Origin of the sequence: Chitinophaga horti (assembly GCF_022867795.2) — a bacterium.
Classification (GTDB): Bacteria; Bacteroidota; Bacteroidia; order Chitinophagales; family Chitinophagaceae; genus Chitinophaga; species Chitinophaga horti.
On record NZ_CP107006.1, the window covers coordinates 6,054,700 to 6,112,370 of the forward strand.

Genomic DNA, 57,671 nt, shown 5'->3' on the forward strand with positions numbered 1-57,671 from the left:
TGTACGCCCTCAATACCTTTGGTCTCCCATGGTTTGCTTTGCTCCACCGGGCCGAGGAACATCTCGTACATTCGGAAGGTATCGGCGCCGTAACGCTCCACCAGCTGGTTCGGGTTAACGGTATTGTACTTGCTCTTGCTCATCTTTTCAGACAGCGTACCGCAAATATATTTACCATCTTCCAGGATGAACTCCGCGTTGGCATAGTCTGCCCGCCATTTTTTGAATGCTTCGGTATCGAGTTCCAGGCCGTCTACGATGTTCACATCTACATGCAGTTCATCCGTTTCATGCTGATCTTTTAAACCGGCCGATACGAATTGCTGTGTGCCGCGAATGCGGTATACGATACGGCTGCTGCCGGTAATCATACCCTGGTTCACGAGTTTTTTATAAGGTTCGTCGAAGCTGATATAACCGAGGTCGTAAAACACTTTCGTCCACAGGCGGGAGTACAGCAGGTGACCTACCGCGTGTTCGGTACCACCGATGTACAGGTCTACCTGGTTCCAGTAATCCGTTACGCTGCGGTCTGCAAAAGTTTGGGTATTGTGCGGGTCCATGAAGCGCAGGAAGTACCAGCTGCTGCCGGCGTAACCGGGCATGGTGTTGGTCTCGCGCAGACTTCCATCCGCTAACTCTACCCAATTACGTACGTTGGCCAGTGGGCCTTCACCTTCTGCACCGGGTTTGTAGTTCTCAACGAAAGGCAGCTCAACGGGTAATTCGTTCTCCGCTACCGCGTAAGGAATCCCATTTTTGTAGACGATCGGGAACGGTTCGCCCCAGTAACGCTGACGGCTAAACCCTGCGTCACGCATTTTATAATTGATCTGGCGTTTACCTTTACCGGATTTTTCCAGTTCGCTTATCACCAGTTCCATGGCGGGTTTCATGTCCATGCCGGTCAGGAAGTCGCTGTTCACGAGTTTTCCTTCTTTGGTAGGATTCGCTTCCTCGCCGGTATAAGCATCGCCAACGATGTTGGTGATGTGAATGTCGAAGTGTTTGGCAAAGTTAAAGTCGCGCTGGTCGCCACACGGAACGGCCATAATGGCGCCGGTGCCGTAGCCTGCCAGCACGTACTCCGATATCCAGATAGGGATCTGCCGGCCATTGAAAGGGTTCAGTGCATAAGCACCAGTAAAGGCACCGGTAACCTGCTTCACTTCCGCCATCCTTTCGCGCTCGGAGCGGCTTTGTACGTAGTTTTTATACTCGTCGATCGCTTCGCGCTGTTCGGCCGTGGTGATGATCTGCACGAGGTCATGCTCCGGCGCCAGCACCAAAAAGTCTACTCCAAAAATGGTGTCGGGACGGGTAGTGTAGCATACGAGCTTTTCACCCTGGAGGCCTTCGATCTCAAAGTTGATTTCCGCGCCCTGGCTCTTACCGATCCAGTTGCGCTGCATATCTTTCATCGCCTCGCTGTACGCAACCTGCTCCAGCCCTTCGAGTAAACGATCTGCATATTCAGTGATGCGCAAAAACCATTGGCGCATTTTTTTCTTCACTACGGGATAGCCACCACGTTCACTAACGCCGTTGATTACTTCGTCGTTGGCAAGTACGGTACCCAGTTCGGCACACCAGTTTACTTCGGCGTGCGCAAGAAAGGCGAGGCGGTATTGCATCAGTATTTCACGCTGGTCGGCTTCAGAAAAACCTTTCCAGGCATCGGCCGTAAAGCGGATGTTGCGGTCGCCGGGGCATTCGTGCTGCGCGTTACCCTCGGTTTCGAAGATCGTTACCAGGTCGCTGATGCGTTGGGCTTTCGACAGCTTACGGTTAAACCAGCTTTCGAACAACTGGAGGAACAACCATTGTGTCCATTTATAGTAAGCCGGATCACTGGTACGAATTTCGCGGTCCCAATCGTAGCAAAAGCCGATGTTATCGAGCTGGTCGCGAAAGGTCTTGATGTTATTTTCGGTGGTTACGGCCGGGTGCTGACCGGTTTCCAGGGCGTATTGTTCTGCGGGCAGGCCAAAAGCGTCGTACCCCATGGGGTGCAACACGTTAAAGCCTTTCAGGCGTTTGTAACGGGCGTAGATGTCGGAAGCGATGTAGCCGAGCGGGTGGCCAACGTGTAGTCCGGCGCCGGAAGGGTACGGGAACATGTCCAGTACATAACACTTCGGTTTGGAACTATTATTGGGTACCAGGTATGCCTGGGTGTCTTTCCATCGCTGCTGCCATTTCTGTTCGATCGCTCTGAAATTGTATTCCATATAATTGAGGTATGCTGAAAGTTACACGCAGCCCATGCACTGGAACAGCGTCAAATCCATATATTAAAAAATAAAAATGTTAAAATGCCGTTTAAGATGGCAAAAGTAAACATAACTGCTAATTTTTATTATTTTCGCCAATAAACTAAAGATTAATGGCTCAACCCGGAAAATCGTCAGCAAAGAAATCGAAGCCTTCCTACATTTATTCAATTATCGGCGTTGCGCTGGTATTGCTCATGTTGGGCGTTCTTGGCCTTATCATGATCAACGCGACCAAACTGAGCGTGTACTTTAAGGAAAGCATCGTGCTGAACGTAATTCTGCGGGATGATGTGCCGGAAAAACAGGCCCTCGCCCTGCGCGATACCCTGGCCTCCAAACCTTTCGTTAAAAATATCAAGTTTATTTCCAAAGAGCAGGCGGCAGAAGAGTTTAAGAAGGAGTTCGAGGACTTTACCGCGCTGCTGGGCTACAACCCGCTGTATGCGAGCATCGAGATCAGCCCGAACGCTGCCTATGTGAATAACGACAGTCTTAAAGTGATCGAGCAGTCGCTCATCTCGCAGAACAATGTGCGGGAAATTCACTACCAGCGCGCCCTGGTGCAGCAATTAAATGAAAACGTACGTAAAATAGGCCTGGTGTTACTGGTCATCAGCATTGTGCTGGCGGTAGTAGTACTGGTACTTATCGATAATACTATCCGCCTGGCGATGTTCAGCAATCGCTTCCTCATCAAAACCATGCAGATGGTGGGTGCTACCCGCGGCTTTATTGCCAAACCTTTCGATATCCGCAGCATTATCAATGGCGCTGTAAGTGCCCTGCTGGCCATTGCCGGACTGGTAGCGATCATTTATTTTATCGAAAGCCAGGTGCCCGAACTGAAGGCAATGCGCGATTACTTCATGTTCGCTGTGTTGTTCGTGGGACTCATCATCCTGGGTATCGGCATTTCATTCCTCAGTACGCACCGTTCGGTGATGAAGTACCTGAAACTGCGCCTCGACGATCTTTATTAATTTTGATAACTTATTCTGAAATACTTATTTATGGCTAAAGAAGCTGCAAAAACAACCACTACCACATCCGCCACACCTGTACAGGAGTCCAGGGGACTGTTCGGTAAAGAAAACTATACTTACATGCTGGCAGGCGTTGTGCTGATCATTATCGGCTTTTTGCTGATGATGGGCGGTGGCAGCAAAGACGGTTCTTTCGACGCGAGCGAAGTATACAGCTTCCGTCGTATTACCCTGGCACCGATCGTTATCCTGCTCGGACTGGCGGTAGAAGTATACGCCATCATGCGTAAGCCCAAAGCATAATCGTAAAAGACATTTTAGATATACCTGGGAAGCGATGAACACATCATCGCTTTTCCTTTTAACCAGATTGTTAGATGAGTATTTTAGAAGCGGTTATTATCGCCATTGTAGAGGGGCTCACCGAGTTTATCCCCGTTTCCTCCACCGGCCACATGATCATTGCCAGCGCCATCATGGGCATTAATAAAGATGAATTTACCAAACTGTTCGAAGTGTGCATCCAACTGGGTGCCATCCTGGCCGTAGTGGTGTTGTACTGGAAAAAGTTCTTCGACTTTACCCGCCTGCAGTTTTATATCAGACTTATATTCGCCGTACTACCCGCCCTCATCCTGGGCTATTTACTGGGCGACTACATCGATGCCGCCCTCGAAAATCCTATGGTGGTAGCCATTATGCTCGTACTGGGAGGTATCGTCCTCTTATTTGTAGATAAATGGTTCAATAAGCCAGAAATCGATTCTGAGGAAAAGATCAGCTACTTCCAGGCCATCCGCATCGGCCTGTTCCAGTGCCTGGCCTTATTACCGGGCGTTAGCCGCAGCGCCGCCACCATTATTGGCGGTATGCAACAAAAGATGACCCGCAGCGCTGCTGCCGAGTTTTCGTTCTTCCTGGCCGTGCCGACCATGGCCGCTGCCACCGGGTACAAAATCTTAAAACACCACGAACTGCTCACCTCCAATCCCGATAACTGGAAATTGCTGGCCATCGGTAACGTGGTCGCCTTCATCGTAGCCATGCTGGCGATCAAGTTCTTCATCGGTGCCCTCAAAAAGTACGGCTTCAAAATGTGGGGTTACTACCGCATTGTAGTCGGCCTGATTATCATCGGGGTACTCGCAGCGGGGTATACGCTCGAAGTGTAGTACAAAGTTTTACAGGAAGCCGGGGCTCATGGTCCCGGCTTTTTTATGGTGTGCCATCCTTCCGGCAACGGTTAGTTTATGTAACTATCTTTTTCTTCTCTCCCCATCCGCCGTTGTCGCACACTTCAGCGACCGTAACCTCCTTCAAGAATGGTTAAAATACTACTATACCCGGGTGCCTTCCCTTGCCTGGTCTCCATAGTTCATGAGAGCGTCCTTCAGGGTGGGAGGCTGCATCCTCCCTACATCCTGTATACATCCTGTATCCGTCATTCGTTCATCCTTCGTATATCCTTCGTATATAGTTCGTATATGGTTCGTATAGCTACGAAGGATGTACCTAGTATGTACGAAGGATATACGAACTATTAACGAAGTATCCTGCAAGGTTGGTCGGAGGATGTTCGATAGCATATTACCGGATGTGCCGGAGTCTGGTCATTCCTAAGGGTCATTGCTGCCCCGATCAGGGGCAAAAGCGATCTCTACCGCAATGGGCAGGGGCATAAAAAAAGCCGGAACAGGACGTTCCGGCTTCCAGTCAGCAGAAATATGATTACCCCTTCACTGCCAGCAGCAGTTCCAGGTCGGTGTACTTCAATTTGAATTTTTCGCTCAGGTGGTAGTTGGTAAGTGCGCCTTTGTACAGGTAAATACCGTTACGCACACCGCGTTTGATCCATACAAGATTCTCGAAGCCGCCATCGTCGGCAGCGTCCAGCAGCAGGGGCATCAGTACGTTGCTGATGGCCTGTGAGGCTGTGCCGGCAAAACCGGAGGGGATGTTCGGCACGCAATAGTGCAGAACGTCGTACTTCTTAAACACCGGGTTCTCGTGGCTGGTTACCTCCGAGGTTTCGAAGCAGCCGCCACGGTCTATGCTTACGTCAACGATCACCGAGCCGGCTTTCATGTTGCTTACCATGGCTTCGGTTACCACGATGGGGGTGCGGCCGCTCTGGGAGGAGAGGGCGCCTACGGCCACGTCGGCAGTCTTCAGTTGTTCCGCCAGCGTTTTGGGTTGTATCACCGAAGTAAATACCCGCACACCGATGTTATTTTGCAGCCTTTTCAGCTTGTAAATGTTATTGTCAAATACTTTTACGGACGAGCCAAGCGCCATGGCGGTACGGGCGGCAAATTCACCCACAATGCCTGCCCCGATGATTACCACCTTGGTAGGAGGGATGCCGGTTACACCACCCAGCAGGATGCCCTTGCCCCGGTTGCTCGTACTGAGGTACTGCCCGGCAATGAGCATCACGGCTCCTCCGGCTATCTCACTCATCGCCCGCACGATCGGGTAAGTGCCCGCATCGTCTTTTAGGTTTTCGTAAGAAAGCAGGGTAATACGTTTCTCCATCATCTTTTCTACCTGGGCTGCCTTCAGCAACGCGAGGTGAATAGGGGAGATCACGATCTGATGGGGACGTAGCAGTTCAATTTCCTCGTCGTTTAGGGGAGCTGATTTAACGATGATCTCGGCTTTAAACACCTCTTTTTTATCGTAAACGATCTCGGCGCCGGCCTCTGAGTAATCCGTGTCGTAATAATGGGAACCGTCGCCGGCTTTGTGTTCCACCACAATGTGGTGGCCGTTATTACAAAGGATGCTCACCGCGTCTGGCGTCAATGCGATCCTGTTCTCCTGGAAGGAGGTCTCTTTCGGGATCCCGATGTAAAGCCGCGGATTTTTCTGCCGCACGTCAAGTGTTTCTTCCAGAGGGGAATATGTAAAGCCAGCACTCACAACAGGTTTTTGCCTTTGCTCCATAAACTGTGAATAATGTCGGTAATGTTAGGTCCTGCCAAAGATAAGCTATTTGTTACACGCTTGCGCGCGCTGTCAGCCGCCTTTTTTGGTCGGGCAGCACTTCCAGTTGCAGGTGTATGGTGCCTTCCGGCAAAAGCTCTTCCACGATCTCCGGCCACTCTACAAAGCAGGTTGCGTCTTCCTGGTACAACGTATCTTCCACGCCAGCCTCTACGGCCTCCTGGCCGCTCTTCAGGCGGTACAGGTCCAGGTGGTAGATCGACCTGGCTTTGCCATCGGCATCATGGTACTGGTATTCGTTGATGATGGAGAAGGTGGGGCTGGCCGTCGCATCTTCCACGCCTTTGGCCGCACACAGGGCTTTTACGAAGGTGGTTTTGCCGGCGCCCATCTGGCCGTGGAGTACGAACACCCGTTGCTGTGGGAATTGGGCCCAAAAGCGGCTGGCCGCTGCGGGCAGTTCGTCGAACGTAAAGGTCATTTCCATGGCGCTAATTTAGCAATCTGCCTGCATTAAACACACGCTATGGTTCCGAAAGTGTTGTAATATTGCGTGCTGTATAAACACAGCTACTACTACTATGATGACCTATTGGATCGATATCACCGGCACTTTTATGTTCGCAATGTCCGGCGCACTGGCCGCCTGGGACAAAAAAATGTACCACGACCTGTTCGGGGTTTTCTTCACCGGCTTTATCACTGCCATTGGCGGGGGAACCCTGCGCGATGTTACACTCGGCGTGCATCCCATCGCATGGGTAAAAGATGCCTACTACATCCTGGCTATTTCCGCTGCGGTGCTGCTCACCATCCTGTTCCGTAAACAACTGCAACAGTTCCGCCGCTCACTGTTCCTGTTCGATACGATCGGTATCGGTTTTTATACGATACTTGGGGTAGAAAAGTCGCTGCGGTTCGGCGTAAACCCGCTGGCTGCCGTTATCCTGGGTATGATGTCGGCCATCTTCGGCGGTGTGATTCGTGATATGATGGTGAACGAGATCCCGCTCATCTTTTCCCGGCAGATCTACGCTACCGCCTGCCTGGCAGGCGGCATCCTGTTCGTGGTGCTTCGTCATTTGGGTATCGCGGAGAATGTAAACGAGATTGTAAGTATCATTGCCGTGATCTCCATTCGTCTCGCCTCGCTTAAAAACGGATGGTCGCTGCCGTTACTGCGCAGAAATAACTGATATTCCGGATTGCGTAAATTGTTTTCCTGAATACATAAAAGGTTTTTGGCGGGATGTGGTTTCTTTGTACCGGATAACACGCACATTGTTTATTACTCCCCGAAAACCCTTGTCCTGACTTATACCTAACGTATAGCTTGCATAGAAATAAGACCGCTCCAACAGGGGCGGTTTTTTTTATGCCTCGAAAGTTTCTGTATTTTTAAGCCGCTTTGGGTACACCGGTTTCCATATTACAAAAGTATTGGGGGTACGATCAGTTTCGTCCCCTGCAGGAAGATATCGTTAACTCCGTATTGGAGGGCAACGATACGCTCGCCTTGCTGCCCACCGGCGGCGGTAAGTCCATCTGTTTCCAGGTGCCGGCCATGATGCTGGAAGGGGTTTGCCTGGTGGTAACGCCGCTCATCGCGCTCATGAAAGACCAGGTGCAGCAGCTCGAGAAGCGCGGCATCCCGGCCATGGCGATCTACGCCGGTATGTACTTCAAGGATGTGGAAAAGGTGATGGACCTGGCCCGTAACGGCAAGATCAAGTTCCTCTACATATCACCCGAACGCCTGCAAAGTCCGCGCTTCCAGGCGCACTGCGAAACGCTGGACGTGGGGCTGATCGCGGTGGACGAGGCGCACTGTATTTCCCAATGGGGCTACGACTTCAGGCCGGCATATCTTAAAATAGCGGAGATACGCAACTTCTTCCCCCGAACGCCGATATTGGCCCTCACGGCTACGGCTACCCTAAAGGTGCGGGAGGATATTTGTGAGAAACTCGAGTTCACCAATCAAAAGATATTCACCAAAAGCTTCGTCCGCAGTAACCTTTCTTACAGTGTATTCGAGGAAGAAGCCAAGGTAAATCGCATCCGCCACATCCTGGACAGGGTGCCCGGCAGCGCTGTCGTGTACTGCCGCAATCGCCGCCATACCAAGGAAATCGCCGGCTTGTTGCAATCACACGGCATCAACGCCGACTACTATCACGCAGGTTTGCCTGCCGCCGACCGTGCCACTAAACAAGACGATTGGATTACCGGCCGCACCCGTGTAGTCGTATGCACCAACGCTTTCGGCATGGGCATCGACAAACCGGATGTTCGCTCTGTGATCCACTACGACGTGCCCGACAGCCTGGAGGCTTACTACCAGGAAGCTGGCCGCGCCGGCCGCGATGAGCAAAAGGCATATGGCGTTTTACTATACACCCAACAGGAACTCACCGAAATGAAATCCCGCATCCCGCTCCAGTTCCCGCAGCTGGAAGAGATCCGCGAGGTGTACCAGGGCGTGGTGAACTACCTGCAGGTGCCCATCGGCAGCGCCGAAAACGTCTACTTCGACTTCGATATCAATGACTTCGCCCGCAAGTTTGCCCTCAATATCACGATGGCTTACAGCGCCATGCGTATTCTCGAACACGAAGGCGTAGTGCAGCTCAGTGAAAGTGTGTACCTGCCGTCGCGGGTGGAGTTCATCACCAATAAAGAGACCCTCTGGGAATACGAGCGTCATGGCTCCTCGCTGGAACCGCTGATCAAAGCATTGCTACGTACCTACCAGGGCATCTTCGATCACCCGGTGCCTGTCTTCGAAAAACAACTGATGCGCATCCTGCGCACCGATGAAGATACCATCACCGACTGGCTGCAACGCCTGCATCGGCAGGGCATCATCCGTTACCAGCAACGTAAGGACGAGCCGCAGCTCTGCTTCCTGCAGGAACGTGTGCCCGTACAATACCTGCGTGTAGATATGCTGCGCATCGCCGAACGCCGCCGCATCTACGAAGCCAAGATCGACTCCGTTACCCGCTACGCCACTAACACAGATATCTGCCGCACACAATCCCTGGTCACCTATTTCGGCGAAGCCGGCGGGGAGCCCTGCGGCGTTTGTGATGTATGCCTGCGTAAAAAGACAGGCGGCCTCACCGCACCGAAGTTCGATCAGCTGGCACCACTGGTACTGGCGCAACTGGAACAACCGCTTACGTTTAATCTATTGGCAGATGCGCTGCCCGGGGTTAAAGAGGATTTGTTACTGGACGTGCTGGAGTTTATGCTGGCGGAGGAGATGATCGTGCGGGATAAGGATGGGATGATCCGGAGGAAGTAAGGCACAAACGCGAAGACTGGAGCGGAGGGTTGCTTCATTTCATTTGCAATGACGGAGAACATGTGTTCGCAAACGCGAAGACTGGAGCGGAAGTTTGCTTCATTTCATTCGCAATGACGAAGAACATGTGTTGGTAAAAAACAAACGTTCCCCCGCCGTCATTGCAAATGAAATGAAGCAACCCTCGTGTGTAGTCTCCGCGTTAATCAATAAAGCCGCTTATAATTTCACCACCACACCTTCAGCACTGCTCTTAAACCCGGCTTCTATCACACGGATTACATCGAGCCCCTGTTCCGGCGTTACCGGGTTAGGTTTGCCTTCTGCGAGTGCGGCGTACACGCCATTGTAAAAGTCCATATAGTTACCGTTGGTGGACGGCAGGTATTTCTTCACCACTTCACCATCTATTTCACTGTGCAGCAAGCCCCACTCATGCGGCGCTTCGGCACCCCAGTCTGCGCCCTCGGGCAGCAAACCTTTCAGCAGTAAGGCTTCCTGTATGTCGGATTTCGATTTGATGAAGGAACCCCGACGGCCATGCAGGATATACGCTGGTAAGGCTTCCCGTACCAGGTAGCTGCTCTTCAGGCGTACGCGCAGGTTGTCGTAATAAAGGATCAATTCGAAATAATCATCTACCACCGAGTCTTTACGGATGATGCGCACATCGCCGAATACAGCTTTAGGAACGCCGAACAGCTGCAGGGCCTGGTCGATCAGGTGCGAGCCCAGGTCGTAAAGTACGCCGGTGCCGGATTGCGCTACTTCTTTATGTTTCTTGTAACTCAGTTCTTCCTTAAAGCGGTCGTAGTGAAACTCAGCTTCCAGTACATCGCCTACCAGTCCTTCTTCCACCACGCGGCGGATGATCTTGAAGTCACTGTCGTAACGGCGGTTCTGGTATACAATGATCATAAGGTTTTTTTCCTTTGCCAGTTTGATCAGCTCTTCACCTTCGGCGGTATTTACCGTGAAAGGTTTTTCCACGATCACGTGTTTGCCGGCCATCAGGGCGGCTTTGCTATATTCATAGTGCGTGCTGTTCGGGGTGTTTACCACGATCAGTTGCAGGCTTTTATCTTCGATCATTTCGGCCACGCTGCTATACACTTTCACATCCGGAAAGCGTTGCTGCGCCAGGCGTTTGCTGCGCTCTACGATGGCAGTAAACTCAAAGCCCGGGTGCAGGTGAATAAATGGTGCGTGGAATACATAACCGCTGTGACCATAGGAACACAAGCCGGTCTTAATGGGTACGTGCATGTTTCAGTTCTTTTTTAGCAAGATAAAAATTATTAAAACCAGCTGCTCTTCTTTTTGCTGCTGCGGCCGCCAAGTCCCAACGCACCCAGCAAACTGCGGGTGATGATGTTGGCGGCTGTACGGCCTGCCTGCCTGGCCGCGCTGCTCGTCAGCACCGTTTCCAGCAGTCCTTTTTCCTCTTTGGCCTTAGCGCCCTTAGCAGGGGCTTCTTCTTGGGCTTTAGCAGTCTTTTCGGCTGCTTCTTCCAGTTTGGCGGTGAGTATCTCGTAGGCACTGTGGCTGTCTAATTCCTCATTGTATTTCCTTACCAGGCGACTGCTACTTACCAGGGCGTTCAGTTCCTGGTCGCTGAGTACATCCATGCGCGAGCGGGGTGTGGTGAGCATGGTGGCTGCCAGTGGCGTAGGAGTACCTTTTTCACTTAAACAGGTGACCAGGGCTTCGCCGATGCCTATCTGGGTAAGTAATTCGTCTGTTTTATAATAGTCGGACAGCGGATAGTTCTCTGCCGTTTGTTTGATCGCTTTGCGGTCCTGGGCAGTAAATGCGCGCAGGGCGTGTTGCACTTTTAAGCCCAGCTGGCCCAGTACCGATGGTGGCACGTCCATCGGGTTTTGTGTGCAAAAGAAGATCCCTACACCTTTGGAGCGGATCAGTTTAATGATCGTTTCTATCTGCTGCAGCAACGCCTCGCTCGCCTCCTGGAAAATCAGGTGCGCCTCGTCGATGAACATGACCAGCTTCGGTTTATCAAGATCGCCTTCTTCGGGCAGGGTGGCGTACAATTCCGCCAGAAGGCTTAACATGAAGGTGGAGAACAGCTTCGGCCTGTCCTGTATGTCGGTTACACGTACGATGGAGATAATACCGCGACCGTCGTCGCTGATGCGCATGAGGTCATCTACCTCAAACGAGCGTTCGCCAAAGAACATCCCGGCTCCTTCCTGCTCCAGCGCGATCACTTTACGCAGGATGGTGCCGGTGGAGGTGGTGCTGATCTTTCCATATTCTTTCTCTATCTCCGCTTTGCCATCCCCCCCGAAGTATTGTAATACTTTCTTAAAGTCTTTCAGGTCGAGCAACGGCATCTTATTATCGTCACAATACTTAAAGATCATGGCGACGAGGCCGGATTGGGTATCGTTCAGCTCTAATATCTTCGACAATAAAACCGGCCCAAATTCACTGACAGTCGCCCGTAAACGCGCGCCTTTATCCTCGCTGAGCGACAGCAGTTCCACCGGGTAAGCCGATGGCGTGTACGTGCCGCCGATCTTCTGGTACCGCTCTTCGATCTTAGGGTTAATGGTGCCTGCAGCAGCAATACCACTCAGGTCACCCTTAATGTCCATCATCAGCACCGGAATGCTCGCATCGCTCAGTCCCTCCGCGATCACCTGCAGCGTTTTGGTTTTACCGGTACCTGTAGCACCCGCGATCAAACCGTGACGGTTCAGGGTTTTGAGCGGCAGCAATACGTCGGCACCGGTTACTACTTCACCATCAAGTATGGCGCAGCCCAGTTTAAAGTGCTCGCCTTTAAACGTGTAGCCGTTTTTGATGTATTCGAGAAAGGCTTCTTTGTTAGCCATAGGGGAATGTTTAGGGAGGTATACAAAAAGCGACGGCAGCCGCGTGGACTGCCGTGCAACTCATTATTTCTTTGACCCGTTCAACACGATGAGTGCATCGTCGATCGCGGTGTTGATCTTGTATTCAACTGCTTTTACCTTAGTGTGCTCGCTCAGCAGGTAAGCCTTTTTCTGTGCTTCGTCTTTGCCTTCCATATCCATATCGTAGGCGTGCATCCAGTCGTTCATCGCGGTGTTGGCGGAGTCGAGGCCGGCTTGTGCGGTAACGAATGCAGCTGTTTCTTTGCCGGCTTTCTTGTTGGCGGTAATCGCGCTGTCCAGTTCTTTCTTCAGGCTGCGAATCCTGATAGTGCCGGCCATGCCCTCGTTGTGAATGTTCATCACTTCATCTTCCAGCAGTTTTACGGAGTCAACCGGCGCGGTGGCCGTTGTAACCGTCGTATCTTTATCCGCCGTTTTGCCACCCTGCTGGCAGGAGGTGAATACAGCCAGCATCAGGGCTGCGCTACCGATCAATGTCTTGTTCATCATAAATGTTTCGTTTATAGTTCTTCGTCCCGCTCCAGCAGTAAGATGGAGCTTTGTGGTACGATGTAATATTTTTCACCCTGGTATTCCACTTCGGTAGATCCGCCGACCAGGAAGATGGCCAGGTCGCCTTCGCGGGCCTGCAGGGGAATGTATTTTACCTTTTCCTCTTCCGGTTTCCAGCTTTCATCTGCTTCGGAAGGTACGGGAATGGCGTAACCAGGCCCCGTTTTGATCACATATCCCTGTTGTGTTTTTTCTCTTTCTGCAACACCGGGCGGCAGATATAAGCCGCTGGCGGTACGCTCATTAGGCGTAGTCGGTTTTACCAGTACGCGGTCTCCCACTACGATCAGTTTCCTCAGTTTGTTATCAGGCGTAATATGCATATCCTATCTCTGTTTATAGCGCGCTCAGGGGAAATGTTTCTCCTAAGCGTATTCCTTTGTCCGTTTGTTGCAGCACGCCACATTCGTTGATGGGGTCGTGCTCAAAGTAAAGAATGTATTTTTTGTCCAGCGCTTCCTGCAAAAAGCTTTTCTTTTCGTCCAGCGTCAGCAGCGGGCGAGTGTCGTAGGCCATCACGTATGGAATGGGAATGTGTGCCGCGGAAGGCAGCAGGTCCGCCACGTAAACGATGGTCTGGTCCTTATACCGGATCTGCGGCAGCATCATGGCATCGGTATGCCCGTCCACGAAACGGATGTTGATATCATCGGTAAAGGCAATGCCTTCTTTCGACGTAACAAATTCCAGCTGGCCGCTTTGTTGTATCGGTAAAATGTTATCTCTTAAGAAAGATGCTTTTTCGCGATCGTTCGGTTGTGTAGCCCATTGCCAGTGGCGGGCATTGCTCCAGTAACGAGCGTTTTTAAAAGCCGGCACCAGCAGGTCGCCTTCGCGTTTAATACTGCCGCCGCAATGGTCAAAATGCAGGTGGGTGAGAAACACGTCGGTAATATCTTCCCGGCTAAAGCCATGTGCCGCCAGCGATTTGTCGAGTGTATCGGTGCCGTGCAGGTAGTAGTGACCAAAGAACTTTTCGTCCTGTTTATCGCCAATACCATTGTCTACCAGTATCAGGCGTTTGCCGTCTTCGATGAGCAGGCAGCGCATGGCCCAGGTACACATGTTATTGTTGTCCGGCGGATTCAGTTTTTGCCAGATGCTTTTGGGTACTACGCCAAACATGGCGCCGCCGTCCAGTTTAAACATGCCGGTGTTGATGGTGTATAATTTCATGCTCCTACGGTTGTTTGACTCGCTGCTGCTAATTTACGTTGTTTGTGTAATGCGGAGAACAACCAGAGTAAACCGATGCTGAAAAAGACGATCAGCACTAACACAGAATTACGCATCGACGAAGTCATTTGTTCGATAAACCCAAATGAGAACGTACCGATAACGATGGCCAGTTTTTCTGTTACATCGTAGTAGCTGAAGAAGGAGGCGGTATCTTTTGTTTCCGGGATCAGTTTTGCGTAGGTAGAGCGGCTCAGCGACTGTATGCCACCCATCACCAGGCCTACCAGTCCCGCCAGGATAAAGAATTGTGTTTGTGTATGCGTAAAGTAAGCGCCGGTGCAAACACACACCCACAGGGCTACGGTGAAGATCAGCACTTTGAAGTTGCCATACTTTTCAGAAGCTCTCGCCATGGCCCAGGCCCCGAGTATCGCTACGATCTGGATCACCACAACAGTAAAGATCAGCATCTTGTCTTCCATCTGCAGTTCTTTTTTACCGAAGATAGTGGCGGCGAGCATCACCGTTTGTACACCCATACTATAAAAGAAGAAGGCACGCAGGTACGTTTTAAGCACAGGCATGGTACCTACCTGGCGATATACTTTCTTCAATTCCGTAAACCCATCGCGGAAGATGTTGCCTTTCGCCTTGTCCTTCGCCACATGACTGGGCAGCACGCGGAACGTAACCTGTGCAAAACTAAACCACCAGATACCCACTAGCAGGAAAGTGATGGTAATAGCCATACCTGTACTGATGCCAAACGGCTGCAGGGCCACTAAGGCAAAACCCACCAACTGCAGGATTACGCTGCCTACATACCCGAACGCATATCCTCTGGCACTTACCCTGTCACGATCCTTTACAGGCGCTATTTCGGGCAGATAGGAGTTGTAGAATACCAGGCCGCCGGAATAACCCAACGTGGCCAGGATGAAGCAGATCACGCCATATTCCAGGTACCACGGACCGATAGTGTCTTTGCTAAAGAAGAACATCGCCGAACAGCCGATCGCCCCCAGGGTACAAAAGAAACGCAGGAAGCCTTTTTTGTTACCGCGGGTATCGGCAATAGAGGATAATATCGGCAGGCAGAAAACGATCAACAGGTTGGCGAATGACAGCGCATAGGTGTACAAAGCCGAGTTGAGTACGTTGAAGCCAAAGAAGTTCACATAATCGTTGGTAGCCGGGTTCTTTGTAATGCCTACAAAGTAAGCCGGGAAAAAGGTGGTGGTGATCACCAGGTTGTACACGGAATTGGCCCAGTCGTACATGGCCCAGCCGTTAATGACTTTTTTGTTGCTTGTGCTCATAGGTTAAAAGCGTGGAGGGTTTTGCATTCCCGGGCGGAAAAATACACATTCTCAGTGGGAAAGCACGTTTTCGGTGCGCACATTTAACAAATAGGGGAGATGGGTTATTTGTAGTCGGTAATCTTCAGCAGGTGCTGGCAAAAGCTGTACTCCTGGGGGTCGTTGGAGCTTACGATCACGGTACGGTCCATGCCGTACTGGCCGATCAGGCGCTGGTACAGGGCAATGCCTTCTGCATCGAGGTTGGTGCAGGGCTCATCCAGCAGCAGTAAGGGCACGTCCGAAAAGATGGCCAGGGCAAGTTTAGCGCGTTGTTTCATGCCGGATGAAAAGTAGCGTACCTGTTTGTTCACGGCTTTTTCCAGCCCCACTACTTCCATGATCTCACGGGGTTTGTAGCCGGGTAATAGACTTTTAAAGGTCTGGTGAAAATCGAAGCATTCCAGCAGGGTGAACTCTTCGACGAGCTCCAGGTATGGAGCGGCAATGGCGCTGTGCCGGTACAGGTTTTCCTGGTCCAGTGCAGCGCCATTGAGTGTATAAGTGATGTTGCCTTCGTTATGATGATGGTGGCCGCTTACCACCTGCAACAAGGTCGATTTGCCGGAGCCGTTATGCCCCAGTATTGCGTACTGTTGCTTCGCTTCGAACATATGAGATACGCCGCGGAATATCCAGTCGTAATTGAACCGTTTTCCTACGTTATTAAGCGAGATCGTCATTGGCCTTAGTGCTGTAACCTCTCATAATACCACGACCCGATTCACGAATGAAGGAGAGTATTTCATCTCTTTCGTCTGTAGCCGGAAAATCGGCTTCGATGATGCGGATGGCTTTGGAGATGTTATTCGCTTTTACGAAGATGATGCGGTAGATATCCAGTATGTGGTTGATCTTTTCCAGGGAAAAGCCGCGGCGTTTAAGGCCTACGGAGTTAACACCCACATAGCTCAGTGGTTCACGTGCAGCTTTCACATAAGGCGGTACATCTTTACGTACCAGCGAACCGCCGGTTACAAAAGCGTGATCGCCTATTTTGCAGAACTGCTGTACAGCCACCATGCCCGCCAGTACTACGTTGTTGCCAACGGTAATATGACCTGCCAGGGTGGTGTTATTGGAAAATACGCAATAGTCGCCTACTTCGCAATCGTGCGCAATATGGCTGTAAGCCATGATGAGGCAGTTGTTACCGATGCAGGTTTTCCATTTGTCTTTGGTACCGCGGTTAATGGTTACATACTCACGAATGGTGGTATTGTTACCTATTTCAACGGTTGTTTCTTCATTGGCAAATTTGAGGTCCTGTGGGATGGCAGAGATCACCGCGCCGGGGAATATACGGCAGTTGCTGCCGATACGGGCGCCTTCCATAATCGTCACATTGGAACCTATCCAGGTTCCTTCCCCTATCTCTACGTTTTTGTGGATAACGGTAAAAGGATCGATTTTAACATTAGGCGCTACCTTGGCGTCCGGATGTATGTACGTAAGCGGATGGATCATTAAGCTGTATTTTACCTTATCTTGATTTGATGATTTGAGCAATCAGATCAGCTTCAGTAGCGACCTTATTGCCAATGAAAATCGTTCCGCGCATTTCCACAATGCCACGGCGGATTGGGCTCAGCAACTCCATTTTCATTACGAGGGTATCGCCGGGCAACACTTTCTGTTTAAACTTACAGTTGTCTATCTTCAGGAAGTAAGTGTCGTAATTTTCCGGATCAGGCACAGTGTTCAGTGCCAGCATACCACCTACCTGCGACAGCGCTTCGATCTGCAACACACCCGGCATTACAGGGTTGTTCGGGAAGTGCCCCTGGAAGAAGTACTCGTTGAACGTAACATTCTTAATACCCACTACCATGTTGTCGGTCAGATCGATGATCTTGTCCACCATCAGGAATGGATAACGGTGCGGCAGGGTGCGCGCAATGCGGTTGATGTCAAACACCGCCGGCTGGTTTGGATCGTAAATGGGAACGTCCTTGGCGTGTTTGTTCTTTTTGATGTACGCTTTGATCTTCTTCGCAAACTCCACGTTGGAAGCGTGGCCCGGCCTGTTGGCAATGATGTGCGCCTTAATCGGATAACCGATCAGGGCGAGATCACCTACTATGTCCAGCAGCTTGTGGCGTGCCGGCTCGTTCGGGAAGCGGAGGGAAATATTGTTCAGGATACCTTCGCGCTGTACACCGATCTTGTCGCGGTTAAATACTTTCGCCAGGCGGTCCAGCTCATCCTCGGTCATGGGCTTGTCCACCACAACGATCGCGTTGTTGATGTCGCCGCCTTTGATCAGGTTGTTGGCTACCAGGTATTCCAGTTCATGTAAAAAGCAGAAGGTACGGCATGGTGCGATCTCTTTCTTGAAATCGTCCATATGCTTCAGGTTCGCGTGCTGCGTACCCAGTACCTGCGAGTTGAAGTCGATCAGCGCAGTGATGCGGTAATCAACGGAAGGCAGGGCTACCATTTCCACTTTCTTCTCATCATCATAGTAGCTGATGTTGGTGTCGATGGAATAGTAGATCTTTTTAGCGTCCTGTGGTTGTACGCCTATTTCTTCGATAATGTCGATAAAGGGTTGTGAACTACCGTCCATGATCGGAATTTCCGGGCCGTTCAGTTCTACAAGCACGTTATCTACACCACTACCTACCAGGGCCGCCAGCAGGTGTTCTACGGTGCTAACCCGGGCACCGTTGTGCTCGAGGGTGGTACCGCGTGCGGTGTCTACAACATAGTCCACATCGGCTTTCACTACCGGTTGGTCCGGCAGGTCAATACGTTGGAACTTGATACCGAAACCGGCAATGGCCGGCTTAAGGGTCATATTCACATGAGCGCCGGTGTGTAATCCTACACCGGAGATTGTAACCTGGCTCTTAAGGGTTTGCTGGTTGGGCAACTGCGTATTTTCCATCATCATAATAAATAGCTATAATACTTTCCTGACTAACTTAAACACCTTCTTTTTCGGATAATAGTTGCTTTACCATATCCTCGAGTTCTTTCACTCTCTTTTCCAAATCGGGCAAATTTCTAAAAATTGCCTGACTTTTCAGTGAACTTTTATAGTCGAACGCCGGTGAGCCGGTGAGTGACTTATTCGGATCTGTAATTGATTTGGACAGGCCGCTCTGCGCATTGATCTTGGTGCCATCCGCAATCTGGATGTGCCCAACGATACCTACCTGGCCGCCGATAATACAGTTACGACCAATCTTGGTACTGCCGGATACGCCGGTTTGTGCAGCGATCACGGTATTCTCCCCGATCTCCACATTGTGCGCGATCTGGATCAGGTTGTCCAGCTTAACGCCGTTGCGGATCACGGTAGAGCCCATGGTAGCCCTGTCGATCGTTGTATTGGCGCCGATCTCCACGTAGTCATGTACGACTACGTTACCGATCTGCGGCACCTTTTTATAACTGCCGTCCTGCTGGGGCGCAAAGCCGAAGCCGTCTCCACCCAACACACAGCCGGCATGTAAAATCACATGTTTACCTACGGTACAAAAGTCATATACCTTTACACCGGGGAATACCACGGAGTTGTCGCCAATCTTCACATTGTCGCCCAGGTATACGCCGGGATAGATCTTTACGTTATTACCCAGCACCACGTTCTCGCCCAGGTAAGCAAAAGCGCCTACAAAAACGTTCTCACCCATCTTCACCGAAGCGGGTATGTGAGAGGGTTGTTGAATACCTTTTTTATCACCGGCCATCTGGTTGTACTTTTCCAGCAGCAAGGCAAAGCTGCTGTAAGCGTCTTTCACGCGTATAAGCGTAGGCGTTATCTCACGCTCCACGACCAGACTTTCGTTTACGATTAATATAGATGCCTTGGTGGTGTATATAAATTCTTCGTATTTGGGGTTCGCAATGAAACTCAACAGGCCTTCGCCCGCCTCCTCAATTTTAGCGATGTTGTGTACCTTAACGTCCGGATTTCCTTCCAGCTTACCATTTAAGATGGTAGCCAATTGTAATGCGCTAAACTGCATAATTATAATTTGAATTGTTACCTACCAGGCCATCACCGGATAATATAAACGTAATATATAACATGTTAATTCTTTTATAAAACGCTGTTAGCCTAGATTTTCGGATGACAAATGTAGAATTTTTTTATCGGTATAGCCAATGTCTGGCTGATTAATGCATTATCTATGGACGAAATGTCTTTAAACGTGCCGTCCTTGAAAAGGATGTTTATTTTCTCGTCGGTCATGTTATAGGCCCGCAGCGTCGCGTCATCGCTAAAAACGAAGTAATCCAGTTCTTCCTCTGTAAAGCCCCAGGCTTGCGTCACTTTCTGCTTCAGAACGGTCTCGATTTCCTTATCAAAAGGTTCGTTACTCAGTACAACTTTAAACAACTCCCTGTTTATCAGCATTTTGCTCAGCGTACTCAGTACCCTGTCCGGGTGACCTGCCCAGGCCTTGATCGCGCCCATAACATCGTAATCGTCCAGCAGGCAGAATTGCGTGAGACATTCGGGATCCTGCTCAAACTTGCGCTTATTCACCACGTTGTAGAGGAAATAATGCAGGGCGGGGAGCAAAACACCTCCTGGCCGGCCTGTGCCAGGTGTTTGGCGCGGGAAAGTACCTTTACGAGCATGTTTTCCGCGCTTAATACCGTTTTGTGCAGATATACCTGCCAGTACATCAGGCGGCGCGAAACAATGAACTTCTCGATGGAATAAATCCCTTTCTCCTCAACCATCAACTCACCATGGTGCACGGTCAGCATTTTTATAATGCGGTCGTACCCGATTACGCCTTCCGATACGCCGGTAAAAAAGCTGTCGCGGTTCAGGTAATCCAGCCTGTCCACATCTAACTGGCTGGAAACCAGTTGATGCAGGAATTTTTTATGGTAAATGCCATTAAATATCTCGATCGTGAGCGTAAGCGCCCCGTCCATTTCTTTGTTCAACGCTTCCATGAGCATCCGGCTGATCTCTTCGTGCGACACGCCTTCTACAATAGAATGCTCCAGCGCGTGAGAGTAAGGACCGTGGCCCACGTCGTGCAGCAGAATAGCCATTTTGGCCGCTAATTCCTCTTCCGGGGTGATGTGAATGCCTTTACCCTTTAACTCCGATAACGCGCAGCTCATCAGGTGATAAGCGCCCAGGCTGTGATGGAACCGGGTATGCATGGCACCCGGGTAAACGGTTTGTGCCAGGGCCATTTGGTGTATACGGCGTAAACGCTGGTAGTATGGATGCGATATTAATTTGAAAATCAATGGATGATCGATGGTGATAAAACCATATACCGGATCATTGACAATTTTACGTTTGCGCTCAGTCATTCATTAACTTATTTCGGAAGCGGTACAAAGCTAACGTACTAAACGTTCATACCCCACTTTTTTAATGATATGACGCTTGAATTAGAAAATACCCTCATCGGTTTTTACGTTCTTTAACTTTTTATTAGATGAGTGCGCTGGGAATGGGGAATGGTTTTTGACAAAATTGGACGTAAATTTAAAATCTCATATATAAAATACAGCATGAGCAAAATCAATATACTCTGGGTAGATGATGAAATCGATTCGTTACGGTCGCAGATCATGTTCCTCGAAAACAAAGGTTACCACGTTTCTGCGCTCACCAACGGATACGATGCACTCGACTTCCTGAAGGAGAATATTGTAGATGTTGTACTGCTCGACGAGTCCATGCCCGGCATTACCGGCCTGGAAACGTTGGGTAAGATCAAAGAGATCGACCAGCAGATACCGGTGGTGATGATCACGAAAAACGAGGCGGAAAACGTGATGGATGAAGCCATCGGCTCGCAGATCACGGACTACCTTATCAAGCCGGTAAACCCAAACCAGGTATTGCTCTCGCTCAAAAAGATCATCGATAATAAGCGGCTCGTATCTGAAAAGACGACTACCGCCTACCAGCAACAGTTCCGCGAACTGTTCATGGCCCTCAACGATAATCCCGATCACCGCGGCTGGGCCGATATTTATAAAAAACTGGTGTATTGGGAAATGGAGATGCAAAAGGCAGACTCAGAATCGATGACGGAGGTGCTCAGCTCCCAGAAGGCCGAGGCCAATACGGAGTTTGCCAAGTACATTTCCCGGCATTATGCAGATTGGCTGAAACCCAATGCCAAAGACGCGCCGGTACTGTCCCATACGCTGTTCCGCGATAAGGTGTTTCCGCACCTGGACCCGAACGTACCCAACTTCTTTATCCTTATCGATAACCTGCGTTACGACCAGTGGAAAACCATCCTCCCGATATTTTCCGAGTCGTTCCGCCTGGTGGAAGAAGATACGTTTTACAGCATTCTGCCTACGTCCACGCAATATGCCCGTAACGCGATTTTTGCAGGCCTGCTGCCTGTAGACATCGAAGCCCGCTTCCCCGAGGAATGGAAAAACGATGATGAAGACGGCGGTAAAAATCTCTTCGAGGAAAAGTTTTTTGCCGGACAACTGCAAAGTCTGCGGAAGGATATGCGCTTCTCCTACACCAAGGTGGTGAACCATAATGACGGGCAACATCTCGTGAACAACATTCACAACATGATGAACTTCCCGCTCAACATCATCGTATACAACTTTGTCGATATGCTCAGCCACGCCCGTACGGAAATGGAGGTGCTGAAGGAGCTGGCGAGCGACGAAATATCTTACCGCTCCATTACGGCCAGCTGGTTCGAGCATTCGCCGCTGCACCAGGCGCTGAAGAAGGTGGCCGACAAGAAGATCAATGTCATTGTAGCGACCGACCATGGCAGCGTGCGGGTAAAAACGCCGGTAAAGGTGATCGGCGATAAACAAACGACTACCAACCTGCGGTATAAACATGGCCGTAATCTCAACTACGATCCCAAGGAGGTGTTAGCTTTCCGCGATCCGAAAGATGCAGGTTTGCCAAGGCCAAACGTAAACTCATCTTACATTTTTGCGCGGGAAGATGGATACCTCTGTTACCCGAATAACTATAACTATTTCGTGAACTATTACCGCAATACCTTCCAGCACGGCGGCATTTCCCTGGAGGAGATGATCGTGCCCGTTGCGCGGATGGTGAGCAAATAAGCCTTTTTGTTACATTTGCACCATGAATCTGAAAATCACACCCAATAACCTGGCGAAACTGGAAAAGATTTTCGAGGAGTCGAAGTACCAGATCCGGTACGAGAAAGGCACTTTTATGTCGGGCTACTGTGTACTCGAACATAAAAAGGTGGTGGTGGTGAACAAGTTTCTCACCCTCGAGGGACGAATCAACACCCTGCTCGATATTTTACCGGCCATCCAGGTGGACCGCGATTTTATGAGCGCAGAGTCGCAGAAGTTGTACCAGCAGGTGCTGGATAGTAAAGCGATCGCGGATGCCGAAGAGGAAGCGGCGGCCGCTAACGAAGACGAAAACCCTGCTACACCGGAATAATTGTGAGCATTATCAACGTAACATTTTTAGGAACAGGAACATCGCAGGGCGTGCCGGTCATCGCCTGCCCGTGCGAGGTGTGCGCCTCCCTTAATCCAAAGGATAACCGGCTGCGCAGCAGTATTCTCGTACAATCCGAAGCGGGAAATATCGTGGTGGATACTACGCCCGACTTCCGTTACCAGATGTTACGCGCCCACATGAAACACCTCGAATGTGTGCTGGTGACCCACAGCCATAAAGACCATATCGCCGGCATGGACGACATCCGCGCGTTCAACTACTTTCAGAACCGCCCTATTGATATTTACGCCAGCGACTTTACACAGAATGTGATCATCCGCGAGTTCTCTTATGCTTTTGCGGACTTTAAATACCCGGGCATACCCGAAATTAACCTGCGTACCATACCGGACGAGCCGTTTGAGATCAATGGCCTGCACATCACCCCGATTAATGTGATGCACCACAAAATGCCGGTTACCGGTTTCCGCTTTGGCGACTTTACTTACATTACCGATGCGAACTATATCGCGCCGGAAGAAAAAGAAAAGATCCGCGGTTCAAAGGTGCTCGTGTTAAATGCATTACGTCACGAAAAACATATCTCCCACTTTACCTTGAACGAGGCCATCGAGATCGGCCGCGAGCTGGAAGTGCCGCAGTTATACCTCACTCACATCAGCCACCAGCTTGGTATGCACGACGAAGTAAGTAAGGAATTGCCCGAAGGTGTGGCGCTTGCGTTCGACGGTTTACAAATCGAAATTTAGCAGTACATTCATAGAAATATTGTTAACCCATGCTCAAAAAGTTCATCAGGGATTACCTTGACTTTTCCGCGCGCGAGCGTGCCGGCGTATTGCTGCTTTCTTTTGTTATACTGATACTGTATGCCGTTCCTTATATCACACCGCATTTTCGCGAAGTGCCTGCTATTGATAAAGCTGGTTTTGAGCAGGAGATGGCCGCGCTGATGGCCGCACCGCCCGTACGTGAAGCGGTATTTACACCGGTGGCAGCAACACGTTTATCACCCACCTTGTTCGATCCGAACACCTTATTACTGGAAGGCTGGCAGCGTATGGGCGTGAAGGAACGTACCGCGAAGTCGATCTTAAAGTTCGTGTCGAAAGGAGGCCGGTTCCGGCAGGCGGAGGACTTGCAAAAGATATACACGCTCGATAAAGCTACCTATGAGCAGCTGCTGCCTTACGTGCGTATCGCCGAAAAGAGGGATACGGTGTTTCGTCAACCCTTCGTCGCGCGCATTGGTCCGCAACCGATCGATGTAAACGTGGCCGACTCCGCAGCCTGGGAGCAGTTGCCAGGCGTCGGCCCGGGGTTTGCACGGAGGATCGTGCGCTTCCGGGAGCGGCTGGGCGGCTTCTATTTTATGGAGCAGGTAAGGGAAACCTATGGTCTGCCCGATTCGGTTTTTAATAAAATTCAACCTTTTCTCCGCATAGGTAGCATTTCTCTAAGAAAAATAGATATCAATCATATAGATGAGAAATCTTTAGCACAACATCCATACATCGACACGAAACTGGCGGCCCAGCTTATACGTTACCGTAGTGTTCACGGGCCTTTCGGGGCGGTGGAAGACCTGAAGAAGCTGCCATTGGTGGATGATATTATTTATCGTAAAATTGAAAATTACATCACGATCAATTAAACCTCTTTCCAGTTATGAATTTTGAGCCTACGGAAATGCAACAACAGATCGCGCAGATGATTAGGGACTTTGGAAAAACACACATGTTGCCTCACATTATGGACTGGGACGAAAACCAGACTTTCCCCACCGACCTCTTTAAACGACTTGGCGAGCTTGGCCTGATGGGTGTATTGGTGCCCGAAAAGTACAATGGTGCCGGTCTTGGCTACCTCGAATACGTTACCGTTGTCAGCGAAATAGCCAAGATCTGCGGCGCCATCGGCCTCAGCGTAGCCGCTCATAACTCACTCTGCACAGGCCACATCCTGCAGTTCGGTAACGAAGAACAAAAGCAGCGTTATCTGCCTAAACTCGCCACTGCCGAATGGATCGGCGCCTGGGGACTTACAGAACCCAACACCGGCTCCGATGCGATGAATATGAAATGCGTGGCCAAACAAGATGGCGACGACTGGATACTCAACGGTACCAAATCCTGGATTACCCACGGTAAAAGCGGCGACGTAGCCGTAGTGATCGCCCGCACCGGCGAAGTGCGCGACAGTCACGGTATGACGGCCTTCGTCGTAGAACGCGGCACGCCCGGTTTCAGCGGCGGTAAAAAAGAGAATAAACTCGGTATGCGCGCCTCCGAAACGGCCGAAATGATATTCGATAACTGCCGCGTACCTGCCGCCAACGTGCTGGGCGAAGTAGGCGACGGCTTCATACAATCCATGAAAGTGCTGGACGGCGGCCGTATTTCCATCGCAGCCCTTTCGCTCGGCATTGCCAAAGGTGCGTTTGAAGCAGCCGCGAAGTATGCACAGGAGCGCCACCAGTTCGATAAGCCCATCGCCTCCTTCCAGGGTATTTCATTTAAACTGGCGGATATGGCGACCGAAATTGAAGCGGCGGAGCTGCTTACCATGCAGGCAGCCGATATGAAGAACCGGAAAGTGCCGATGACCAAAGAGGCGGCCATGGCGAAGTACTATGCTTCCGAAGTGGCGGTTAAAACAGCCAATGAGGCGGTACAGGTATTTGGCGGATATGGTTATACAAAAGACTTCCCGGTAGAGAAGTTTTACCGCGATGCGAAGCTTTGTACCATCGGCGAAGGCACATCCGAAATACAAAAAATCGTAATTGCAAGAGAGGCGCTGAAGAAATAGGGAAAACGTTTGCACAGTTTTAATACCGGAGCCGGTGGATTATTCCATCGGCTTTTTCTATCTTACCTGTCTTAATCAGCAACTTATGGAATTTGAAGACCAGTTAAGCCATATCTTCCCCGAAGCAAATGCTATCCCGGAAGCCTTTCGCTTACCCGCCGAAATGCACCAGCGCGAATACCTGGCCGGCGGCGAAATGAAACCCTGGAACGGCGATGTACACACGGTATTATCTCCCATCTGCATACAAACGCCGGAAGGCCTGCAAAGAAAGGTAATCGGCTCTTACCCGCTCTGTGGTCAGGACGAGGCCATGTCGGCCCTGGATGACGCCGAAAAGGCCTATAATAACGGTCGGGGCGAGTGGCCAACCATGTCGGTTGCCGAAAGGATAGGCCGCGTAGAGAAGTTCACCGGCAAAATGATCGAAAAGAAAGACGAGGTGGTAAAACTCATTATGTGGGAAATCGGTAAATCGTATGCCGACTCCGTAAAAGAGTTCGACCGCACCGTGGAATATATTCATGCTACCATCGATGCGCTCAAGGAGCTGGACCGCAAATCTTCCGGCTTCGAACAGGAGCAGGGCATTATTGGCCAGATCCGCCGTAGCCCTTTAGGCGTGGTGTTGTGTATGGGACCTTTCAACTACCCGCTCAACGAAACGTTTACCACGCTCATCCCCGCGCTGATCATGGGGAATACATTACTCTTCAAACCTCCTAAGCACGGTACGTTATTGCACTATCCGCTGCTGGAGGCGTTCCGCACCTGCTTCCCGAAAGGAGTGGTGAATACGATTTATGGTCGCGGTAACGTAATTATTCAGCCGCTGATGGAGTCCGGCCGCATCAACGTGTTGACATTGATCGGTTCCAGCAAAGTAGCGAATCAGCTTAAAAAGATGCACCCGAAGGTAAACCGCCTGCGCGCCATCCTGGGGCTGGATGCGAAGAATGCAGCGATCATTACTGAAAAGGCCGACATCGACCTGGCCGTGCAGGAATGTGTACTCGGCTCCCTGTCTTTCAACGGACAACGTTGCACCGCGATCAAAATCATTTTTGTGCATCGTAAGGTGGCCGACCAGTTCCTGACAAAGCTGTCTGCCGCGATCGAGAAGCTGCCCTTCGGCATGCCGTGGGAAAAAGGTGTAGCGCTTACTCCGCTGCCCGAACCGCAGAAGCCAGCCTACCTGCAACAGGTGATCGAAGATGCTGTGCAGCATGGCGCCAAAATCGTTAATAAACATGGCGGGGCGACCAATGAATCGTTCGTATATCCGGCGGTGTTGTACCCGGTGAACTCCCAAATGAAGTTGTATAGTGAGGAGCAATTTGGCCCGGTGATCCCGGTATTGCCTTTCGACGATATCGAAACGCCGATCGAATACCTGATCGAATCGAGTCATGGGCAGCAGGTGAGCTTGTTCTCGAACAATGCTGCCGAACTGGCCTCCCTCATCGATCCGCTGGTAAACCAGGTGAGCCGCGTGAACATCAATTGTCAGTGTCAACGCGGTCCGGATATCTTCCCTTTCACCGGTAGAAAGGACTCTGCAGAAGCCACTTTGTCAGTTTTTGACGCTTTAAGGGCATTTTCCATCCGTTCCGTAGTGGCTACGAAACAGACGGAACAGAACAAAGCGTTGATCAATAAAATCGTGTCGGATCAGACATCGAATTTCCTATCAACAAAGTATATATTCTAATAAAGTACATGTTAAGGAATGTCACGCTATTTGGCGTGACACTTTCTTTACAAGACAAAAATAATTACATGTTAGTGTGATGGTTTTATGTAAAGAGAACGTTAAATTTGGGTTAATTACTTTCCTTACCAATTTATCAACCTAACAAAACCACGAAACATCGAGAAAAAATCTACTCCAAAAAGAACAGGCTGTAAATTTTTTACAGCCTGTTTTATTTTCAGCGATGTCTTACCGAAGTAATCTCCCCGGGCAAAATCCATACATCTTTTTAAATGCAGCCGAGAAGTGATTAGGCGTACTGTATCCTAACAGTTCCGCAGTTTCGTTTACATTCATATGCTGGCTCATGAGCATATCGCGCGACAATTGCATTTTCAGCTGGTGCGCATAACCGAATACCGTTTGTCCGAAAAGCATCTTAAATCCTTTTTTCAGTTTGAACTCGTTTAACGCGAACTTCTGGCAGAGCAATTTCAGGCTCAAGTCCTCGTCGAGGAAGTGTTGCTGAACATATGCTTTCACGCTGTGCATGGCGGCAATGTCGGCCTGCTTCAGCTGGTAATGAGGGCGGGGGCGCCTGGCCGGTAAGGCCATTTCAGTAAAAAACTTGTAATGAGCGGTGCCGGCATGTAAGTAAGCGTAAGGAGCGGCTGTTTCCGTTTTGATGTTGTTGGCCGTTTCAGGCAATGTTGTTTGGGGCGTCATTGTAAATCCGTTTTACGTATTTGTTAATCCGTTGTACGTACGCGTTGGTGAAGTACGTTGGGGTAATTTTGCGTGTAAAAGTAGCGCGAAATCATGATGAGGAGAATCATAAAATGGACGGGCATTTTGCTGGCAGCCACGCTGCTGCTGATGTTAGTCGCCCGTTTACTGAATTTGTACGCCGGATGGCGTGGCTGGATGAAGCCATAGTCCGCCCTTCTCGGTGTTTCTACTTAATCCGCCAACTATAGCTCATCTACGTAACATCTTTTTGGCAGGAAGAGATAGCGGTTTAAAGTGATAAGCGGTAATAATAACGGATGGTCGGATAAGAGCTGGCCATATCTGAGAAACCCGGTCCAGTGTGCTGCATGCCTGGTAAAACGAATGATTACAGGTGTCAGTGTGTGAGGTGGCGGTCCCGAAAGGGGCCGCCTTTTCTTTAAACATGGCTTATCACTTAAGACGTTAAAATCTGCACTTCGATCCGTTCATCGTACATATTACTCCCCATCACGTACCGGCTACTTCACCGAGGCAGGCTAATTTTGAGCCGATAAAATTAAAACCCCATGATAAGGAAGATTCTCAAATGGACAGGTATTACTGTCGGCTCCATCCTCTTAGTCATCGTAGTGGCCTGGTTAGTCGCTTACATCAGCGTTACCAACCGCCGTAACAAAGTGTATGACGTTAAACTCCGGGAAATACCCATTCCCTCCGACTCCATCAGCATTGCAGCAGGTAAACGTGTATTTGAAATGAAAGGCTGCGGCGGCTGTCACGGCTTTAACCTCGAAGGTCATACGGAGCTCGATGATCCCATGATCGGCCGCTTCTCTGGCCCCAACCTGACCCGCGGTAAAGGTGGTATTGGAAATGACCGTACCGACCGTGACTGGCTCATGGCGCTGCGGCATGGACTTAACAAAGAAGGAAAGACGCTTTTTATAATGCCATCGTATGAATACTATAAACTGTCGGACGAGGACATGGCTAACGTCATTGCGTATATTAAAGCGCAACCGCCGGTAGACAGTGACCTGCCGAAAGATAAACTGGGTCCGCTCGGCATCGTGTTAGCCGCGTTAGACAAAATACCTTTCGCCCCGGCGGAGCAGATTGATCACAAATATGTGGCAAAGGCGGAGGTGAAGAAAGAAGTGTCGGCCGCTTACGGTGAATATCTTGCCATGTCGTGCAGCGGATGTCATAAACCGACGTTTAAAGGTGGCGAAAATCCCGTACCAGGCGGTAAGCTGATCGCTGATATATCTGCCACGGGCAACGTCGGTAAATGGACGCATACGCAGTTTATTAACGCATTGCGCACGGGCAAAACGCCGGAAGGCAAGGAGCTGAAGAACAACGAAATGCCCTGGAAAATGACCGCCACGTATACAGATGAAGAACTTACGGCGCTACATCTATACCTTCAAACGATGAAGTAGTAAGGTTTGCCAAGCTATCAAGGGATTGGAAGGGTAAGCTGGTGCGCTTTTCTAAGAAGAAATAACCTTGCTGACAGCATGCTGCCCCGGGCGCTTGCTGAAGTTGATCAGGTGCCTAAACGCAAAAGGGGCTGACCATAAGTAATGGTCAGCCCCTTTTGCATTAAGTTCTTAGGCCAGGAAGTCGTCGTCCTTATCCTGCTTAGGCGTGTTCGCCAGGCCGCTGAACCAGGTGTCTACGTTGCCTGCCAGCATTGGCGGCAGTTTGCTTTTTACGAAGTCTTTCACAGCTTCGATCGCCTGTGCCGCTTGTTCAGCCGATACACCGGCTCTTTCCTGTACTTGTTGAATCAGTTCCTGCATAGCCATTCGTTTTTGGGTGTTTGTAAAAAACAAATGCCGGTATAGCCGGCATTTGTGTGGTATTGATAACGTTGAATCGTGTTTATGCTACTTTCAGTTTCACCAGGGTGCTTTGCTCCAGTTTTTCCTGTGCATAAGCGCGGGTGAGCGTAAAAGAGGTTTCGTTGCTGGATGGCAGTTCGAACATTGCATCGCTCAGTACTACCTCGCAGATAGAACGTAAACCACGGGCACCGAGTTTAAACTCCATGGCCTTGTCTACGATATAATCCACCGCATCATCGTCCACTTCCAAAGCAATACCTTCGACCTTGAAGAGTTTGCGGTATTGTTTTACCAGCGCGTTCTTAGGAATGGTAAGGATCTGTTTCAGCGCGTCTTTATCGAGGGAGTTGAGGTAAGTAACTACCGGCAACCTGCCTAACAGTTCGGGGATAAGGCCGAAGTTTTTCAGGTCCTGGGAGTTGACATAACGAAGGATGTGTTTCTTCGCATCCTCCTCTCTTTCCTTGTTCACGTTGAAGCCGATAGAATGTGTTTGGATACGGCGGCTGATGATACGGTCGATGCCGTCGAAGGCACCACCGCAAATAAACAGGATGTTCTGTGTATTTACTTTGATCAGCTTTTGCTCCGGGTGCTTACGGCCGCCTTGTGGTGGCACCAGCACTTCTGTGCCCTCCAGCAGCTTCAGCAGGCCTTGCTGTACACCTTCGCCGCTAACGTCCCGGGTAATGGACGGATTGTCGCTTTTGCGGGCAATTTTGTCCAGCTCGTCGATGTAAACGATGCCGCGTTCTGCCGCTTCTACGTCGTAATTACACACCTGTAACAGGCGGGTAAGAATACTTTCCACGTCTTCACCTACGTAACCGGCTTCGGTAAATACGGTAGCGTCTACGATGGTGAAGGGAACGTTCAACAGTTTGGCGATAGATTTCGCCAGCAGGGTTTTACCTGTACCGGTTTCACCTACCATGATCAGGTTGGATTTTTCGATCTCCACCTCATCGTCACCTACCTGCTGGTTCAGCCTTTTATAGTGATTGTACACGGCCACAGCCATGATCTTTTTCGCATCGTCCTGCCCGATAACATAGTCATCGAGGAACTTTTTGATCTCTACAGGTTTAGCTACTTTCGGCACGAAGTGGGAAGCGGCGGCTTTTTTACTGCCTTCCTGGTGAAACAGTTCCTGTTCTATGATCTCCTGGGCGTTTGCCACGCAGTTCTCACAAATATGCCCGTCTGCGCCCGCAATCAGTATTTGCACCTCATCTTTGGAGCGGTTACAGAACGAACATCTGATCTTGGAATCTTTCATCTAATAGTTTTTAAAATGGACCCCGGTGGGGTAGCTTACAAAATTAAGCTTTTTTAAGTTAGGTACCTGTTAAAATGGCAAGTGTTATGCCAGCTGCAGGTACTGGTACAGGGTGGGGGAGCCCTTAATAAAAAAGTCCCGGCTCAACACCGGGACTTTTCAATATTACTGCGGGTTTTCAGCCGCTTTTTTTCTTGGATTTTTGTCGAGTACGTCATCGATGATGCCGTATTCTTTTGCTTCGTCAGCCGTCATCCAGTAGTCGCGGTCACCATCTTTCTCCACTTTTTTAACGGGCTGGCCGCTGTGGGAAGCGATGATCTCGTTCAGCTCTTTCTTCAGTTTGATGAACTCACGTGCAGTGATCTCGATGTCTGAAGTCTGGCCTTCTGCGCCACCGTGAGGTTGGTGAATCATCACACGTGCATGTTTCAGCGCGGTGCGTTTGCCTTTGGTGCCTGCTACGAGCAGTACAGCGCCGAAAGAGGCGGCCATGCCGGTACAGATAGTGGCAATGTCAGGCGTCACCAGCTGCATGGTATCGTAGATGCCTAAACCGGCATAAACGGAACCACCAGGGCTGTTAATGTACATCTGAATATCACGCGTACGGTCTGTTGATTCGAGGAACAGCAACTGGGCGGTAATTACGTTAGCGACATAATCGGTAACAGGGTCACCCAGGAAAATGATGCGGTCCATCATCAGCCTTGAAAATACGTCCAGCTGTGCGATCTGCATCGGGCGCTCTTCGATGATATAAGGAGTCAGCGAGTTGATCTGGTGTTTGGCGTAGCTGTCAACCACCAGGCTGCTGATGCCACGGTGCTGGATGGCGTATTTTCTAAATTCGTTATTAATGTTCATGATGGTGATGTTTATGAGGCAATTTTACAAATTCTTCTGCAGTGATATCCTCGTTTTTCACTTTCACCTTAGTCTCCGCCCAATCAAACAGCTTGGTGGTAATCATTTCGCGGTAAGTCTGGTCAACTTGTTTTTCGTCCTGTAACAGACGCTCCATGTAGCTGTCTAACCATTCCGGGGCTTCGCCGGTGGCGCCGCCAACCTGGCCAAAGTAGCCCATGATCTTGGCTTTCATGTTATCTTTCAGTTCGTCGAAAGATACTTCCAGTTTATTATCGCGGATCAGTTTGTCGCTGATGAGTGTCCAGCGCAGCTGATGGTCGAAGTTAGGGTATTCAGCGGCTGCTTCTTCAGCAGTCTTCGGTTTTTCGCCGCCGGTTTGTAACCAACGCACCAGGAACGCTTTAGGCAGTTCGATCGGTGTTTCGTGCACCAGGGTCTCGAACAGGTCGTTGTGCATGTGGTTCTTTGCTTCCTGCGCCCAGTATTTCGCCATCTCTTCTTTCAGTTTCGCACGGAAAGCTTCTTCGGTGGTGATATTCTGGCCGGGGTAAACTTCGTTAAAGAAAGCTTCGTTCAGTTCTTTTTTAGTGATCAGGCCAACTTTAGTGATGGCGAGGGTAAAGTACTTTTTCGCTGCGTCTTTATCGGCGGCATCCAGGCCCAGGTCCTTCAAAATCCATTCCAGTCTTTCGTTATCGAAAGCTTTAGACAGTTGGATGGTGATGGTGTCATTTGCCTTTTTGCCCTGCAGTTTCTCCTGGATAGCTGCGGTGAAATTCTTAACGAGAAGGGTGTTCTCCTTTTTGATACCACCTTCTGTCAGGGTTCCTTTTGAGTCTGACTCATCAAATGTAACGGTTATTACGTTATCTTCTGATGTAATGCTTTCTGGTTCGCTCATCTCGCCACCTTTGAGGCGCATACGGTCGATCTCCTCGTCCAGCATTGTATCCGTAACCGTTACGTTATACTTGGTGAGCGAAGTTTTTGCCAGCAGCGGATCTACCTCGAAAGAAGGTTTCAGGCCCACCTCGAAATCGAAGTTGTATTCAGCAGGAGCGTTGTGATCAAAGTTTAAGGAATTGGTTTCCAGAGGAAGCGGTTGACCGAAAATCTCAAGTTTCTCTGTTTGCAGGTAGCCAGTCAGCTCTTTCTCTACAGTCTTGATAACCTCGTCGGCGAAAATAGCCTGACCGTGCATCTTTTTAACCATGCCGGCAGGTACCATGCCCTTACGGAAACCAGGAATGTTGGCTGTTTTAGTAAAATGCTTTACAGCCTTGTCAAAGTTCGGAAGATAGTCTTCCTGGCTCACTTTCACAGTGATCTTATCATTCAATAAACCAATGTTTTCTCTGGTTACAGTTGCCATTTTGTTATATGATATTAATAATTAAAACACGTGTTTTATTTCAGGCCGGTGATACACCTTGCACGAAGATTGTGCCATGAGCCTGCAGAGAGGAATGCCCTGCCGTTTTAGCAGGCTAAAGCGCCCTGCCCCGCTTTTTTGGGGCGAATTTGGCATGAAAACTGAAAAAGTGCGGGTGATAGGACTCGAACCTACATGCCGTGAAGCACCAGATCCTAAGTCTGGCGTGTCTACCAATTTCACCACACCCGCATGAAAAGAACATACCCCCATTTAAAGGGTTTGCAAAGGTATTCTTTTTTGGGAATTATAAAAATAATTACAACGCGCCCGAAATCATTGATTAATAACGGCGTTTTTCGTAATATGTAGATGCATTTATCTTCACCGGGATTACTGTAGAAGTGTACAAATGGAACCTTTACAGAACTTTCGTAATTTTGATACGTATGGATACAGCGGTTGTTAAAAAATATAATCTCGACGAAGAACAGGAAAAAAAAGAGATCGTTCGCCACTACCGGGCCCTCATGCGCGCCCTTAAACCCCGTTTCAATAAAGGAGGCGACCGCGAAGCAGTACGTACCGCCTTCGAAATGGCCGCCGACGCCCACCGGCACATGCGCCGCAAGTCCGGCGAACCTTACATCTTCCACCCACTGGCCGTAGCCCAGATATGTGTGGAAGAAATAGGCCTCGGCGTACGCTCGGCCATTTGCGCCCTGCTGCACGATACGGTAGAAGATACGGAGTTAACGCTGGAAGACGTAGACCGCGAGTTCGGACAGGAAATCGCCCACATCGTGGATGGACTCACCAAGATTTCCACCGTAATAGACTCCAACAACAACTCCAGCACCACTACGGCCCAGGCCGAAAACTTTAAAAAGATACTGCTCACCCTGGCGGACGATCCGCGGGTGATACTCATAAAGCTGGCCGACCGTATGCACAATATGCGTACGCTCGACAGCATGGCGCGCGAAAAACAGCTGAAGATCGCATCTGAAACGGTGTTTATATACGCCCCACTGGCGCACCGTCTTGGCTTGTATAACATCAAAAGCGAGATGGAAGACCTGGCCATGAAGTACACGGAGCAGGAAACGTACCGCGAGATCGCCAAAAAGCTGAAGGAGACGAAACGTGAACGTACGCGCTATATCAACGAATTTATTAAACCTATTAAGGAAGTATTGCAGGAGGAGGGGTTCAACTTCGAGATCTATGGCCGGCCCAAGTCGATTCACTCTATCTCCCACAAGATAAAAACCAAGGGCGTGAAGTTTGAAGAGGTGTACGACCTCTTCGCCATCCGCATCATCATGGATAGCGCCATTGAAAAGGAGAAGTCCGACTGCTGGAAGGTATATTCGATTATCACCGACTTTTACCACCCCAGCCCGGAACGTACGCGCGACTGGCTCAGCAACCCGAAAAGTAACGGCTACGAGGCGCTGCACGTAACGGTAATGGGCCCCAGCGGTAAGTGGGTGGAGGTACAGATACGTTCCAAACGTATGAACGAATACGCCGAAAAAGGCGTGGCCGCACACTGGCGATATAAAGAAGGCAGCAATACCGTACAGGAGTCGAAGTTCGACCAGTGGTTCACACAGATCCGCGAGATACTGAACAACCCGGATTCCAATACACTGGACTTCCTGGCCGACTTTAAAAGTAACCTTTTCACCGAGGAGATCTATGTATACACCCCGAAAGGCGACCTGCGTATACTGCCGGTAGGCTCTACCACGTTGGATTTCGCCTATTCGATCCACTCCGCGGTAGGTAACAAATGTATTGGTGCCAAGGTGAACTATAAACTGGTGCCGCTCAGCCATAAACTGCGAAGCGGCGACCAGGTAGAGATCATTACCACCAACAAACAGAAGCCGTCCGACGACTGGTTGAACTTCGTGATTACAGCGAAAGCCAAAACCAAGATCAAGGACGCCCTGAAGGAAGAGAAGCGCGTGGTGGCCATGGATGGTAAAGACCAGCTGGAGCGTAAGTTCAGCCACCTGAAGGTGCCCATGAGCCAGTATAACATTAACGAAGTAACGCAGTACTATAAGCAGCAATCCCCGCTGGACCTGTACTACCAGATCGCCGTGAAAAACATCGATTTGTCGGACCTGAAGAACTTCAGCGTACTGGGCGACCGCCTGGACCCGCCGAAGCCCGTTAAGGTCGTAGAACAGCCGCAGGTAGAGGATTCCAACAGCAAACACCTTAAAAAGGATGCAGAGCTGATCATCTTCGGCGAAAGCTCCGACAAGATCGCCTATAAGCTGGCCAACTGCTGCCGCCCCATCCCGGGCGACGATGTATTTGGCTTCGTAACCGCGAGCGAGGGCCTTAAGATCCACCGCACGAACTGCCCGAATGCCGCGCAGTTATTGGCGAATTACGGCCACCGCGTAGTGAAAACCAAGTGGGTAAAGAACCGCGAGATTTCCTTCCTCACCGGCCTTCGCATCATTGGTATGGACGATGTGGGCGTGATTCACAAGATCACGAACATCATTTCCGGCGAACTGAAGGTGAACATTGCCGCCCTCACCATCGAAAGCCGCGAAGGCCTCTTCGAGGGCAGGATCAAGGTGTTCGTGCATGACAAGGAAGAGCTGGAAGAGCTGCTGCAGCGCCTTAAAACCCTGGATGGTATACAGGCCGTCACCCGCTGGGAAGAATAACAATTTGCCATAATGGAAGGGCGGGACCGAAAGGTCCCGCTTTTTTTAGCCATCTTCAGGAGCCTTTCCCGGCCGCCGTTGTGTCACTCACTGCATCTGCCGGTCCTTTCCCGGGCTATCTCATGCATCCTTTCGGGGACGCCTGCTGCCAACGCCCCGTATCGGTAGTGAGGGCGGCAAGTTGATGGTAACCGGCAGTAGAATTGTCGGAGAATCGCCTAATTAGTAGAGGGGAACTCCAATGTAAGTCCAATGTAAGTCCAATGTAAGTCCAATGTAAGTCCAATGTAAGTCCAATGCGAGCGTTATGTAACTGTCCCGTCCTAAAATAGGTTTACACCCGTGTGAGGTAATCCGGATTAAGGTTTACACCTGTATTTGTTAATCCGTATAGAGGTTTACAGTTTGTCGCGTCCCGAGATAGGTTTACACCCTGGCGAGATAAACCCGGACTTAGGTTTACACCCTGGTGAGGGGAGTGACCACCGTTGAAGGGTGTGACACAACGGCGGTTGAGGGGAGGGCCGCTGCTGGTGCCCAAAAAATACTTCTCCTTTTGCAGCTTTCGCTTATTTTTGCCTTTCTTTTTAAAACCGCAAGAAATATTAAATCTTAAATTATCATGGTAGATGTATTGTTAGGTCTGCAATGGGGCGACGAGGGCAAAGGCAAGATCGTTGATTACTTTGCAGGCAAATATGACGTGATCGCCCGTTTCCAGGGTGGCCCGAACGCAGGGCATACGTTGTATGTTGAAGGCCGGAAAATCGTATTGCATACCATTCCATCCGGTGTTTTCCACTCCAATACCATCAACCTGATAGGCAACGGTGTGGTACTCGATCCCGTAACTTTCAAGAAAGAGTGCGAGAAAATTGCTGCCGAAGGAGTCGATCTGAAGAAAAACCTCTTCATTTCTGAGAAAACGCACATCATTGTTCCCACGCACCGCGCGCTGGATAAAGCTTCCGAAATCGCTAAAGGCCATGAAAAGATCGGTTCTACGCTGAAAGGCATTGGTCCCGCTTACATGGACAAAACCGGCCGTAACGGTATTCGTGTAGGCGACGTAATGGCACCTAACTTCGAAGAGGCTTACAACAAACTGAAAGCGAAACACCAGCAACTGCTGTCTAATTACAGCTTTGATGAGGATATTACCGAATGGGAAAAGGAATTTTTCGAGGCGGTAGAGTTCCTGCGTACCATGAACGTGGTAAATGGCGAATACTTCCTGAACAAACTGCTGAAAGAAAATAAAAAAGTACTGGCAGAAGGCGCCCAGGGTTCTATGCTGGACGTTGACTTTGGTACTTATCCTTTCGTAACTTCCTCTAACACGATCTCTGCGGGCGTTTGTACCGGTTTGGGTATTGCTCCCCAGTGGATCAAAGGTGTGATCGGCGTAACGAAGGCATATTGCACCCGTGTAGGTAGCGGCCCGTTCCCAACAGAACTGGAAGATGCGACAGGCGAAACACTGCGCCAGGTAGGCGGGGAGTTTGGCGCTACAACCGGCCGTCCACGCCGTTGCGGTTGGATCGACCTGGTGGCCCTGAACTATACCTGCATGCTGAGCGGCGTTACGGAACTGGTAATGACCAAAAGCGATGTATTGGACGCGTTCGACGAAATTGAAGCATGTGTGGCTTACGGGATCGACGGAAAAGAAACGAAAGAACTGCCTTTCCAGCTTAACGGACTGGATATCAAGCCGGTGTTGAAGAAATTCAGCGGCTGGAGCGAAAAGACGGCAGATAGTAAAAGCTACAGTGATTTGCCAAAAGAAATGAAAGAATTCCTGATATTCGTAGAGGAATACCTGGGCATACCTGTGAAGTTCGTGTCAAACGGCCCTGGCAGAGACCAGATATTGGAAAAGTAAGTCAAAAAAGTACGAAAAAAATAGGGCAAAAAAAATTTGGCTAAACAAAAATTCTGTTAAAACTTTACGTCAGAAACATATAAGTTACACTCATTATGAAATCAAAATCTGATAAAGAAAAAGAGACCAAGAAACCTACTTCGCCTAAGCCTGCGCCGGCTAAGAAAGCGGCTGAAAAGCCAAAGAAGGAAGTAGACGAGGATGAGGACGACGAGGACGATGAGGAGGAAACTCCAAAAAAGTCTGCTGCTTCCAAAAAATCAGATAAGTCCGCCTCTAAATCACGTAAAAAAGACGACGGTGACGACGAAGATGAGGAAGATGATGACAACGATGAATTAGGTGATGACGAGGATGATTCATGGGGTAAGACGGATGACGACGACTATGATCCCGACTTCGAAGAGTTTGACATGCCGAAGGCTAAGGCTAAACGCGGACGTCCCAGCACCAAAAAGGGTGACGATGACGATGACCTGGGTATTGACGACGAGTTTAAAGACATGTTCAACGATCGGTACGACGACGACGACGACGATGATTTTTAATCATTAAAAGATAGGCTATCAGGACGTTCCATAAATTTCCCGTAGACAACCTGACCGTATTTAAACAACAAATGTTGAGCTGGGGCAACCGGTTCAACATTTGTTGCTTTTTGGACAGTAATAAGTACGAATTCCCGTACAGCGAGTATGAAGCCATACTGGCCGCCGGCGCTGTCGCTAACATCAGTTGCGATGCCGGCAATGCCTTTGAGACCCTACGCGATTTCCATAATGAGCACCAGGACTGGCTTTTCGGCCACTTGTCCTACGACCTCAAAAACGAAACCGAAGCCCTCACTTCAGAGCTCCCCGATTTTAAGAGTTTCCCTGACCTGCATTTCTTTGTGCCGGATATTCTCCTTTTCGCGCGTAACGGCGAAGTGGAAATAGGCGGGCATAATGTGAACCGTAAGTTCGCCAACTCTATCTATGAAGACCTTTTAGCGCTGAACCCTGAAAAGGAAGGCAAAAAGGAAAAACTGCCACCGTTGCAGTTGCGCGTTACTGAAAATTATTACCTGGACGCGGTGAAGGCCATCCAGGAACATATTGCCAAAGGTGATTGCTATGAACTTAACTTTTGCATTGAAAGTTATGTGCAGGGCATTACCCTGAAGCCGCTGCCGCTGTTTAACCAGCTGAACGAAGTATCGCCGGCGCCCTTCGCCTCTTACTACAAGAACGAAGACCAGTTCCTGCTATGTTCGAGCCCCGAGCGGTTCCTGAAAAAGAAAGGCGACCAGCTGATATCGCAGCCGATCAAAGGCACGATCAAACGGCTGGACGATCCTGAGGCAGATGCCGCCGCCGTAAAGGCGCTGGAAAACAGTCCTAAGGAACGTTCGGAGAACGTAATGATCGTAGACCTGGTGCGCAACGATCTTGCACACACGGCGCTACAGGGTACGGTGAAGGTGGAGGAGTTATGCGGCGTGTATTCGTTCCCGCAGGTACACCACCTTATATCGACCGTTACCGCTACGCTCGATAAACAGTTTCATTTTACCGACGCCATTCGCCACGCTTTTCCCATGGGATCGATGACGGGCGCGCCGAAAGTAAGGGTGATGGAACTGATAGAACAGTATGAAAAAACGAAGCGGGGCCTGTATTCCGGCTCTGTAGGTTATATTACCCCCGAGGGCGATTTTGACTTCAATGTGGTGATCCGCAGCATCTTGTATAATGCGGATAGCCTTTACCTCAGCTTCCAGACGGGTTCTGCGATTACTACTTACAGTGATGCGAAGCAGGAGTGGGAGGAGTGTTTGCTGAAGGCTGCAGCCATGCGTAAGGTGTTAGGCTACGAGGAGTAATGTAGTTTCTTATGATAATGACGGCGTATACATTCACTTGTATGCGCCGTTTTTATTTCGACACACTTAACAGCTGCTCCATCGCCTTGTCGATTTCCGGGTAGGAGAACTGGAAACCCGTTTGCTGGATCTTTTCGCTGGATGCTTTTACGCTCTTTAATACCTCGACGCTCATCTCGCCCAAAGCGATCTTTAACGCGAAAGACGGCACAGGTACAGGGATGAAGCTTTTGCCTTTGGCAGCGTGGGCCATAGCCATTACCAGGGTTTTATGCTTCACAGGCACAGGAGCCACTGCGTTATAAGCGCCGGCGTCCAGGTCGTTATTAACGATGGCATTGAAGTATAACCGAACCATGTCCTGGATATGTATCCAGCTGATATATTGTTCGCCACTACCCAGGATAGTAGCGAAGCCGAAGCGGAGTGGTTTGTAAAACTCTTTGAGGGCGCCGCCGTCGCGGCTTAATACGATGCCCGTACGCAATATCACCACCTTCTTACCCAGGCTTTGTATCTGCATCACACTCTTCTCCCAGGCCTGGCAAACCTTGCCCAGGAAGTCGTTGGCGGGTGCATCTGTTTCGCGGAAAGGGCGGTCGGCATTGGTGGTTTCGCCGTAGTAGCCGGTGGCCGACGAGCTGATCACCGACTTCACCTTATTGGGTTGCTGCTTTAACTGCTCGTACAGGAAGTTGCTGCCTTGCACGCGGCTGTCGAGGATCTGTTGTTTATAGGCGGCCGTCCACCGGTGGTCGGATACGCCGGCCCCGGCAAGGTGTACGATATAGTCGGCCTGTTGCAATACGCCTGCTTCGAGGGTGCCTGCGGCCGGGTCCCACTGGGCGTAAGACAATTGAGGATGATCGGAATAGCCGGGTTTACGTGTGAGAATAATCACCCGGTAGCCACGCTCGAGCAGGAAAGATGTGAGCGCCCTGCCTACCAGTCCTGTTCCTCCGGTAACCAATATTGTATCCATGCCAGTGCTGTCTTTTTAAAATTTTAACTAAAAGTACACAATAAAATCCCAGCTTTGGAATTATACAATATGTGTCCACGTATAATACATTTAAAGGAATAGCCTTTGCAGAACGTAAATTTTCGTGTAGGTTTGGTTGTGGAAGAACCTGTGAAATGTAAGGACCTATTTCCCCGTATCATAAAACAAACTCGCAATGCGCAGCTTATTTCGTTTACAGTTGGTCGCCCTGCTGCTTTTTGCCGGCACGGTGTCGGCACAAAAGGTCACCTATTCCGAACCGGAGAGAGACGATTACAAGACGACCGAATTTGAAATCCTTGGCAAAATAGGGGGCAATATCCTGGTATATAAGGCTGACAGGGGAGATTATAACATTTCGGTGTACGATAACGCCATGCAGCTGAAAGACCGTGTGAAATACGATTTTCTTCCCAAGAAGCTGATTACGGTTGACTTTGTGGGTTATGCCAACAAGGCGCTCATGATTTATCAGTTCCAGCGCCGGGATGTCGTATACAGTTTCTGTGCACGCATTAATCCGGACGGGCAGTTTGACAAGGCGCCCATCATGGTCGACAGCACCCACATCGGCAACTATACCAAAGACAATAAAGTGTACTCTGTAGAGGTGTCGGAAGATAAAAGCCGCATCATGGTGTACAAGATCAACCAGGACAAGGAAGATAATCACGTGTTTTATACCTTCCTGTACGATAGCGCTTTTGCCCTGGTGAACAACAGCCGGTTATCGCTGCCGATGGAAAGCAAGAAGAGCTTTCTCAGCAACTTTAACCTTACGAACGAGGGCGACCTGGTATTTACCAAACTTGAGCGCACCACCAACCGGGATTATATCCTGAATGGCAACCTCGTCCTCAAGCGCCCTACCATCGATTCATTCGAGGTAGTGCCGTTTGAACTGAAGAACGTGATGCTCGATGAGGTGAAAATGAAGCTGGACAATCCTGACAAACAGGTGCTGATCACCGCTTTCTACTACAAACAGAAGCGCGGCAACGTAGAGGGACTGTACATCAACCGCATGGATTACGCCAACCGCAAGCTGATGATGGAAAAGATCTCCCCCTTCAGTAATGAGCTGAAGGGCAGCGCCAGGGGCGAGTCTTCTACTGCAGCCGCGTTCAACGATTACTTTATCCGCAAGATCGTGAACACGAGTGATAATGGCTTCCTGCTCACCGCTGAGTCTTACTACACCTCCAGTCGTTACCAACCCTGGAACCGCTGGAACTACCTGTATGGCGGCGGTTATCCTTACGGCGGTGGCTGGGGCGGTTACTCTCCTTACTATTCACCTTACTCTGGTTATTACAACCCGATGTATTGGAACGACCAGCAGGGTACGCGTTACCACTATGATAACGTAGCGGTGCTGTCGTACAATGCCGACGGCGAGTTAAGCTGGAGCAACTTCGTAAACAAAGAGCAATTCGACGACGGGGCCGACCTTTACCTGAGCTACATGCTGGTAAACGTGGGCAGCGAACTTCGTTTCCTGTTTAATACCCTCGACCGCAGAAATTATGTGCTGACGGAAAACGCGATTGGTCCGGATGGTAAGATCAACCGTATGCCTACCCTGCGCAACCTCGACAAAGGCTTTATCTGGATGCCCAGGTATGGCAAGCAGATAGGTGCGCGTACGGTAGTGATACCAACGATTTACAGGAATTATATTTGCTTTGCAAAAATTGAGTTTTAATCACACCTTTGCATTGTGATAAGATTTTTCCGCTCGGGTAATCCCCTGACAGTCTTACTGTTACTGGTATATACCATCGTTATCAAGTTTTACTATATCCTCAAGCCGCAAACTTACCTGGCAGATGGGAGTGAGGGCTTGTTATACCGGCTGTTTACGCAGTGGCTGGATGGCCTTGTGGATAAGAGTCCCGGCTTTTATACCATGCTGGCGCTGGTACTGCTGTTTTTGCAGGCCTTACTGGTAAACCGTATCGTAAACCACCACCGGTTGTTTTCGAAGCCGAACCACCTGCCGGCGATGTGTTACCTGTTGTTCACCTCGCTGTATGCCGGCTGGAACATCTTTAGCCCGGCTTTGCTCGTAAACACGATCATGCTCTGGATCATTTCCAGTATTACCGAACTGTATAACCGCTCATCCGCCCGCGACGTATCCTTCAATATTGGATTTGCGCTGGGTATTGCGGGGTTGATATATCCTCCTGCCGTGCTGTGCTGCGCGCTATTGTACGCCGGTTTACTCACCATGCGGGCCTTTCGCCTGGCGGAGTGGATCATCGCCTTATTAGGTCTTATTTGCCCTGCTTACCTCCTGGGTACCTGGCTGTTCCTGACAGATCGTAACGTGCTGGACGTGTTGCCGCACCTGGGGCTGGAAATGCCGGTGATCAACGATTATAAAGTGTGGGGTGCGCTCATCGCCAGCTTGCTATTCTTCGCGCTCGGCTGGCTGTTGTTGCAGCGTACCTTTAAGAAAATGCTGATCCAGGGCCGTAAAATCTGGTCTGTACTGGCTATTTACGTGATCATTGCTATGCTGGTGCCCTTTTTCAGCCTGCATTTTTCGCCCGTAAACTGGGTGCTGGCGCTTTTGCCGCTGTGCCTTTTTGCGGGAAATGTATTTTGGTCGATCAATCATAACGGGTTGGCAAATACCGGCCATTTTATCGTGCTGGCGTATGTGATCGTGATGCAGTATTTCAGCAGCTGATTTGGGCTATGTTGGGATAAATGGCGGCGTTGGCTACGCTTTGGCTATGCTGCAAAATGTTAAAACGGGATGAATGGTGAAGGAAAATTCCCGGGATAGAAGTAAATTTGTAATCTTTTCCGAAAGGAAGCAACAATAAAACAACGAAATTAAATCAAATATGAAGTTTGGCGTAGTTACATTTCCAGGTTCCAACTGTGATCAGGACATGATTGATGCATTAAGGTATGACCTGAACCAGGAAGTGATCAACCTGTGGCACAAGGAGAAAGACCTGAGCATGTTCAGCACCCAGGACTGCATCCTGATACCTGGTGGTTTCTCTTACGGCGATCACCTGCGTTGCGGCGCTATCGCCAAATTCAGCCCGATCATGCAGAGCGTGGTGGAGTTTGCTAACAAAGGCGGTCGTGTGATCGGCGTTTGTAACGGCTTCCAGATCCTTTGTGAAGCGGGTTTACTGCCAGGCGTATTGCTGCGTAACCAGAATCAGCAATTCATCTGCAAAAACGTATTCCTGAAGAGTGAAAATACAACTACCTCTCTTACGAAAGACGTAACCGGCCGTCCGCTGATGATTCCTATCGCGCATGGTGAAGGTCGTTATTATGCCGACGATGCTACGGTAGAAGAGCTTTTCAAAAATAACCAGGTGATATTCCGCTATTGTGATGAGTTTGGCAATATTATTGAACAGGCTAACCCGAATGGCGCTCTGCGTAACATCGCAGGCATCAGCAACAAGGGTAAAAACGTGTTCGGTATGATGCCGCATCCGGAAAGAGCAGCCAGCTCCATCCTCGGAAACACTGATGGCCAGCTGATTTTCCAGAGCCTCATCAACAACAACTGATAAAAAGTAAAAACCAAACCAATCAAATCAACCAACCAGAAAAAAAAGTAGCTATGAAAAAATTGTTAGCAGCCCTGTGCCTCTTCGTTATGCCACTGTTGGCATCTGCACAGGAAGACAATCCGGTTAAATGGACATTCTCGGCTAAAAAGCTGGACGCTCAGACTTACGAGCTGTCTGCCAAAGCCACCATCGATAAAGGCTGGCACCTTTACTCCCAGTTCACTGGTGAAGGCCCAGTGCCTACCAGCTTTACTTTCGCTAAAAACCCACTCCTGACTATGGACGGTAAAGTGAAAGAAGTAGGTAAACTGAAATCTGAGTTTGATCCTAACTTCAAATCAGACATGAAGTTTTTCGAAAACACAGTGACCTTCGTACAGAAGATCAAGGTGAAAGGTAAGGCAACAGCACAGGCGAAAGGCACCGTAGAATTTATGGTGTGCGACGACCATCAGTGTTTGCCTCCTACAGAAGTACCGTTTGCGGTTAGCCTGAAATAGTACTACATCTATTAAAAGAAATATAACCGGGAACGAGTTCTGTAAAGGAACTCGTTTCTTCGTTTTACCTCTGTAACAACCTGTTAAGTCTATATTCTATATGAAGTATATTATACTGTTGCTGGCTAGTGTAGGGCTGTTGTTTGGCCAGGGAGCACATGCACAGGAGTCAACAAAACAAATCATTACCTGGAGTTATTCTGCTGAAAAGAAAGGCGACCAGTCATACACTCTTCACCTGAAAGGAACGATTGCTCCCGGATGGAAAGTATTGTCCAAAGCCGCTAACGACGATTTCGGCCCTGTGCTGGAATTGGATAGCGCCAGCCAGACGCGCTGGACCGTGGGTAGTTTTACCGAGAATGCCGAAGCAAAAGCGGAGATGAACGATGTGCTGGAGAGCGATATTAAGTACGTAGAGAACGCCGTCGAGTATGTGATCGAAGTGACGAACACTGCGGCGGGACAGGCTTCCGGCGTGATCAACATCTTTGCGATCAACGGCCAGGAGTTCCTTGGCCCCGAGCCGATCCCTTTCCGCTTTAAGGCCGATGCACAGGGCAACCTGGCGGGTGATGCCGGAACTATCGAAGTAAGCAAAGGTGCAGATCCGACCCTCGTACCTTCGATCGACCTTAAAAACCCTGTTCGTCCGATCGGTGGTATCGATAATGGTGAAGGTAAAGGCCTGCTGGCGATCTTCGGATTGGGCTTCATTGGTGGCCTGATCGCGCTGATCACCCCTTGCGTATTCCCGATGATCCCGATGACTGTAACCTTCTTTACGAAGAGCGCGCAGGGTAAGAAGGGCGTGTTTAACGCAATGCTGTATGGCTTCTTCATTTTTGCCATCTATGTGTTGCTGAGCCTTATTTTTTACATTCCGGGCGTTAGTTCCGACTTGCTAAATAACATTTCTACGAACATTTACCTGAACACCTTCTTCTTCGTGGTGTTTATCATATTTGCCATTTCGTTCCTCGGCTTCTTTGAAATATCGCTGCCGAGCAGCTTCGCCAGTAAGGTAGATTCCAAAGCAAACATGGGAAGCGTAGTAGGTATCTTTTTTATGGCCGTTACCCTGGCGTTGGTATCCTTCTCCTGTACCGGTCCTATCCTGGGGTCCCTGCTGGTAAGCGCCCTCACTACCGATGGCGGCCCTATTCAGCTGACCATGGGTATGGGTGGTTTTGGTCTGGCTTTGGCCCTGCCGTTCGCCTTATTTGCCCTGTTCCCGGGTATGATGAACAAACTGCCTAAATCAGGCGGCTGGCTGGATACCGTGAAAAAAGTACTCGGCTTCCTGGAGCTGGCACTGGCTTTCAAATTTCTGTCCAACGCCGACCTCGTAGGCCACTGGGGTATCCTGAAGAGAGAAGTGTTCTTCGCCATCTGGACCCTTATCGCCCTCGGCCTGATCGCCTACCTGCTGGGATGGCTGAAATTACCGCATACCTCCCCTGTGAAGAAGTTTACGGTAGGTCGTATCGGTACGATCGTCGTACTGCTCGCATTCACCGCTTACTATCTCGTGCCGGGCATGCTGCCGATGGATTACACCAATCGTGGTTTGATCAGCGGTTTCCCTCCGCCACAGAGCTATAGCATTTATGGAGGTCACCATGGCGTGAAGCCTAACGTAGTGAACAACTACGAAGAGGCGTTAGCGCTCGCGAAGAAAGAGAATAAACCTGTACTGCTTGACTACACCGGCTGGGCTTGTGTAAACTGTCGTAAGATGGAGGAAGAAGTATGGCCTGAAGCAGACATCCGCAAGATCATCGAAAAAGAATACATTCTTGTATCGCTTTATGTAGATGACAGCAAAGGTTTGAAAGAGGACGAATTCTTTGCTTACAAAACCAAAGAAGGTGAAAAGAAAGACGTTAAAACCGTAGGTGGCAAGTACGCCAGGATGCAGTTTGTGAACTTCGCGAATCAATCGCAACCGATGTACGCTGTTATCAGCCCTGATGAAAAGCTGATGACCCTGCCAGTAGCTTATACACCTGATGCGAAAGAGTATTACAACTGGCTGAAAGCCGGGGTAGATGCCTTTAGAACAGGTAAATAATATGGACGAGAAAAGCCGGATGAAAAAAACATCCGGCTTTTTTTTGTAATTCAGAAAAAGCAGCTACATTTGCAACCTCTATTACGGGGGATTAGCTCAGTTGGTAGAGCGCTTGCATGGCATGCAAGAGGTCAGCGGTTCGACCCCGCTATCCTCCACACAAAGTTGACACAGGCTTTCGCAAACGCGGAAGCCTGTTCTGTTAACAGATATTTCTCCAATTCTCCGTAAATAATAGTGTCTCACACGCTCTCGCCTGCAATAGTGGTACATCCTTTCGATAATGTACTCGCGTTATGTACAACCCGCACTACCTCGAAATTTTGGGCCGATAACCAGCAATTGACGAATGCTTGTCAACAACACGATCATGTGAAAGTTAATCAAGGCTTATAACCGTTTAGCTTGCGTAAAACTAATCGTATATGCTGTCGTTCGTGAATCGGGTTTGCGCCGAAGTAACGGTAGCAACGCTTTCTCGTGGATCAGGCATTATTACTGCCTTCCGTAAAATCGGGTTAGTCGCCAGCCACATATTGAAGGTGCAGCAACGGATAAGGTCTCCCCATCCCATCGACATCAGATCTGCCCGTCTGCACAAATCCCATCTTCTTATAAAACCCAACCGCCTGTGCGTTTTGCTCATTCACATCTACACGCAGCACGTTCAATTCGTCTATGGCAAAGCGCACCAACTGTTTGCCATAACCCGCTCCACGCGAGCCCTCCTCAATAAACAGCATTTCGAGGTTGCCGTCCGCTACGCCCAATACACCAGCAATGTGCCTGTCGCCCATCACGTACAATTCCAGCACCGGTAATACCTGCGTAGGGATGATCGATTTAAATAACTCGAAGTCTGCCTGCGCCAGAAAGTGGTGGGTAGCTAATACAGATGATTCCCACACCCGCATAATGTCGGGGTAGTCATTAGATGTCGCTTTGCGGATACTCATGTGAAGTTGATTTGATAGCACCGGGGTACGAGGTTATTAACGGCTGCGAAGATATCAGAAAAAATGGATAAATCATCTGGCTAATAATGAATGAATTATGAAGCATTCGCTATTTAGTCTATAAAATAACTAGACTTTCTGATTAATGTTATTATATTTGTCCACAGATTCAGTAGACTAATCAGTGTGCAGCCGGCGTAATTCGTCCCGGGTCGTTTATCCGGGTCAACCTTAATCTTTTTTAAAATCAAGCAAACATGCGAACATCATTACTCACTGCATTGTTCACCCTGATCTTCATTGCAGGTGCAGTAGCTCAGAGCACCATCAAAGGCGTTGTAAAAGACAACACCGGCGCTGCCGTTTCGGGCGCCACCATTCTATTGCAAGGCTCCACTAACCACGCGATCAGCGATGAAGTAGGGGAGTTTACCATTGTTACCTACAAGACATTTCCCGCCACATTGCGCATCAGCTACGTAGGCTTCAAAACACAGGAAGTGCCGCTGCCAAGCGCTGCTACGCCTGTAACGGTTACGTTGCATCCGGACGATTTGCTGTCGGAGGTGGTGATTACATCCCGCCGTCGTGCAGAAAGTGCGCAGGACGTGCCTATTCCTATTTCGGTGATAGGCGGCGGTCTGGTAAAAGACGCGGGTGCATTTAACGTGAACCGTTTGAAAGAACTCATTCCTACTGTACAATTATATTCTTCCAACCCGCGTAACACCACGTTAAACGTGCGTGGCGTAGGTTCAACTTTTGGTTTGACCAATGATGGTATCGACCCAGGTGTAGGCTTTTATGTAGATGGTGTGTACTTTGCGCGCCCTGCTGCTACTACATTGGACTTCATCGATATTGAAAGGATAGAAGTACTGCGTGGTCCGCAGGGTACCCTGTTCGGTAAAAATACCACGGCAGGCGCCTTCAACATTACCACTGCAGCTCCGTCCTTCACGCCGAATGTAACGTTCGAAAGTAGCTACGGCAACTTCGGTTACATTCAGGCGAAAGCAGCCGTAACCGGGCCGCTGGCGAAGAAACTGGCCGGCCGTATCTCCTTCTCCGGCACGCAGCGCGACGGTCTTATCGACAACGTAGCTACTGGTAAAAAAGTGAACGATATCAACAACCTTGGCTTCCGTGCCCAGTTGTTGTATACACCTACCGATCGGGTGAAAATTACCCTGGCCGGCGACGCGACGCGCCAGCGTCCAGACGGTTATGCGCAGGTAGTCGCCGGCGTGGTAACTACGCAGCGTGCGGCTTACAGGCAGTTTAATGCGATTATCGCAGACCTGAACTATCAGCTGCCCAGCCAGAATGCGTTCGACCGTAAAATCGATCATAACACCACCTGGCGCTCCGGTAACGACCTGGGTGGCGTATCGGTGAATGTGGATGCGAAAATCGGTAACGGTACGCTTACCTCTACTTCTGCATGGCGTTACTGGAACTGGGACCCGTCCAACGACCGTGACTTTACCGGTTTGTCTGTACTCCAGCTGTCACAGGCTACCTCTAAACACCAGCAATGGACGCAGGAAGTACGTTATGCAGGCGATCTTACCTCTAAGCTGAGTGGCGTGATCGGTGTATTCGGCATCTGGCAAGACCTGAAAACAGATCCTTTCCATATCGAAGAATCCGGCGACGCACAATGGCGCTTCTCGCAAAACTCAACCAGCGAGCTGTGGAAAACGGAAGGCCTGTTCGATGGCTTCGGCATCAAAACTTACTCCCGCCTCAAAACTTTTGGTGGTGCGGTGTTCGGACAGTTAGACTGGGCGATCACGAAACAATTGCACGTATTGCCAGGCTTACGTTATAACTATGATAAAAAGAAAGTAGACTACGACCGTAAAACATATGGCGGCCTGCAAACCACCGATCCCGCATTGATAGCGCTGAAGAACGCGGTATACACCGATCAGGCGTTTAGTGCAGATGTAGATGAGAGCAACGTATCCGGTCAGATCACGGTGGCTTATAAACCGACACAGAAGATCAACGCCTTCGCTACTTTCTCTACCAGCTATAAACCCATCGGTGTAAACCTGGGAGGATTGCCAACTTCCAGCGGAAAGGTGATGACGGAGCTGGCGAGGATCAAGCCGGAGTATGTAACGCATTATGAAGTGGGTTTAAAAACTTCTCCGGGTAAAAATGCAACGGTTAACATCGTGTATCACCATACAGATATCAAGGATTACCAAACCAACGTACAAACAGCTGAAGTGGGCGTAAACCGTGGCTACCTGGCGAATGCTGAGAAGGTACGTGTACAGGGCGTTGAGCTGGATGCCAACCTGAAAGCGGGCCGTTTTGTGTCGCTGTACGGCGCGTTGGCTTACACCGACGGTAAATACATTACCTTCAAAAATGCACCTGTGCCATTGGAAGAAACCGGGTCTGCCAGCGCGTTTAAAGACATTTCAGGCGGTAAGCTTCCAGGCATTTCTGAGTGGGCTGGCTCCTTGGGCGGTGAGGTAAAAACCACCACCAAAAGCTTCCTGGGCCATCGCGCTAACTTCTTCCTGGCGTTGGAAAGCTACTACCGTTCCGATTTCTCCTCCAGCCCTTCACCCTCTAAATTCCTGAATGTAGACGGCTACGCGCTGGTAAATGCAAGGGTAGGCTTCCGGGCGGCACAGGGTCTTTCGGCCTTCATCTGGTCGCGTAACCTGCTGAACAAAGATTACTATGAGCAGCTGCTGCCTGCCGCCGGCAATGCTGGTCATTATGCAGGCGTATTGGGCGACCAGCGCACGTTTGGCGTAACCATCCGGTATGTGCTCAATGCAGATTGATAAGCGTTAGTCATCAGCCACCATAAAAAAAGGAAAGTCTCGCTTTTGGCGGGACTTTCTGATTTTTGTATATTTAGTAACGTTCTCCCGCCTCCAATTGCTAAAGTCAAACCTTCTCCACTAGCGGTTCACTTAAAATTTCCCTCTATGGATCACCTGCATGAGTTAGAGCAGGCTGCGTACGACCTTCTTGCAAAAATATGGGACCGCCTTGTCGAAAAATATGATGGAGAAGCACAGGTGCCTGCTGCGGACAAGAATGCTGTAACCACCGCCTACAAAGAGCTTCAGAAGGCAAGTGCCGCCGGCCCTGATCAACTACAAATATTCATCGATGGTTTAAACAAGCGGTTCCGCGACGATGAGCCGGGCGCACCAAGGTTATCTTCCAAAGAAAAGAAACTCCGTACGCTGGCACGCATCAAAGACCAACTGAACAACATTATCAAACCAAAAGAAGATGAATAGCGTAACGCTAAAAGCCCCCAGAGAACTGGAGGCTTCTTGAATAACGGTATAGGAATAAATGCTAGATTACTTCTGCCAACACTTTGTTCGGAAAAAATCGCTCAATCACTTCCAGCAGTTTTTCTACTGTCAGTGGTTTATTAAGGAAACCGCGGATATCGTCGATACCGTTGGCCTTGCGCTCATCGTCCGGGTTAAGACTGGTCGTAAGCATCGCGATCACGATACCGGCCTTTTTCTCCTCGGGCAGTTTATGGTATTCATCCAAAAATTCCCAACCGTTCATAGCTGGCATATTAATATCCAGGAACACGATGCCTGGTAGAATGTAATTTGTATTGTTCGCGAAGTCGCCGGTACCGGTAAGGTAGTCAAGCGCTTCCTGACCATTGGTCACCACCTGCACGTGCACATCGAGTTGTGCCCTCTTTATGATCATTGAATTGATAAAGTTGGTAGCATGGTCGTCATCTACCAGCAGTATGCAATCCAGTCCGTCAATTTTTTTCATTATAGTCGGCGTTTTTAGTCGATGATTGTGAAATGGAATGTGCTGCCCTGGCCCATGGTGGACGTAACCCAGATATGCCCTTTATGCAGTTCCACTATTTTTTTGCAATGCGCCAGCCCGATGCCGGTGCCTTCATATTGTTTGCGATTGTGCAGTCGCTGAAAAATCACAAATACCTTTTGCAGGTGCGATGGATCGATGCCGATGCCGTTGTCACGCACTGCGAACTGCCAGCCGTTATCCAGTTTAACGGGGGATATGTATATCTCCGGCGGAACATCTTGCCTTGCAAACTTGATGGCGTTTAGTACCAGGTTCTGGAACAGTAGTTTTATTTCTGATTCGTATGCAGTAATGGTCGGCATGGCCTCGTAATAAATCTGCGCACCTTTTTCCTGGATCACCAGGTCGAGATCGTCACACACCACTTTGAGCAGGCTGTTGAGATTTACCGGCTTCATGTTGGTGTTGCGGCCCAGGCGGCTGTAATCCAGTATGTCTTTAATGAGCTGGCGCATACGTGCCGCGGCATCATAAATAAATTTGAAACTGCTGCTTACCTGTTCGTCCGGGTGCTTTAGATACGATTCTGAAAGCAGTTCGATCAGGCTGGTAATCGTGCGTAATGGCTCCTGCAGGTCATGAGAGGTGATGTACGTCAATTCCTCGAGTTCGCGGTTTTTGGAACGGAGGATTTCATTGTAAGCTTTCAGTGCATCTTCCCCTTTCTTCCTGTCGGTAAGGTCGCGGGTTACTTTCGTGTAGCCGAGGATTTCGCCGGATTCGCCATGCAGTGCAGTGATGGTAACACTTGCCCAGAACTGGCTGCCGTCTTTTTTCACGCGCCAGCCTTCTTCCTGGGCTTTGCCGACCGTACGGGCAGTTTGCAGCAACTCTCCGGGCTTGTTGATATGTTGCGCCTCAGGCGTATAAAATTTGCTGAAGTGTTGGCCAACAATTTCATCCGCCTTATAACCTTTAATGCGTTCGGCCCCGATGTTCCAGTTAACAATGTATCCTTGCGGGTCCAGGTGCAGTATGGCGTAGTCATCCACTTCTGCGGTAAGACTGTATTGCAGGTCTTCGGCCCTGCGGATGCGTTCCAACGCCTCTTTCTTTTCACTAAGATCGCGGGCTATAAGTACATAGCCGGTCAACTGTTCTTCTTCATAGATAGGCGTAACGTACAGGTGCGCCCACACCGGGATGCCGTGTTTGATCACGATCCAACCTTCGTAGCTGCCCTCGCCGGATTGTTGCGCTTGCGTAAGCAATTGCGTATGCTGCTGCTCAAACCTGCTCTCCGGCGTATATAGTATACTGTAATTCCATCCTGTAATTTCATTCGCCGTGTAACCGGTAAACGTTTCACCGCCTTTATTCCAGGTTCGGATAGTGCCGTCTGTAGCAAGCATACAAATGAGATATCCGTCTACCTCATGTAAGATTTCACGAAAAAGAGTGTCCCCTGGCATTAGCAAATAGTGTCACCTGGTCTCATACAGCGTATGGACCAAGCATGTTGGCAATGGTATTCTGTGTCTGTTACTCTAATTGTATCTGGTGAAAAACAAAAGGAATGGATAATTGATGATACGTACGCAATTGTATATGATCTGGATTCTTATTAGCGCAAATTTATATAAATAAGTTGATAGGATGTAAGGATTCCGAACCGTTTGTCCATAAACATTGCGGAATTGCCGCAGGGTAGGTGAATATTAACAAATTATGATAACCTGACGGAAAATATTAAATTGGGCCGTTCAAGCTAACCTGGTTACCTGTATGAGCTTCTATTACCAACTAAACCTGCTCCACGTATTATGAAACGAGTTTCCTTAAAAGACGTGGCTAAAATGGCGGGCGTTTCCAAGTCCACAGCGTCGTTTGTGCTGAATGGCAAAGCTAAAACAATGCGCATCAGCGAGGCCCTGGCCGAAAAGGTGATCGCTGTGGCCGAAAAGGCTGGCTATCAACCACATCAGCTGGCTGTAAGCCTTCGCACGGGCCAGTCTAAAATACTCGGACTTATAGTAGAAAGTATCTCAGGTAGCTTCTTCGCCGCTCTGGCAAAAATTATCGAAGACGAGGCGGAAGCCTATGGTTATAAGGTTGTTTATTGTAGTACAGAGAACAACGCGCTGAAAGGCAGGGAGTTAATTCGCATGTTATCGCAGCGCCATGTAGACGGCTTCCTTATTACGCCTACCATCGGGATGGAGAAAGATATCAAGAAACTCGTATCGCTCGAAAAGCCTGTGGTATTGATGGATAGCTATTTCCCGGAAGTGGAGGCGTCTTATGTATTGGTAGATAATGCGAAAGGCATTCGTAAGGGCATGGAGCACTTCTTTAGCAAAGGCTATAAAAAGATCGGTTTTGTAACGGTGGATATCGATCTGGTGCAGATGAACGAGCGCCTGGAGGCTTACCACGAGTCCCTGGCCGAACATGGCATCAGGGCCAATAAAAAGCTGATCCTCCGGGTGCCTTACAATGGTGATAAAGCCGATGCGATCGCACAAATCAACGCTTTTCTGAAAAATACACCCGGCCTCGATGCCGTATTTTTTGCCACCAACTACCTGGGCATCCTCGGCGTAGAGAGTATTACCTCCCTCGGCCTGCGTATGCCCGACGATCTGGCCATGATCTGTTTTGACGACCATGACCTGTTCCGCCTGTACCCTCCCGGCATTAGCGCTATTCAGCAGCCCATAGAGGGGATCGCTAAAACAGCTATGCAACTGCTGATGCAGCAGATGGACAAGGCACGCAATGGCAATATGGTGAACCAGGTTGAGCTGGAGCCACAGTTCATAGAACGCGGCTCCGCCTAACCAGCGGAATTTTTTTAGGGGATCGTTTTGATTACTTAAAAAAAATTTAATTTTACAAGGTAGAAACCAGGGGTTTTGTGAAATGGATCAGAGAAGAACCACCAGACAGGAAAGGGATCGCAGCGAAGGATGTAGCAAAACATCTTTTTTTAAGCCACTATTGCTAAACCGGTTTTGCGAAACAATAGAACATGACCTATGCCGCTAATGTGACTAGCGCAATTGCCAATAAAACGTGTACGCCTGACCGTGTGAACATCTGCCCGGCGTTACGGCTTTCAACCACCTCTAATTAAGTAATTATTACGGCAGCAATGTCGACTATAATAGAAGATCGTTTTTTTATTGTTCACTATTCATTTAAAGCAACAAAGGGCCTTTCAAGGCTCTTTTTTTATGCTGATAAATCGAGCAACTTTGTAGCAGACGTTGCCCATTTTCACTACGCGTAAATCTTCCTCTCTACTAGATTACTTTGCTGGCCCGGAATTTGTTGAATACACGAGCTCGGGTAAAAAAAAGCAAAGTGAAATGGAATTGTTGTAAGTAGATGAATGCCTTGCCCTGAGCCAGTTTTAAGAGTTTTTAAAAAATATTGGGATTAAAACGGAAATGTTTTTTAATTTTAATCAAGATAAAAAGATCAATTACCTGATCTGTTTGTTATTGAGAAAAAATCGGAACCACGCACATTGTAGAAACCATGTTGTTGAAAGTAACCAGTGAGTGTTTATGAGACGTTAATCGAAGGGACCATATCAATTACTTTCCCGGAAATAATTTAAGGATACACGCAAAAGATTCCAAGAATCTTTTTTTTGACACTAAAAGCAAAAACGATTTAGCTTGAAGTGAAAATTTGCCGTCATTCCGTGTTTCCCATATTAAACCGACAATTCAACCTGTATATCGTACGGGCGGGCATTGTATTTTTTAACCTGTAAAATTAATCATGAAGTACCGCTAATACCCGACTGAGTAAGTAAGACCAAAAACGCACGCACATTTTAAACGCATATCTTTTTGAACCGGTTTTGCATCACCACTGCACGACCTGGCCTTTCCATGCCTGTTGAGGTTGGGAGAAAAGGCGCGCCGGTAAAAGAAGAATTTTCAACATCTAAATCATCAAACAACATGGAGAAGAAATCCACGCTTCTTATGCGGGCGGCAATGCAGGGCTTTCTGTTATTGCTGTTATCATTTCACGCCTTTGCGCAGAACAGGCAGGTTACAGGTAAGGTGACCGATGCGAAAGACGGTACGCCGCTACCCGGCGTCACCATCCAGATAAAAGGCACGACCACGGGTTCGCAAACCGGCCCCGATGGTACGTTTAAGCTGGAAGCACCACCTACAGCCACTACACTCGTATTTTCTATTATCGGTTATGAAAACCAGGAAGTGCCCATGGGCAGCGAACCATTGAACGTGAAAATGGGCGCCTCCGTAAAATCACTGAAGGACGTTGTGGTAATCGGTTACGGTACACAACGCCAGGCGGAAGTAACGTCCTCCGTTGCAACAGTGAAACCCGAAGACTTTAACCAGGGCGGTTCCCGCAACCCGCTGGATCTCGTGCAGGGTAAGGTGGCTGGCTTAAGCATTACGCGCGCAGGTGGTAACAACCCGAACGGCGGCGTATCCATCCAGCTGCGTGGTGCCAGTACCTTGTCTGCCGGTTTGCAGCCATTGATCGTAATCGACGGTGTGCCCGGCGGTAACCTCGACCTGCTGCAGCAAGACGACATCGCCTCTTTCGACGTGTTGAAAGATGGATCGGCAGCCGCGATTTACGGTACGCGTGCGAGCAATGGGGTAATCCTCATTACGACGAAGCGTGGCCGGGCAGGAGAGCCTACTTACGCTTACTCGACTTACTTCCAGCGCGATGCGGTGGCCAAAAGGCCGGATATGCTCAGCGCAACAGATTACCTCAAATTGCCAGGCACCACCGACCTCGGTGGCCGCATCCAGATGTATGACCTGCTGCTCGACGAACAGAACCTGAGCCAGTATCATAACCTCTCTGCCTCAGGCGGAACGGGCAATAGCAACTACCGGGCATCATTGTACTACAATGACCAGAACGGTATTTCCATCGACAACTCACGCAGGCAATATGGTGGTCGTGTAAACGTCAATCAGACAGGTTTACAGGGTAAACTGAGCATGCAAATGAACGTAGCCGCCAACTTCAACAAAGCGAACCTGAACGGTGGTGCAGGCGGCGACTTCGAACAGGCAGTGCAACGTAACCCTACTGCGCCCATCTTTAATGCAGACGGCACTTACCTGGAAACAAACGCATTCAACAACTACAACCCGCTGGCCCGTTTACAACAAACGCTCAACGAGCGCGATCAGCAAACGCTTTCCGGCGATGTGAAGTTTACGCTCGAATTAATGAAAGGTCTGAAACTGTCAGCTACCGGTGCGTTGATCCGCAACAGCTGGAACGATCGTGAATATCGCTCTAAAGAATCACGCTCGTCCATGATCGATTACAATGGTGGCGGTTATGCCAGAAAGCACAACCAGATCGACTTCAATAAAACATTTGAAGGTGTGATCGATTACAGCACTACGATCAATGAAGATCATAGCATCACTGCCCTGGCAGGTTACAGCTATCAATACTTCACTTCTGAAATTTTCAGTGCGAACAATAACGGCTTCCTGACAGATGCGTTTCTGGACTGGAACCTCGGCGCCGGTAACGCGATTACCAACAACGCGCTGAAACGCCCGGGACTTGGATCGAGCAAAGAGGATAACACGCTGGTGGCGTTTTTCGGCAGGTTGAGCTACTCGTATAAACAGAAGTACATGGCGCAGGTAGTACTTCGCCGCGAAGGTAGCTCCCGCTTTGGTGCGAACAACAAATGGGGTACGTTCCCCGCTGCATCCGTAGGTTGGGCGATTAACAAGGAGGATTTCCTGGCAGGCAACGCA

At 49.6% G+C, this 57,671-nt stretch carries 49 protein-coding genes and 2 tRNA genes (2 of these 51 only partly in view); 26 read left to right on the forward strand and 25 right to left on the reverse strand.

The features are described from left to right. Positions 1-2,231: the 5' portion of a leucine--tRNA ligase gene (leuS, locus tag MKQ68_RS24700; protein WP_264281391.1), read on the reverse strand. 538 nt of this gene lie to the left of the window's left edge; 2,231 of the gene's 2,769 nt are visible here — the first part of the coding sequence; the start codon lies at positions 2,229-2,231; the stop codon falls past the left edge of the window. 155 nt (positions 2,232-2,386) lie between these two features. Between leuS and MKQ68_RS24705 the strand changes: the two genes are divergently transcribed. The 3 genes from MKQ68_RS24705 to MKQ68_RS24715 all read left to right on the forward strand — a co-directional run bounded on the left by MKQ68_RS24705 (position 2,387) and on the right by MKQ68_RS24715 (position 4,431). Next, positions 2,387-3,256, forward strand: a complete 870-nt coding sequence (locus MKQ68_RS24705; protein WP_264281392.1) for a cell division protein FtsX — start codon at positions 2,387-2,389, stop codon at positions 3,254-3,256. 30 nt (positions 3,257-3,286) lie between these two features. After that, positions 3,287-3,562, forward strand: a complete 276-nt coding sequence (locus tag MKQ68_RS24710) for a DUF3098 domain-containing protein (RefSeq protein WP_264281393.1) — start codon at positions 3,287-3,289, stop codon at positions 3,560-3,562. 74 nt (positions 3,563-3,636) lie between these two features. Continuing rightward, positions 3,637-4,431 carry an undecaprenyl-diphosphate phosphatase gene (locus MKQ68_RS24715; protein WP_264281394.1) on the forward strand — a complete coding sequence of 265 codons (795 nt, stop codon included), beginning with the start codon at positions 3,637-3,639 and terminating at the stop codon, positions 4,429-4,431. A 556-nt stretch (positions 4,432-4,987) separates the two neighbouring features. Here the strand turns inward: MKQ68_RS24715 and MKQ68_RS24720 are convergent. Together MKQ68_RS24720 and tsaE are read right to left on the reverse strand one after the other, a co-directional pair. Beyond that, positions 4,988-6,205 carry an alanine dehydrogenase gene (locus MKQ68_RS24720; RefSeq protein ID WP_264281395.1) on the reverse strand — a complete coding sequence of 406 codons (1,218 nt, stop codon included), beginning with the start codon at positions 6,203-6,205 and terminating at the stop codon, positions 4,988-4,990. 52 nt (positions 6,206-6,257) lie between these two features. Continuing rightward, on the reverse strand, positions 6,258-6,692 hold the full coding sequence (gene tsaE / locus MKQ68_RS24725; protein ID WP_264281396.1) for a tRNA (adenosine(37)-N6)-threonylcarbamoyltransferase complex ATPase subunit type 1 TsaE: 435 nt from the start codon (positions 6,690-6,692) through the stop codon (positions 6,258-6,260). Between the two features lie 94 nt (positions 6,693-6,786). On the opposite strand from tsaE, the gene MKQ68_RS24730 reads away from it, so the two are divergent. Together MKQ68_RS24730 and MKQ68_RS24735 are read left to right on the forward strand one after the other, a co-directional pair. Next, entirely contained in the window at positions 6,787-7,401 is a 615-nt protein-coding gene (locus MKQ68_RS24730) for a trimeric intracellular cation channel family protein (RefSeq protein ID WP_264281397.1), read from the forward strand. 212 nt (positions 7,402-7,613) lie between these two features. Then, a complete protein-coding gene (locus tag MKQ68_RS24735; RefSeq protein WP_264281398.1) occupies positions 7,614-9,515 on the forward strand; it encodes a RecQ family ATP-dependent DNA helicase in 1,902 nt (633 codons plus the stop codon). Between the two features lie 219 nt (positions 9,516-9,734). On the opposite strand, the gene MKQ68_RS24740 is transcribed toward MKQ68_RS24735, so the two are convergent. The 12 genes from MKQ68_RS24740 to MKQ68_RS24795 all read right to left on the reverse strand — a co-directional run bounded on the left by MKQ68_RS24740 (position 9,735) and on the right by MKQ68_RS24795 (position 20,799). Then, on the reverse strand, positions 9,735-10,781 hold the full coding sequence (locus MKQ68_RS24740) for a Gfo/Idh/MocA family oxidoreductase (RefSeq protein ID WP_264281399.1): 1,047 nt from the start codon (positions 10,779-10,781) through the stop codon (positions 9,735-9,737). Between the two features lie 32 nt (positions 10,782-10,813). Next, on the reverse strand, positions 10,814-12,373 hold the full coding sequence (locus MKQ68_RS24745; RefSeq protein ID WP_264281400.1) for a helicase HerA-like domain-containing protein: 1,560 nt from the start codon (positions 12,371-12,373) through the stop codon (positions 10,814-10,816). A 63-nt stretch (positions 12,374-12,436) separates the two neighbouring features. Further along, positions 12,437-12,904, reverse strand: a complete 468-nt coding sequence (locus tag MKQ68_RS24750) for a hypothetical protein (protein ID WP_264281401.1) — start codon at positions 12,902-12,904, stop codon at positions 12,437-12,439. A gap of 11 nt (positions 12,905-12,915) precedes the next feature. Further along, positions 12,916-13,290 carry a co-chaperone GroES gene (locus MKQ68_RS24755; protein WP_264281402.1) on the reverse strand — a complete coding sequence of 125 codons (375 nt, stop codon included), beginning with the start codon at positions 13,288-13,290 and terminating at the stop codon, positions 12,916-12,918. 13 nt (positions 13,291-13,303) lie between these two features. Continuing rightward, the gene (locus MKQ68_RS24760) at positions 13,304-14,143 is read right to left on the reverse strand and encodes an MBL fold metallo-hydrolase (protein WP_264281403.1); all 840 of its coding nucleotides are present in this window, start codon (positions 14,141-14,143) and stop codon (positions 13,304-13,306) included. Next, complete coding sequence (locus tag MKQ68_RS24765) at positions 14,140-15,465, reverse strand: MFS transporter (RefSeq protein WP_264281404.1); 1,326 nt, start codon at positions 15,463-15,465, stop codon at positions 14,140-14,142. Before MKQ68_RS24765 ends, MKQ68_RS24760 begins: the two co-directional genes overlap by 4 nt. Positions 15,466-15,569: 104 nt before the next feature. Beyond that, positions 15,570-16,187: an ABC transporter ATP-binding protein gene (locus MKQ68_RS24770; protein ID WP_244845381.1), complete on the reverse strand. Its 618-nt coding sequence runs from the start codon at positions 16,185-16,187 to the stop codon at positions 15,570-15,572. Next, the gene (gene lpxA / locus MKQ68_RS24775; protein ID WP_264281405.1) at positions 16,171-16,971 is read right to left on the reverse strand and encodes an acyl-ACP--UDP-N-acetylglucosamine O-acyltransferase; all 801 of its coding nucleotides are present in this window, start codon (positions 16,969-16,971) and stop codon (positions 16,171-16,173) included. The genes MKQ68_RS24770 and lpxA overlap by 17 nt, the downstream gene beginning before the upstream one ends. A 16-nt stretch (positions 16,972-16,987) precedes the next feature. Next, entirely contained in the window at positions 16,988-18,400 is a 1,413-nt protein-coding gene (locus tag MKQ68_RS24780; RefSeq protein WP_264281406.1) for a bifunctional UDP-3-O-[3-hydroxymyristoyl] N-acetylglucosamine deacetylase/3-hydroxyacyl-ACP dehydratase, read from the reverse strand. Positions 18,401-18,431: 31 nt separating this feature from the next. Next, positions 18,432-19,481, reverse strand: a complete 1,050-nt coding sequence (gene lpxD / locus MKQ68_RS24785; RefSeq protein WP_264281407.1) for a UDP-3-O-(3-hydroxymyristoyl)glucosamine N-acyltransferase — start codon at positions 19,479-19,481, stop codon at positions 18,432-18,434. Positions 19,482-19,573: 92 nt separating this feature from the next. After that, entirely contained in the window at positions 19,574-20,005 is a 432-nt protein-coding gene (locus tag MKQ68_RS24790; protein ID WP_264281408.1) for a hypothetical protein, read from the reverse strand. Then, positions 20,002-20,799 carry an HD domain-containing protein gene (locus tag MKQ68_RS24795; RefSeq protein WP_264281409.1) on the reverse strand — a complete coding sequence of 266 codons (798 nt, stop codon included), beginning with the start codon at positions 20,797-20,799 and terminating at the stop codon, positions 20,002-20,004. The genes MKQ68_RS24790 and MKQ68_RS24795 overlap by 4 nt, the downstream gene beginning before the upstream one ends. Before the next feature lie 204 nt (positions 20,800-21,003). On the opposite strand from MKQ68_RS24795, the gene porX reads away from it, so the two are divergent. The 6 genes from porX (at position 21,004) to MKQ68_RS24825 (ending at position 27,458) form a co-directional block, all read left to right on the forward strand. Next, on the forward strand, positions 21,004-22,557 hold the full coding sequence (porX, locus tag MKQ68_RS24800) for a T9SS response regulator signal transducer PorX (protein ID WP_264281410.1): 1,554 nt from the start codon (positions 21,004-21,006) through the stop codon (positions 22,555-22,557). 22 nt (positions 22,558-22,579) lie between these two features. Next, entirely contained in the window at positions 22,580-22,912 is a 333-nt protein-coding gene (locus MKQ68_RS24805; RefSeq protein WP_264281411.1) for a hypothetical protein, read from the forward strand. Positions 22,913-22,914: 2 nt separating this feature from the next. Next, the gene (locus MKQ68_RS24810) at positions 22,915-23,685 is read left to right on the forward strand and encodes an MBL fold metallo-hydrolase (RefSeq protein WP_264281412.1); all 771 of its coding nucleotides are present in this window, start codon (positions 22,915-22,917) and stop codon (positions 23,683-23,685) included. A gap of 29 nt (positions 23,686-23,714) precedes the next feature. Continuing rightward, positions 23,715-24,590 (forward strand): ComEA family DNA-binding protein, encoded by an 876-nt coding sequence (locus tag MKQ68_RS24815; RefSeq protein ID WP_244845392.1) that lies wholly within the window; start codon positions 23,715-23,717, stop codon positions 24,588-24,590. 14 nt (positions 24,591-24,604) lie between these two features. Beyond that, on the forward strand, positions 24,605-25,747 hold the full coding sequence (locus MKQ68_RS24820) for an acyl-CoA dehydrogenase family protein (RefSeq protein WP_264281413.1): 1,143 nt from the start codon (positions 24,605-24,607) through the stop codon (positions 25,745-25,747). An 85-nt stretch (positions 25,748-25,832) separates the two neighbouring features. Beyond that, a complete protein-coding gene (locus MKQ68_RS24825) occupies positions 25,833-27,458 on the forward strand; it encodes an NADP-dependent glyceraldehyde-3-phosphate dehydrogenase (protein ID WP_264281414.1) in 1,626 nt (541 codons plus the stop codon). A gap of 231 nt (positions 27,459-27,689) precedes the next feature. Here the strand turns inward: MKQ68_RS24825 and MKQ68_RS24830 are convergent, their stop codons facing one another. Continuing rightward, positions 27,690-28,166 carry a helix-turn-helix transcriptional regulator gene (locus MKQ68_RS24830; protein WP_264281415.1) on the reverse strand — a complete coding sequence of 159 codons (477 nt, stop codon included), beginning with the start codon at positions 28,164-28,166 and terminating at the stop codon, positions 27,690-27,692. Positions 28,167-28,738: 572 nt separating this feature from the next. On the opposite strand from MKQ68_RS24830, the gene MKQ68_RS24835 reads away from it, so the two are divergent. Further along, positions 28,739-29,617: a cytochrome c gene (locus MKQ68_RS24835; RefSeq protein WP_264281416.1), complete on the forward strand. Its 879-nt coding sequence runs from the start codon at positions 28,739-28,741 to the stop codon at positions 29,615-29,617. Positions 29,618-29,788: 171 nt separating this feature from the next. Here the strand turns inward: MKQ68_RS24835 and MKQ68_RS24840 are convergent, their stop codons facing one another. The 5 genes from MKQ68_RS24840 to MKQ68_RS24860 all read right to left on the reverse strand — a co-directional run bounded on the left by MKQ68_RS24840 (position 29,789) and on the right by MKQ68_RS24860 (position 33,798). Continuing rightward, the gene (locus tag MKQ68_RS24840) at positions 29,789-29,980 is read right to left on the reverse strand and encodes a hypothetical protein (protein ID WP_264281417.1); all 192 of its coding nucleotides are present in this window, start codon (positions 29,978-29,980) and stop codon (positions 29,789-29,791) included. 82 nt (positions 29,981-30,062) lie between these two features. After that, on the reverse strand, positions 30,063-31,304 hold the full coding sequence (gene clpX, locus MKQ68_RS24845; RefSeq protein ID WP_264281418.1) for an ATP-dependent Clp protease ATP-binding subunit ClpX: 1,242 nt from the start codon (positions 31,302-31,304) through the stop codon (positions 30,063-30,065). Between the two features lie 165 nt (positions 31,305-31,469). After that, on the reverse strand, positions 31,470-32,171 hold the full coding sequence (gene clpP, locus MKQ68_RS24850; protein WP_264281419.1) for an ATP-dependent Clp endopeptidase proteolytic subunit ClpP: 702 nt from the start codon (positions 32,169-32,171) through the stop codon (positions 31,470-31,472). Continuing rightward, entirely contained in the window at positions 32,161-33,546 is a 1,386-nt protein-coding gene (tig, locus tag MKQ68_RS24855; protein WP_264281420.1) for a trigger factor, read from the reverse strand. The genes clpP and tig overlap by 11 nt, the downstream gene beginning before the upstream one ends. 170 nt (positions 33,547-33,716) lie before the next feature. Beyond that, positions 33,717-33,798, reverse strand: a tRNA-Leu gene (locus MKQ68_RS24860). A 197-nt stretch (positions 33,799-33,995) separates the two neighbouring features. Here MKQ68_RS24860 and MKQ68_RS24865 point away from each other — a divergent pair. The 4 genes from MKQ68_RS24865 (at position 33,996) to MKQ68_RS24880 (ending at position 39,994) form a co-directional block, all read left to right on the forward strand. Then, positions 33,996-36,245, forward strand: a complete 2,250-nt coding sequence (locus MKQ68_RS24865; RefSeq protein WP_264281421.1) for a RelA/SpoT family protein — start codon at positions 33,996-33,998, stop codon at positions 36,243-36,245. Positions 36,246-36,867: 622 nt separating this feature from the next. After that, a complete protein-coding gene (locus MKQ68_RS24870; protein WP_264281422.1) occupies positions 36,868-38,130 on the forward strand; it encodes an adenylosuccinate synthase in 1,263 nt (420 codons plus the stop codon). A 95-nt stretch (positions 38,131-38,225) separates the two neighbouring features. Beyond that, a complete protein-coding gene (locus tag MKQ68_RS24875) occupies positions 38,226-38,678 on the forward strand; it encodes a hypothetical protein (protein WP_264281423.1) in 453 nt (150 codons plus the stop codon). Between the two features lie 110 nt (positions 38,679-38,788). Further along, positions 38,789-39,994 (forward strand): anthranilate synthase component I family protein, encoded by a 1,206-nt coding sequence (locus MKQ68_RS24880; RefSeq protein ID WP_264281424.1) that lies wholly within the window; start codon positions 38,789-38,791, stop codon positions 39,992-39,994. A 52-nt stretch (positions 39,995-40,046) separates the two neighbouring features. Here the strand turns inward: MKQ68_RS24880 and MKQ68_RS24885 are convergent, their stop codons facing one another. Next, positions 40,047-40,976: a TIGR01777 family oxidoreductase gene (locus tag MKQ68_RS24885; protein WP_264281425.1), complete on the reverse strand. Its 930-nt coding sequence runs from the start codon at positions 40,974-40,976 to the stop codon at positions 40,047-40,049. Positions 40,977-41,172: 196 nt separating this feature from the next. On the opposite strand from MKQ68_RS24885, the gene MKQ68_RS24890 reads away from it, so the two are divergent. From MKQ68_RS24890 to MKQ68_RS24915, 6 genes are all read left to right on the forward strand, one after another. Continuing rightward, positions 41,173-42,702: a hypothetical protein gene (locus MKQ68_RS24890; protein WP_264281426.1), complete on the forward strand. Its 1,530-nt coding sequence runs from the start codon at positions 41,173-41,175 to the stop codon at positions 42,700-42,702. A 15-nt stretch (positions 42,703-42,717) separates the two neighbouring features. Next, positions 42,718-43,695 (forward strand): DUF6427 family protein, encoded by a 978-nt coding sequence (locus tag MKQ68_RS24895; RefSeq protein WP_264281427.1) that lies wholly within the window; start codon positions 42,718-42,720, stop codon positions 43,693-43,695. A 208-nt stretch (positions 43,696-43,903) separates the two neighbouring features. Beyond that, positions 43,904-44,548, forward strand: coding sequence for a phosphoribosylformylglycinamidine synthase subunit PurQ (gene purQ, locus MKQ68_RS24900; protein WP_285892323.1), 645 nt, complete (start codon positions 43,904-43,906; stop codon positions 44,546-44,548). 53 nt (positions 44,549-44,601) lie between these two features. Beyond that, a complete protein-coding gene (locus MKQ68_RS24905; RefSeq protein WP_244841218.1) occupies positions 44,602-45,051 on the forward strand; it encodes a protein-disulfide reductase DsbD domain-containing protein in 450 nt (149 codons plus the stop codon). A 100-nt stretch (positions 45,052-45,151) separates the two neighbouring features. Next, complete coding sequence (locus tag MKQ68_RS24910; RefSeq protein WP_264281429.1) at positions 45,152-47,125, forward strand: protein-disulfide reductase DsbD family protein; 1,974 nt, start codon at positions 45,152-45,154, stop codon at positions 47,123-47,125. 85 nt (positions 47,126-47,210) lie between these two features. Further along, positions 47,211-47,283, forward strand: a tRNA-Ala gene (locus MKQ68_RS24915). A gap of 360 nt (positions 47,284-47,643) precedes the next feature. On the opposite strand, the gene MKQ68_RS24920 is transcribed toward MKQ68_RS24915, so the two are convergent. Continuing rightward, positions 47,644-48,081: a GNAT family N-acetyltransferase gene (locus MKQ68_RS24920; RefSeq protein ID WP_244841214.1), complete on the reverse strand. Its 438-nt coding sequence runs from the start codon at positions 48,079-48,081 to the stop codon at positions 47,644-47,646. A 257-nt stretch (positions 48,082-48,338) separates the two neighbouring features. Between MKQ68_RS24920 and MKQ68_RS24925 the strand changes: the two genes are divergently transcribed. Together MKQ68_RS24925 and MKQ68_RS24930 are read left to right on the forward strand one after the other, a co-directional pair. Further along, the gene (locus tag MKQ68_RS24925; protein WP_264281430.1) at positions 48,339-50,894 is read left to right on the forward strand and encodes a TonB-dependent receptor; all 2,556 of its coding nucleotides are present in this window, start codon (positions 48,339-48,341) and stop codon (positions 50,892-50,894) included. Between the two features lie 147 nt (positions 50,895-51,041). After that, a complete protein-coding gene (locus MKQ68_RS24930) occupies positions 51,042-51,362 on the forward strand; it encodes a hypothetical protein (RefSeq protein ID WP_244841212.1) in 321 nt (106 codons plus the stop codon). Positions 51,363-51,423: 61 nt separating this feature from the next. Here the strand turns inward: MKQ68_RS24930 and MKQ68_RS24935 are convergent, their stop codons facing one another. Then, positions 51,424-51,873, reverse strand: coding sequence for a response regulator (locus MKQ68_RS24935; protein WP_264281431.1), 450 nt, complete (start codon positions 51,871-51,873; stop codon positions 51,424-51,426). Between the two features lie 14 nt (positions 51,874-51,887). Next, positions 51,888-53,288 carry a sensor histidine kinase gene (locus MKQ68_RS24940; protein ID WP_264281432.1) on the reverse strand — a complete coding sequence of 467 codons (1,401 nt, stop codon included), beginning with the start codon at positions 53,286-53,288 and terminating at the stop codon, positions 51,888-51,890. Between the two features lie 411 nt (positions 53,289-53,699). Between MKQ68_RS24940 and MKQ68_RS24945 the strand changes: the two genes are divergently transcribed. Further along, positions 53,700-54,716, forward strand: a complete 1,017-nt coding sequence (locus tag MKQ68_RS24945; RefSeq protein WP_264281433.1) for a LacI family DNA-binding transcriptional regulator — start codon at positions 53,700-53,702, stop codon at positions 54,714-54,716. 1,137 nt (positions 54,717-55,853) lie between these two features. Further along, positions 55,854-57,671, forward strand: partial view of a SusC/RagA family TonB-linked outer membrane protein gene (locus MKQ68_RS24950; RefSeq protein WP_264281434.1) — the 5' portion only. It continues 1,128 nt past the right edge of the window; 1,818 of the gene's 2,946 nt are visible here — the first part of the coding sequence; its start codon is at positions 55,854-55,856; its stop codon lies off the right edge, out of view.

What these genes read in the sequence shown, in the direction of transcription:
- MKQ68_RS24705 (WP_264281392.1), top strand. Translation starts at nt 2,387, where the DNA reads ATGGCTCAACCCGGAAAATCGTCAGCAAAGAAATCGAAGCCTTCCTAC.
- MKQ68_RS24710 (WP_264281393.1), top strand. Translation starts at nt 3,287, where the DNA reads ATGGCTAAAGAAGCTGCAAAAACAACCACTACCACATCCGCCACACCT.
- MKQ68_RS24715 (WP_264281394.1), top strand. Translation starts at nt 3,637, where the DNA reads ATGAGTATTTTAGAAGCGGTTATTATCGCCATTGTAGAGGGGCTCACC.
- MKQ68_RS24720 (WP_264281395.1), bottom strand. Translation starts at nt 6,205, where the DNA reads ATGGAGCAAAGGCAAAAACCTGTTGTGAGTGCTGGCTTTACATATTCC.
- tsaE (WP_264281396.1), bottom strand. Translation starts at nt 6,692, where the DNA reads ATGGAAATGACCTTTACGTTCGACGAACTGCCCGCAGCGGCCAGCCGC.
- MKQ68_RS24730 (WP_264281397.1), top strand. Translation starts at nt 6,787, where the DNA reads ATGATGACCTATTGGATCGATATCACCGGCACTTTTATGTTCGCAATG.
- MKQ68_RS24740 (WP_264281399.1), bottom strand. Translation starts at nt 10,781, where the DNA reads ATGCACGTACCCATTAAGACCGGCTTGTGTTCCTATGGTCACAGCGGT.
- MKQ68_RS24745 (WP_264281400.1), bottom strand. Translation starts at nt 12,373, where the DNA reads ATGGCTAACAAAGAAGCCTTTCTCGAATACATCAAAAACGGCTACACG.
- MKQ68_RS24750 (WP_264281401.1), bottom strand. Translation starts at nt 12,904, where the DNA reads ATGATGAACAAGACATTGATCGGTAGCGCAGCCCTGATGCTGGCTGTA.
- MKQ68_RS24755 (WP_264281402.1), bottom strand. Translation starts at nt 13,290, where the DNA reads ATGCATATTACGCCTGATAACAAACTGAGGAAACTGATCGTAGTGGGA.
- MKQ68_RS24760 (WP_264281403.1), bottom strand. Translation starts at nt 14,143, where the DNA reads ATGAAATTATACACCATCAACACCGGCATGTTTAAACTGGACGGCGGC.
- MKQ68_RS24765 (WP_264281404.1), bottom strand. Translation starts at nt 15,465, where the DNA reads ATGAGCACAAGCAACAAAAAAGTCATTAACGGCTGGGCCATGTACGAC.
- MKQ68_RS24770 (WP_244845381.1), bottom strand. Translation starts at nt 16,187, where the DNA reads ATGACGATCTCGCTTAATAACGTAGGAAAACGGTTCAATTACGACTGG.
- lpxA (WP_264281405.1), bottom strand. Translation starts at nt 16,971, where the DNA reads ATGATCCATCCGCTTACGTACATACATCCGGACGCCAAGGTAGCGCCT.
- MKQ68_RS24780 (WP_264281406.1), bottom strand. Translation starts at nt 18,400, where the DNA reads ATGATGATGGAAAATACGCAGTTGCCCAACCAGCAAACCCTTAAGAGC.
- lpxD (WP_264281407.1), bottom strand. Translation starts at nt 19,481, where the DNA reads ATGCAGTTTAGCGCATTACAATTGGCTACCATCTTAAATGGTAAGCTG.
- MKQ68_RS24795 (WP_264281409.1), bottom strand. Translation starts at nt 20,799, where the DNA reads ATGACTGAGCGCAAACGTAAAATTGTCAATGATCCGGTATATGGTTTT.
- porX (WP_264281410.1), top strand. Translation starts at nt 21,004, where the DNA reads ATGAGCAAAATCAATATACTCTGGGTAGATGATGAAATCGATTCGTTA.
- MKQ68_RS24805 (WP_264281411.1), top strand. Translation starts at nt 22,580, where the DNA reads ATGAATCTGAAAATCACACCCAATAACCTGGCGAAACTGGAAAAGATT.
- MKQ68_RS24815 (WP_244845392.1), top strand. Translation starts at nt 23,715, where the DNA reads ATGCTCAAAAAGTTCATCAGGGATTACCTTGACTTTTCCGCGCGCGAG.
- MKQ68_RS24820 (WP_264281413.1), top strand. Translation starts at nt 24,605, where the DNA reads ATGAATTTTGAGCCTACGGAAATGCAACAACAGATCGCGCAGATGATT.
- MKQ68_RS24825 (WP_264281414.1), top strand. Translation starts at nt 25,833, where the DNA reads ATGGAATTTGAAGACCAGTTAAGCCATATCTTCCCCGAAGCAAATGCT.
- MKQ68_RS24830 (WP_264281415.1), bottom strand. Translation starts at nt 28,166, where the DNA reads ATGACGCCCCAAACAACATTGCCTGAAACGGCCAACAACATCAAAACG.
- MKQ68_RS24835 (WP_264281416.1), top strand. Translation starts at nt 28,739, where the DNA reads ATGATAAGGAAGATTCTCAAATGGACAGGTATTACTGTCGGCTCCATC.
- MKQ68_RS24840 (WP_264281417.1), bottom strand. Translation starts at nt 29,980, where the DNA reads ATGCAGGAACTGATTCAACAAGTACAGGAAAGAGCCGGTGTATCGGCT.
- clpX (WP_264281418.1), bottom strand. Translation starts at nt 31,304, where the DNA reads ATGAAAGATTCCAAGATCAGATGTTCGTTCTGTAACCGCTCCAAAGAT.
- clpP (WP_264281419.1), bottom strand. Translation starts at nt 32,171, where the DNA reads ATGAACATTAATAACGAATTTAGAAAATACGCCATCCAGCACCGTGGC.
- tig (WP_264281420.1), bottom strand. Translation starts at nt 33,546, where the DNA reads ATGGCAACTGTAACCAGAGAAAACATTGGTTTATTGAATGATAAGATC.
- MKQ68_RS24865 (WP_264281421.1), top strand. Translation starts at nt 33,996, where the DNA reads ATGGATACAGCGGTTGTTAAAAAATATAATCTCGACGAAGAACAGGAA.
- MKQ68_RS24870 (WP_264281422.1), top strand. Translation starts at nt 36,868, where the DNA reads ATGGTAGATGTATTGTTAGGTCTGCAATGGGGCGACGAGGGCAAAGGC.
- MKQ68_RS24875 (WP_264281423.1), top strand. Translation starts at nt 38,226, where the DNA reads ATGAAATCAAAATCTGATAAAGAAAAAGAGACCAAGAAACCTACTTCG.
- MKQ68_RS24885 (WP_264281425.1), bottom strand. Translation starts at nt 40,976, where the DNA reads ATGGATACAATATTGGTTACCGGAGGAACAGGACTGGTAGGCAGGGCG.
- MKQ68_RS24890 (WP_264281426.1), top strand. Translation starts at nt 41,173, where the DNA reads ATGCGCAGCTTATTTCGTTTACAGTTGGTCGCCCTGCTGCTTTTTGCC.
- purQ (WP_285892323.1), top strand. Translation starts at nt 43,904, where the DNA reads ATGATTGATGCATTAAGGTATGACCTGAACCAGGAAGTGATCAACCTG.
- MKQ68_RS24905 (WP_244841218.1), top strand. Translation starts at nt 44,602, where the DNA reads ATGAAAAAATTGTTAGCAGCCCTGTGCCTCTTCGTTATGCCACTGTTG.
- MKQ68_RS24910 (WP_264281429.1), top strand. Translation starts at nt 45,152, where the DNA reads ATGAAGTATATTATACTGTTGCTGGCTAGTGTAGGGCTGTTGTTTGGC.
- MKQ68_RS24920 (WP_244841214.1), bottom strand. Translation starts at nt 48,081, where the DNA reads ATGAGTATCCGCAAAGCGACATCTAATGACTACCCCGACATTATGCGG.
- MKQ68_RS24925 (WP_264281430.1), top strand. Translation starts at nt 48,339, where the DNA reads ATGCGAACATCATTACTCACTGCATTGTTCACCCTGATCTTCATTGCA.
- MKQ68_RS24930 (WP_244841212.1), top strand. Translation starts at nt 51,042, where the DNA reads ATGGATCACCTGCATGAGTTAGAGCAGGCTGCGTACGACCTTCTTGCA.
- MKQ68_RS24935 (WP_264281431.1), bottom strand. Translation starts at nt 51,873, where the DNA reads ATGAAAAAAATTGACGGACTGGATTGCATACTGCTGGTAGATGACGAC.
- MKQ68_RS24940 (WP_264281432.1), bottom strand. Translation starts at nt 53,288, where the DNA reads ATGCTTGCTACAGACGGCACTATCCGAACCTGGAATAAAGGCGGTGAA.
- MKQ68_RS24945 (WP_264281433.1), top strand. Translation starts at nt 53,700, where the DNA reads ATGAAACGAGTTTCCTTAAAAGACGTGGCTAAAATGGCGGGCGTTTCC.